The sequence below is a fragment of the Arthrobacter sp. 01T419 genome, assembly GCF_056398865.1.
Map to the genome: position 1 here is coordinate 113,864 of NZ_JBFTQF010000015.1, position 57,671 is coordinate 171,534.

The 57,671-nt window shown below is 63.6% G+C and carries 48 protein-coding genes and 1 riboswitch (2 of these 49 running past the window's edge); of the genes, 15 read left to right on the forward strand and 33 right to left on the reverse strand.

Annotated elements, in window-relative coordinates:
* The 9 genes from AC1DLO_RS18525 to AC1DLO_RS18565 form a co-directional block, all read right to left on the reverse strand.
* On the reverse strand, nt 1–745 hold the 5' portion of the coding sequence (locus tag AC1DLO_RS18525) for a 3-hydroxyacyl-CoA dehydrogenase family protein (protein ID WP_476891682.1). Its footprint begins 242 nt before the window's first position; 745 of the gene's 987 nt are visible here — the first part of the coding sequence; its start codon is at nt 743–745; the stop codon falls past the left edge of the window.
* Nucleotide 746: 1 nt separating this feature from the next.
* Nucleotides 747–1,229, reverse strand: a complete 483-nt coding sequence (locus tag AC1DLO_RS18530; RefSeq protein ID WP_476891681.1) for a ribose-5-phosphate isomerase — start codon at nt 1,227–1,229, stop codon at nt 747–749.
* Nucleotides 1,226–2,977 (reverse strand): dihydroxyacetone kinase subunit DhaL, encoded by a 1,752-nt coding sequence (gene dhaL, locus AC1DLO_RS18535; RefSeq protein ID WP_476891680.1) that lies wholly within the window; start codon nt 2,975–2,977, stop codon nt 1,226–1,228. Before dhaL ends, AC1DLO_RS18530 begins: the two co-directional genes overlap by 4 nt.
* Nucleotides 2,978–2,980: 3 nt before the next feature.
* Nucleotides 2,981–4,054 carry a sugar phosphate isomerase/epimerase family protein gene (locus tag AC1DLO_RS18540; protein ID WP_476891679.1) on the reverse strand — a complete coding sequence of 358 codons (1,074 nt, stop codon included), beginning with the start codon at nt 4,052–4,054 and terminating at the stop codon, nt 2,981–2,983.
* A gap of 271 nt (nt 4,055–4,325) precedes the next feature.
* On the reverse strand, nt 4,326–5,024 hold the full coding sequence (locus tag AC1DLO_RS18545) for a GntR family transcriptional regulator (RefSeq protein ID WP_476891678.1): 699 nt from the start codon (nt 5,022–5,024) through the stop codon (nt 4,326–4,328).
* A 266-nt stretch (nt 5,025–5,290) separates the two neighbouring features.
* A complete protein-coding gene (locus AC1DLO_RS18550) occupies nt 5,291–6,361 on the reverse strand; it encodes an alkene reductase (protein ID WP_476891677.1) in 1,071 nt (356 codons plus the stop codon).
* A gap of 195 nt (nt 6,362–6,556) precedes the next feature.
* Nucleotides 6,557–7,069 carry a hypothetical protein gene (locus AC1DLO_RS18555; RefSeq protein WP_476891676.1) on the reverse strand — a complete coding sequence of 171 codons (513 nt, stop codon included), beginning with the start codon at nt 7,067–7,069 and terminating at the stop codon, nt 6,557–6,559.
* A 428-nt stretch (nt 7,070–7,497) separates the two neighbouring features.
* Complete coding sequence (locus AC1DLO_RS18560; RefSeq protein ID WP_476891675.1) at nt 7,498–8,070, reverse strand: DUF6318 family protein; 573 nt, start codon at nt 8,068–8,070, stop codon at nt 7,498–7,500.
* A 295-nt stretch (nt 8,071–8,365) separates the two neighbouring features.
* The gene (locus AC1DLO_RS18565) at nt 8,366–10,147 is read right to left on the reverse strand and encodes a purine-cytosine permease family protein (protein ID WP_476891674.1); all 1,782 of its coding nucleotides are present in this window, start codon (nt 10,145–10,147) and stop codon (nt 8,366–8,368) included.
* A 217-nt stretch (nt 10,148–10,364) separates the two neighbouring features.
* Between AC1DLO_RS18565 and bioB the strand changes: the two genes are divergently transcribed.
* The 6 genes from bioB (at nt 10,365) to AC1DLO_RS18595 (ending at nt 15,954) form a co-directional block, all read left to right on the forward strand.
* Nucleotides 10,365–11,393: a biotin synthase BioB gene (gene bioB / locus AC1DLO_RS18570; protein ID WP_476891673.1), complete on the forward strand. Its 1,029-nt coding sequence runs from the start codon at nt 10,365–10,367 to the stop codon at nt 11,391–11,393.
* A 140-nt stretch (nt 11,394–11,533) separates the two neighbouring features.
* Nucleotides 11,534–11,641 (forward strand): biotin synthase auxiliary protein BsaP, encoded by a 108-nt coding sequence (gene bsaP, locus AC1DLO_RS18575; protein WP_476914566.1) that lies wholly within the window; start codon nt 11,534–11,536, stop codon nt 11,639–11,641.
* Nucleotides 11,638–12,948 carry an adenosylmethionine--8-amino-7-oxononanoate transaminase gene (locus AC1DLO_RS18580; protein ID WP_476891671.1) on the forward strand — a complete coding sequence of 437 codons (1,311 nt, stop codon included), beginning with the start codon at nt 11,638–11,640 and terminating at the stop codon, nt 12,946–12,948. Before bsaP ends, AC1DLO_RS18580 begins: the two co-directional genes overlap by 4 nt.
* Before the next feature lie 8 nt (nt 12,949–12,956).
* Entirely contained in the window at nt 12,957–14,135 is a 1,179-nt protein-coding gene (locus AC1DLO_RS18585; protein WP_476891699.1) for an 8-amino-7-oxononanoate synthase, read from the forward strand.
* Nucleotides 14,132–14,812 carry a dethiobiotin synthase gene (bioD, locus tag AC1DLO_RS18590; protein ID WP_476891670.1) on the forward strand — a complete coding sequence of 227 codons (681 nt, stop codon included), beginning with the start codon at nt 14,132–14,134 and terminating at the stop codon, nt 14,810–14,812. Before AC1DLO_RS18585 ends, bioD begins: the two co-directional genes overlap by 4 nt.
* Complete coding sequence (locus AC1DLO_RS18595; RefSeq protein ID WP_476891669.1) at nt 14,809–15,954, forward strand: cytochrome P450; 1,146 nt, start codon at nt 14,809–14,811, stop codon at nt 15,952–15,954. Before bioD ends, AC1DLO_RS18595 begins: the two co-directional genes overlap by 4 nt.
* Here AC1DLO_RS18595 and AC1DLO_RS18600 read toward each other — a convergent pair.
* From AC1DLO_RS18600 to AC1DLO_RS18610, 3 genes are all read right to left on the reverse strand, one after another.
* Nucleotides 15,938–16,195 (reverse strand): hypothetical protein, encoded by a 258-nt coding sequence (locus AC1DLO_RS18600; protein ID WP_221451319.1) that lies wholly within the window; start codon nt 16,193–16,195, stop codon nt 15,938–15,940. The genes AC1DLO_RS18595 and AC1DLO_RS18600 overlap by 17 nt on opposite strands.
* Before the next feature lie 2 nt (nt 16,196–16,197).
* Complete coding sequence (locus AC1DLO_RS18605) at nt 16,198–17,322, reverse strand: glycosyltransferase family 2 protein (protein ID WP_476891668.1); 1,125 nt, start codon at nt 17,320–17,322, stop codon at nt 16,198–16,200.
* A gap of 347 nt (nt 17,323–17,669) precedes the next feature.
* Nucleotides 17,670–18,416: a response regulator transcription factor gene (locus AC1DLO_RS18610; protein ID WP_476891667.1), complete on the reverse strand. Its 747-nt coding sequence runs from the start codon at nt 18,414–18,416 to the stop codon at nt 17,670–17,672.
* 98 nt (nt 18,417–18,514) lie between these two features.
* Here AC1DLO_RS18610 and AC1DLO_RS18615 point away from each other — a divergent pair, with 98 nt between their 5' ends.
* Both AC1DLO_RS18615 and AC1DLO_RS18620 read left to right on the forward strand, forming a co-directional pair.
* Nucleotides 18,515–20,182 carry a sensor histidine kinase gene (locus tag AC1DLO_RS18615; RefSeq protein WP_476891666.1) on the forward strand — a complete coding sequence of 556 codons (1,668 nt, stop codon included), beginning with the start codon at nt 18,515–18,517 and terminating at the stop codon, nt 20,180–20,182.
* 262 nt (nt 20,183–20,444) lie between these two features.
* Nucleotides 20,445–20,912 (forward strand): very short patch repair endonuclease, encoded by a 468-nt coding sequence (locus AC1DLO_RS18620; protein ID WP_476891665.1) that lies wholly within the window; start codon nt 20,445–20,447, stop codon nt 20,910–20,912.
* Here the strand turns inward: AC1DLO_RS18620 and AC1DLO_RS18625 are convergent.
* The 13 genes from AC1DLO_RS18625 to speB form a co-directional block, all read right to left on the reverse strand.
* The gene (locus tag AC1DLO_RS18625) at nt 20,854–21,102 is read right to left on the reverse strand and encodes a PLDc N-terminal domain-containing protein (RefSeq protein ID WP_476914560.1); all 249 of its coding nucleotides are present in this window, start codon (nt 21,100–21,102) and stop codon (nt 20,854–20,856) included. The two genes, AC1DLO_RS18620 and AC1DLO_RS18625, sit on opposite strands and share 59 nt — an antisense overlap.
* A 124-nt stretch (nt 21,103–21,226) precedes the next feature.
* Nucleotides 21,227–22,417, reverse strand: coding sequence for a 5-methylcytosine restriction system specificity protein McrC (locus AC1DLO_RS18630; protein WP_476891664.1), 1,191 nt, complete (start codon nt 22,415–22,417; stop codon nt 21,227–21,229).
* 91 nt (nt 22,418–22,508) lie between these two features.
* A complete protein-coding gene (locus tag AC1DLO_RS18635; RefSeq protein WP_476891663.1) occupies nt 22,509–24,740 on the reverse strand; it encodes an McrB family protein in 2,232 nt (743 codons plus the stop codon).
* A gap of 145 nt (nt 24,741–24,885) precedes the next feature.
* Nucleotides 24,886–26,847, reverse strand: a complete 1,962-nt coding sequence (locus AC1DLO_RS18640) for a DUF5107 domain-containing protein (RefSeq protein ID WP_476891662.1) — start codon at nt 26,845–26,847, stop codon at nt 24,886–24,888.
* Entirely contained in the window at nt 26,847–29,969 is a 3,123-nt protein-coding gene (locus tag AC1DLO_RS18645; RefSeq protein WP_476891661.1) for a glycoside hydrolase domain-containing protein, read from the reverse strand. Before AC1DLO_RS18645 ends, AC1DLO_RS18640 begins: the two co-directional genes overlap by 1 nt.
* A 184-nt stretch (nt 29,970–30,153) precedes the next feature.
* Nucleotides 30,154–30,894: a copper homeostasis protein CutC gene (locus tag AC1DLO_RS18650; RefSeq protein WP_476891660.1), complete on the reverse strand. Its 741-nt coding sequence runs from the start codon at nt 30,892–30,894 to the stop codon at nt 30,154–30,156.
* Nucleotides 30,895–30,998: 104 nt separating this feature from the next.
* Nucleotides 30,999–31,415: an acyl-CoA thioesterase gene (locus tag AC1DLO_RS18655; RefSeq protein WP_476891659.1), complete on the reverse strand. Its 417-nt coding sequence runs from the start codon at nt 31,413–31,415 to the stop codon at nt 30,999–31,001.
* Between the two features lie 38 nt (nt 31,416–31,453).
* Nucleotides 31,454–33,547 carry an ABC transporter ATP-binding protein gene (locus AC1DLO_RS18660; protein ID WP_476891658.1) on the reverse strand — a complete coding sequence of 698 codons (2,094 nt, stop codon included), beginning with the start codon at nt 33,545–33,547 and terminating at the stop codon, nt 31,454–31,456.
* A complete protein-coding gene (locus tag AC1DLO_RS18665) occupies nt 33,544–35,277 on the reverse strand; it encodes an ABC transporter ATP-binding protein (protein ID WP_476891657.1) in 1,734 nt (577 codons plus the stop codon). The genes AC1DLO_RS18660 and AC1DLO_RS18665 overlap by 4 nt, the downstream gene beginning before the upstream one ends.
* Nucleotides 35,278–35,460: 183 nt before the next feature.
* Complete coding sequence (locus AC1DLO_RS18670) at nt 35,461–37,503, reverse strand: MFS transporter (protein ID WP_476891656.1); 2,043 nt, start codon at nt 37,501–37,503, stop codon at nt 35,461–35,463.
* 11 nt (nt 37,504–37,514) lie between these two features.
* Entirely contained in the window at nt 37,515–37,997 is a 483-nt protein-coding gene (locus tag AC1DLO_RS18675) for a MarR family winged helix-turn-helix transcriptional regulator (protein ID WP_476891655.1), read from the reverse strand.
* A 195-nt stretch (nt 37,998–38,192) separates the two neighbouring features.
* Nucleotides 38,193–39,845, reverse strand: coding sequence for a thiamine pyrophosphate-binding protein (locus AC1DLO_RS18680; RefSeq protein ID WP_476891654.1), 1,653 nt, complete (start codon nt 39,843–39,845; stop codon nt 38,193–38,195).
* Complete coding sequence (gene speB / locus AC1DLO_RS18685; RefSeq protein ID WP_476891653.1) at nt 39,842–40,906, reverse strand: agmatinase; 1,065 nt, start codon at nt 40,904–40,906, stop codon at nt 39,842–39,844. The genes AC1DLO_RS18680 and speB overlap by 4 nt, the downstream gene beginning before the upstream one ends.
* 310 nt (nt 40,907–41,216) lie before the next feature.
* Between speB and AC1DLO_RS18690 the strand changes: the two genes are divergently transcribed.
* Nucleotides 41,217–43,190 carry an APC family permease gene (locus tag AC1DLO_RS18690; RefSeq protein WP_476914561.1) on the forward strand — a complete coding sequence of 658 codons (1,974 nt, stop codon included), beginning with the start codon at nt 41,217–41,219 and terminating at the stop codon, nt 43,188–43,190.
* On the opposite strand, the gene AC1DLO_RS18695 is transcribed toward AC1DLO_RS18690, so the two are convergent.
* The 3 genes from AC1DLO_RS18695 to AC1DLO_RS18705 form a co-directional block, all read right to left on the reverse strand.
* Complete coding sequence (locus AC1DLO_RS18695; RefSeq protein WP_476914562.1) at nt 43,159–43,443, reverse strand: P-II family nitrogen regulator; 285 nt, start codon at nt 43,441–43,443, stop codon at nt 43,159–43,161. The two genes, AC1DLO_RS18690 and AC1DLO_RS18695, sit on opposite strands and share 32 nt — an antisense overlap.
* The gene (locus AC1DLO_RS18700; RefSeq protein ID WP_476891650.1) at nt 43,440–44,846 is read right to left on the reverse strand and encodes an ammonium transporter; all 1,407 of its coding nucleotides are present in this window, start codon (nt 44,844–44,846) and stop codon (nt 43,440–43,442) included. The genes AC1DLO_RS18695 and AC1DLO_RS18700 overlap by 4 nt, the downstream gene beginning before the upstream one ends.
* A gap of 302 nt (nt 44,847–45,148) precedes the next feature.
* Nucleotides 45,149–45,724 carry a helix-turn-helix domain-containing protein gene (locus AC1DLO_RS18705; RefSeq protein WP_184737674.1) on the reverse strand — a complete coding sequence of 192 codons (576 nt, stop codon included), beginning with the start codon at nt 45,722–45,724 and terminating at the stop codon, nt 45,149–45,151.
* Between the two features lie 309 nt (nt 45,725–46,033).
* Between AC1DLO_RS18705 and AC1DLO_RS18710 the strand changes: the two genes are divergently transcribed.
* Nucleotides 46,034–47,560, forward strand: a complete 1,527-nt coding sequence (locus AC1DLO_RS18710) for a sodium:solute symporter family protein (RefSeq protein ID WP_184737676.1) — start codon at nt 46,034–46,036, stop codon at nt 47,558–47,560.
* Between the two features lie 148 nt (nt 47,561–47,708).
* Nucleotides 47,709–47,828, forward strand: a riboswitch (SAM riboswitch).
* 15 nt (nt 47,829–47,843) lie between these two features.
* Nucleotides 47,844–48,164 (forward strand): hypothetical protein, encoded by a 321-nt coding sequence (locus AC1DLO_RS18715; RefSeq protein ID WP_476891649.1) that lies wholly within the window; start codon nt 47,844–47,846, stop codon nt 48,162–48,164.
* A gap of 28 nt (nt 48,165–48,192) precedes the next feature.
* On the opposite strand, the gene AC1DLO_RS18720 is transcribed toward AC1DLO_RS18715, so the two are convergent.
* Nucleotides 48,193–48,381 (reverse strand): hypothetical protein, encoded by a 189-nt coding sequence (locus AC1DLO_RS18720; protein WP_184737681.1) that lies wholly within the window; start codon nt 48,379–48,381, stop codon nt 48,193–48,195.
* 306 nt (nt 48,382–48,687) lie between these two features.
* On the opposite strand from AC1DLO_RS18720, the gene AC1DLO_RS18725 reads away from it, so the two are divergent.
* Together AC1DLO_RS18725 and AC1DLO_RS18730 are read left to right on the forward strand one after the other, a co-directional pair.
* Entirely contained in the window at nt 48,688–49,812 is a 1,125-nt protein-coding gene (locus AC1DLO_RS18725) for a VIT1/CCC1 transporter family protein (RefSeq protein WP_476891697.1), read from the forward strand.
* A gap of 48 nt (nt 49,813–49,860) precedes the next feature.
* Entirely contained in the window at nt 49,861–50,805 is a 945-nt protein-coding gene (locus AC1DLO_RS18730) for a matrixin family metalloprotease (protein ID WP_476891648.1), read from the forward strand.
* Nucleotides 50,806–51,084: 279 nt separating this feature from the next.
* Here the strand turns inward: AC1DLO_RS18730 and AC1DLO_RS18735 are convergent, their stop codons facing one another.
* Nucleotides 51,085–52,011, reverse strand: coding sequence for a polysaccharide deacetylase family protein (locus AC1DLO_RS18735; RefSeq protein WP_476891696.1), 927 nt, complete (start codon nt 52,009–52,011; stop codon nt 51,085–51,087).
* Between the two features lie 47 nt (nt 52,012–52,058).
* Nucleotides 52,059–53,591: a purine-cytosine permease family protein gene (locus AC1DLO_RS18740; RefSeq protein ID WP_476891647.1), complete on the reverse strand. Its 1,533-nt coding sequence runs from the start codon at nt 53,589–53,591 to the stop codon at nt 52,059–52,061.
* A 109-nt stretch (nt 53,592–53,700) separates the two neighbouring features.
* Between AC1DLO_RS18740 and AC1DLO_RS18745 the strand changes: the two genes are divergently transcribed.
* A complete protein-coding gene (locus AC1DLO_RS18745) occupies nt 53,701–55,206 on the forward strand; it encodes a PucR family transcriptional regulator (RefSeq protein ID WP_476891646.1) in 1,506 nt (501 codons plus the stop codon).
* A gap of 102 nt (nt 55,207–55,308) precedes the next feature.
* Nucleotides 55,309–55,875, forward strand: coding sequence for a dihydrofolate reductase family protein (locus tag AC1DLO_RS18750; protein ID WP_476891645.1), 567 nt, complete (start codon nt 55,309–55,311; stop codon nt 55,873–55,875).
* A gap of 31 nt (nt 55,876–55,906) precedes the next feature.
* Here the strand turns inward: AC1DLO_RS18750 and purU are convergent, their stop codons facing one another.
* On the reverse strand, nt 55,907–56,815 hold the full coding sequence (purU, locus tag AC1DLO_RS18755; protein ID WP_184737686.1) for a formyltetrahydrofolate deformylase: 909 nt from the start codon (nt 56,813–56,815) through the stop codon (nt 55,907–55,909).
* A gap of 2 nt (nt 56,816–56,817) precedes the next feature.
* Nucleotides 56,818–57,671, reverse strand: the 3' portion of a protein-coding gene (locus tag AC1DLO_RS18760; RefSeq protein WP_476891644.1) for an L-serine ammonia-lyase. It continues 538 nt past the right edge of the window; the window shows 854 of its 1,392 coding nt (coding positions 539–1,392); the start codon falls outside the window, past its right edge — the gene reads right to left on this strand; the stop codon is at nt 56,818–56,820.

Genomic DNA, 57,671 nt, shown 5'->3' on the forward strand with positions numbered 1-57,671 from the left:
TGTCGGCGATCGCGAATGGACCAAAGAACGGCAATCGGAAGCCGAACGTCGTACGGACCAGGGTGTCGACGTCGTCGGCTGTTGCGATCCCCTGCTCCACCAGCTGCGCAGCCTCGTGGAAAAGCGCGTATTGCAGCCGGTTGAGCACGAAACCGGTGACGTCCTTGACGACGGCGGTTTGCTTGCCTGCCGCGTGGACAAGTTCGCGGGACGCAGCCACGGTCTCGGCAGTGGTGCCGGCGTGGGGAATGATCTCGACGCCCGGGATGAACGGGGACGGGTTGGAGAAGTGCACGCCGAGGAACCGCTCAGGACGTGCCACGGCCTCGGCCAGATCGGCGATGGAAATGGTGGAGGTGTTGGAGCCGATCAGCGCGTCCGGGCGGGCGGCCGCGCTGATGCGGGCCAGGGTCTGGTGCTTGATGTCGAGGACCTCGGGGACGGCTTCTTCGATGAAGTCGGCGTCCGCCACGGCCTCTTCGATGTCCTTGGCCGCCCACAGATTGGCCTTCAGGATTGCCGTGGAACCTTCAGGAAAGAGGCCCGCGGCCACGAATTCGTCCGACTCCACCAGCAGGCGGTCGTAGTTCTTCTGTGCGATCTCCGCGGACACGTCCGCCAACGCCACGCGTGCTCCGCCGAGGGCGAGGACCTGCGCGATCCCGCCGCCCATGTAACCGGAGCCGACGACGGCGATCTTCCGGGCCGCCGTCGTACCGACGGGGCTCTTCTGTGATTCAGTCATGTCACACTGCCTTTGTGTAATCGGGCTCGTAGGAGCAGATGGCGTCCACCTTGGCGGCGGAGGATGATGTTTCGTCGAAGTGGTGGCCCAGCCATTCGCCCACCAGTTTCTTGGCCAGTTCCAAGCCAATCACCCGCTGTCCCATGGTCAGGACCTGTGCGTTGTTGCTCAGGACCGAGCGCTCAACGGAGTAGCTGTCGTGCGCGGTGACGGCACGGATTCCGGGGACTTTGTTGGCGGCGATGGCCACGCCAAGGCCCGTTCCGCAGATCAACAAGGCGCGGTCTGCATCGCCCTCGGCGACCTTGCGCGCCGCGTCCACGGCAACGTGCGGGTACGCCGTGGAGTCGTTGGCGCCGACGCCGACATCCTGAACGGACGCCACCCGGGGATCGGCCTCAAGCAGCGCCATCAGTGCCTGCTTGTATTCCACGCCGGCTTCGTCATTGCCGACGACGATCCGCCAGCCCGCTGAACTGCTCATGCCTGTGCTCCGTTTCCTGCCGGTACGGCTTGTGAACCGCCCAGTTGTGAATCGATATGTTGTGAGATCCTCGCCGTGATCAGCCCGAAGGAGACCGCACCGGGATCGGGGTGGCCCAGGCTCTTCTCCGCAAGGGGGCGGGCCCGGCCCTTGAGCGGACGCAAACGCGCCGTCTCAGCCGCCGCGGACTCCGCCGCCGCAGCAGCTGCCGCAAGGGCCCGGTCAACCGGCGCTCCGGCGTCGAACTCTGTCAGGAAGGCATCCCGGAACGGAAGCAGCGCGTCCACCATGGTCTTGTCGCCAGGATCGGCTTTGCCGAGTTCCGTGATCGCGTCCACAAACGCAGTGACGGCGGCCGCCGCGTCCTCGCCCGAGTAGCCCGCCTTGTTGCCGAGCGCCTGCCCGGCCGCGATGATCGCCGAGCCCCACAGCGCTCCGGAAGTGCCGCCGGCGCGTTCACTCCAGGCCTCCCCCGCCGCCGTCAGGATCCGCCCCACTGACGCTCCGCTTGCCGTCCCGGCGGCGGCGAAAGCTGCGTCAACGCCGCGGCGCATGCCGATGCCGTGGTCGCCGTCGCCGGCAATCGCGTCCAGTTTGCCGAGTTCCTCTTCATACTCGACGACAACGTCCCGCACCTGCGCTAGCACGGCCACGGCCAGCCGCCCAAGCTCGGCAGCAGCTTCCTTGGGCTGCTCGACGTCGGACTCGTCCGCCGCGATGACGCTCGCTTGGTTGCGGGGCGGGCGGGGCGCGAGGTTGCCCTTGCGGAAGGCGGGGGTGTCCGCGGGCGCCGCCCAATACTGTTCGAGTTCCTCGTCCAGCCACAGCAGCGTCAGCGAAAGACCGGACATGTCCAGGCTTGTCACGAGCTCACCGCACTCGGGTTCCACCACCGTGAGTCCTGCTTTGCCGAGGAGCTTCTCGATCTTGCCGAAGAGCAGGAAGAGCTCGTCGTACTTGACAGTGCCGAGGCCGTTGACGATGGCCACCACGCGGTTACCGGCGTCGTCGGGCTTGTCATTGAGGAGCTTCGAAACGAGCAGTTCGGCGAGTTCGGAAGCGGTGGGCATTTTGTGCTCGGAAATGCCCGGCTCGCCGTGGATGCCCAGGCCGAGGGACATTTGGCCCGCCGGAACGTGGAACAGCGGGTCCTTGGCGCCCGGAAGAGTGCAGCCGTCGAAGGCCACTCCCAGCGAGCGTGTGCGGTGGTTCGTCTTGATCGCCAAGCGCTCGACGGCGTCGAGGTCCAGTCCCGCTTCGGCCGCGGCGCCGGCGATCTTGAAGACCGTCAGGTCTCCCGCGATTCCCCGCCGCTTTTCGATCTGGTCCAACGGAGCGCTGGCGATGTCGTCGGTCACGGTCACTGTGCGCGTTTCGATGCCTTCGGCGTTGAGGCGCAACTGGGCCTGGCCGAAGTGCAGCACGTCGCCGGCGTAGTTGCCGTAGCTGAGCAGGACGCCGCCGCCGGCGTTGGCTGCTTTGGCCACGCGATAAACCTGGCCGGCAGCTGGGGACGCGAACATGTTGCCGCACGCCGAGGCTGTTGCCAGTCCGGGTCCGACCAGTCCAGCGAACGCGGGATAGTGTCCCGAGCCGCCGCCCACGACCAAGGCAACCTGCCCGGCGGGGACTTCGGTGGAGCGGACCACTCCGCCATCCACCCGGGCAACATACCCGCGGTTCGCGGCGACGAATCCGTCCAGCGCATCGTCAGCAAAGTCTGCGGGGTTATCGAAAATCCTTGTCATGGTCTACACGCCAGCCAGTTGGGATGCTTCGGCCTGGGCGTGGCCGGGCTGGGTGCGGCCGGAAGGCTGCGTGTGGCCGGAGGGCTGCGTGCGGCCGGAGGGCTGCTGGCGCCCCTGGGCGACCTGGCTCTGGCCCAAGGCGTAGTTCTCCGTCTTCGGGAGGACCTGGCGACGCAGGTATTTCTGGTTGCTTGCCGTAACGCTGAGCCCGTCGCCTCCGTAGTGCTCGGTGCACAGGATGCCCTGGAAGCCCACAGACAATGCGACCTTGAAGGCTTCGCGGTAGTTGATGAGGCCGCTCTCCATCGGAGCCGGCATGGTGATGTAGCTGTCGCGGGCCACGTCTTCGTCGCGGATGTAGTTCTTCATGTGCCAGTAGTTGGAGTACGGCAGGGTCTTGGCCACCATCTCGCGCCAGTCCTCGATGGGCCGGTGGAGACGGATCAGGTTTCCGAGGTCCGGATTGAGGCCCACGTTGTCGAGCCCGATGTCCTGGACCAACTGCACCGAGGAGTCGGCGGTGCCCAGGAACGTGTCTTCATACATTTCAAGGGACAGGAGAATCCCGACTTCCGCGGCGTGCTCACCGAGTTCCCGCAAACGTGCGACCGCGTTGCTCCAGGCTTCCTTGTCCCCCGCCGGGTCCTTGTAGCCCTCCACGGTCCAGAACCACAACTGCTTTTGCTGTTCGGCGGTGATCGCCTGGTGGAGTCCGAAGGAGACAACCTCGCAGCCCAGCTCGGCTGCGGCGTCAATGGTGCGGTGGCTGTACGCCATATTGTCGGCCCAGTCCCGGGAGTGAATGACGCTGCGGCGGATGGCCGAGATCACCGGGATGCCAATGCCAACGTGGTCTGCGGTCTGTTTGAACTCGGCGAGGCGGGCCTTGCTCAAGTCTCCCGGGCGGACCCAGCTGTCCGTGAGATCGGCGTTAGCAAATCCTGCGTCCTTGACTTCCTGTAGGACATCGGCCCAAGCGGAGGCATCGGCGTCGTTGATGTGCCGTCCCGTGGCGTCGGTACCGGGGAACTGCAGCAGGGCCGCGGTGATCGGCCAGTTTTCGGCGGTGTACGCCATAATCGTCACTCCTTCGTGGAATCCTGTTTCCTATAGGATTTACTATCTGCGCGAGGCTGTCAACATATTTGTGTGGAGTTTCTGTTGACCGGCCCCGATTCCCCGCGTCATCGAAGATCCTATATGTCTTACATATGTTTGTGAAGTGGGTCACCGGGCACGGGCGGCAAGAGGCACGCAAAAGGCCCGCCTATCGACGGGCCTTGCGGTTCTGGTGGCTTCGAGGCGCTGTCTTGGATCGACGTCGGGCGCGTGGCCTGACGTCGACGGCTCAGTCGGCAGGCGCGTCGGCGATGGCCCGGGCGCGGACCTTCTGCACGTGATCCTCCATGGCAGCTGCGGCTTGCTCCGGGTCCCCGCTCGCCAGTGCTTCGAACACGGCTTGGTGTTCGGCGATGGCCTGCTCTGCGTCTGTGATGCCCACTCCCCCGAAAAGCCGGAACCGCTGGACCTGTCCCCCGAGGGCGTTGTAGGCGGAAAGCATAAATTGGTTGCCAGACTGCTCGGCGATCAGCTTGTGGAAGCGCTCATCGGCCTCGAGATAGTCCCGGAATTCCACGAAGGACGGGCCTCGAGGAGCCGTCTCCAGATCTTTTACGGCCCCGCGAAGGTCTGCCAATCCCTCGGGCGTCATCCGACTGCACGCCAACCGTGCATTGACCGGCTCAATCGCCAGCCGGGCCTCCATGAGTTCGGCGAAGTCTTCACGCGTAAAAACCGGCGCCACGCGGTAGCCCTTCAAGGCCACCCGACGGACCATGCCAGTGTGTTCAAGCCGCGCCAACGCTTCGCGCACGGGAGTAGGCGAAACGTCCAGTTCCCGCGCCGTCCCGTCGATACTGACCGCGGCCCCGGGTTCCAATCGGCCGTCCATCAGCCAGGCAAGCAGTTCCTCGTAGACGTGGTCGGCGAGAACCTGGCGGCTGACGGGTCGGCCGGGGGCGCGGTCCCGTGAGGAAGCGAGTTTCATAGACAAATCCTATAGGAATGGGCCCTCCGCGGCGGCTTTTGGGGTCTTGGACCGATTCGGAGGCCTCATACGCAAGGGAGAGCGATACATTCTGCTGGATCATTCCACTCGCTCGAGGTGAATTCCCCGGGATTCCGGGAGCTCCGGGGCGTCCCAGACCGAATGATCCAGCAGAATCCGTCGCCATGGCAGAGGGAACCCGTCCCCAAGGCATTAAACGGCGACGGCGGCACCCTGGCAGGTGCCGCCGTCGCCGTTTCGGGGTTCTAGTTGGCGTAGAACGGGTAGTCGGTGTATCCCTTGGCGCCTTCACCGTAGAACGTGGAGGGATCCGGCTCGTTGAGCGGGAGGCTCTCACGCCACCGGCGCGCCAGGTCCGGGTTGGCGATGGCCGGACGACCAACCACCACGGCGTCGGCGTGTCCATCAGCCACGAGTGCCAGGGCTTCGTCCCGCGTGGTTACTTCGCCGAACCCGGTGTTCACCAGGAAAGTGCCTTTGAAGCGCTCGCGCAGGTCTTGGACAAGCGTGCCCTTGGGATCGTGGTGGAGGATGCTCAGGTAGGCCAAGTTGAGCGAGGCGATGGTGTCCACCAAGACCTCGTACGTTGCCCGAACATCGGCGGGATCGGTTTCGGCGATTCCCTGGACCGAGTGCTCCGGGGAAATCCGGATGCCCACCCGGTTGGCGCCCAACGCTTCAACCACCGCGTTGACGGTCTCGATCACGAAGCGGGCGCGGTTTTCCGGAGAGCCACCGTAGCTGTCGGTGCGGACATTGGTGTTAGGGGCAAGGAACTCGTGCAGCAGGTAGCCGTTGGCCGAGTGCAGTTCAACGCCATCGAATCCTGCCTCGATGGCGTTCCGGGATGCCGTGACGATTTCCTGGATCACTGCAGGAAGTTCATCGGTACTCAGTTCGCGCGGCACGGGGTAGGGCTTCTTGCCGTTCGGTGTGCGGACTTCACCGTCGATGGCCACGGCGCTTGGTGCCACGATCTCGCGACCTCCGGTGATGTCCGAGTGAGAAACGCGCCCGCCGTGCATGATCTGGGCAAACATCCGGCCGCCTTCAGCATGGACGGCGTCGGTCACCTTCTTCCAGCCCGCGATCTGTTCATCCGTGACAAGGCCGGGCTGGCCCGGATAGGACTGGCCCGCCGGCGTCGGGTAGGTGCCCTCGCTGACAATAAGCCCGAGCGAGGCACGCTGACGGTAGTGTTCCACAACCAGGGGGCCGGGAATGCCTTCGGCGCCCGACCGGACACGGGTCAGGGGCGCCATGACCAAGCGGTTAGGAAGTTCAAGTTCGCCGAGCGTCAATGGGGAAAACAACATGAGCAGTGCCTTTCAAACGGGAACGGATCCACTGGCGGCAACTGCCCCGCGCCTGCAACTATTCCTGTTGAGACGGGGATCACACGATAATGGTCGTTCCCCGCCTTCGCATTCGCCCCAGCAACGCACGGTTCGAACTTGTACGGACTCGAAATGGACCGGATCGGCGGGGAAATTCGGCGTATTCACTCCTGGCTATTTCTCGGGGACGCCCGGGCAGCCCTCGCCTTGTGGATTCACGATGCAGTTGTCTGCGTAATTACGCGTGATGGACCGCCAGACGCTCACGTTCTGTGGCGGCGAGCCAAACTGACCCGTGCCCGGAATCGGCAGGCTCGGACCGCCGTTCACGGAGTAGGTACCTCGGAAGGTGGTGGTCACGGAGATTTGAAAATCACCGGTCTGTTGATAGACATGGCTTGTTCTGGTCTTCTGGCCCCATTCCTCTTCCCTAAGCGGACCACCGGCGAAGGACGTCGGCCCAAGACTGTTGCCGTCCCCGTAGGTGTAGGTGTATTCCACGGGAGTTGCCACAACGTGGACCTTTTGGCCAAGGAGCGTCACATCGAATTGCTGCTCAAGCGCTTCCGCGAAAATGTTGGTTTCGGCGCCTTTGAGCGTGTGAGGGCTTGGTTGGGCGGTTAGTACCGCGGGCTTGATCGGAAGGTTACGGAAGTCGTTCTCGATTCTTGCCGCAATCCGGGGCAAGACATCCTCCGGTTTTTGGTCGTACAGGCAGGACGGACCATTTCCGTTGGAGACCCAGTCGGTCCACACGGGATTCGAGACCGACCTCGGCGCCACCTTCCAAATGACCGGAGTGCCCGCCTTCCCACCGGCCTCACGGGGCGGGCATTGCACCTGCCCCGGCAGGCACTTTTTGGCCAAGGAATTGTCGTCAACCTGGCACTGGAGATCTGCTTTGTACTGGTTCGGGTCCTCACTGACGTGGCCAGGAGGGGCAGGGACCAGCTCACCGGATTGTGGGTCACGGACATAAGCAATAGGTTTTACGCCTGTATCGGTCCATCCAACCTCACCACTTTCAGTGGCAGCGATCGCCGGCTGCGCGCCGACGCTGACCAAGAGGAGGAGTGGTACAGATCCTAAAACGCCTCGGAGCCAGCTTCTCGGGTTCATTGCAGGGGGTTCACCCCGTCAAGCCTCCAGGCACCTTCGACGAATCGAACGAAGGCGACATTGCCAGTATTCGTCGCCTCGGTGGGTTGCCGATACTCAGTCCCATCCAGGCTCCAGTAGTGGATCTTGCTCTGGATTACTTGAACAACCACGGGAATGCTCTGATCTGGTTGCGGCTTGAAGGTGGACGACACAGACGGCGTCGAAAATAGCCCACCGCTGATCCAACGGTCGCTTGCGTATGCCTTCGGAACAACCCTCTTGACGCCCTCGCACATCTCACAGTTGGCTCCTGTGATCTGACTGAGCGGCCTAACATCGCCGGTTTCATAGGCATAACTCATCATGCGAAACCAATGGGCCGTGAACGCCTCCACCCCCTCCTTGCTATTCGCCTTCGCGGCCTCCGGCAGCACCGGGACAGGCACATTCTGCGCTTTTCCCTTGGCGTCGGCCGGTTTGTAGGCAGCAGTCGGAGTGGGTGTAGCTGTGGCACTGGCAGAAGCAGTTGGCGACGCCGATTGTTCGGCCTGCGACTGGCCACTGTTCCCGCAGGCAGTCAGCGTCAACCCTGCCGCAAGGGTGGCAATGAGGATGAGTCGGGCGCGGGCGAAAATGGAAGTGCGTGGAGTCATGGTTTGCTATCCCCCAGATAGTTTCAAGACTGAGCATTTCCCAAAAGGGTAACCCAATTGCCAACTTTGCCTTAAAAGTTATCCACAGCCCGGACTCGCTCCCCCACCGGAGCGCAGCAGCACAGCCGAAGCGCAGCAGCAGAAACGACAAACCAAAGGCCTCGACGACGGGACCGCGGCCAGGCCGCCCATCCGTCGTCGAGGCCCATGGGGCCTTTTACCTTGCGCCTTACCTCTGCGCCGGCAGCACCAACTCCCCCGACTTATCCGTCGACAAGGCGAGCGAAGAGATGAACTGCGGCTCGCCGTCGGGCCCGTCCTGAGCTGAACGGACCATGTCCGGTCGTTCGAACTCCAGTCCTGTCACGTGGCACGGAAGCTTGGCGTCGCTGGGGTTGCCGTCGGCGTCGAACATCGGCAGATCGATGCCGTCGTCGGAACGGCGCAAGTAGTACTTCCCCCGGGTCAACACAGCCAGCGCGGGCGGCAGGACAAGGGCCAGCCCGACGGCGAAGATCGGCGAGTACGGCTGAACAGCAGCACCGAAAGCACCGAAGAACACGGCAATCGAGACAACAGCTGATACCAGCATCGAGATAAAGCCGACCGGGTTGACCGCGTAAAGCATGCCGCGGCGGAACTCGGGAACCTTGGGCGAAATCTTGAGCAGGTATTTGTTGATGGCGATATCGGACGCAACGGTGACAACCCAAGCCATGGCACAGTTCGCGTAGAAACCAAGAATGGTGTTGAGGAACTCGAACATATTCGCTTCCATCAGCACGAGCGCAATCACCAGGTTGACCACCACAAACACCATCCGGCCCGGGTAGCTCTTGGTAATGCGGGTGAAGCTGTTGGTCCATGCGAGCGAGCCGGAGTAGGCGTTGGTCACGTTGATCTTGATCTGCGAAATAACAACCAGCACCACGGCCAAGGTCATCGCCAGCCAGGCCGGCATCATTTCCTGGTATACGCCAAGGAACTGGTGCACGGGCTCGTTCGCGTGAACGGAGGCGGCAGGATCCAGCGTGGCGATCAGGTAGATGGCGATGAACATGCCGACGATCTGCTTTATCGCGCCGAAGATCACCCAACCCGGACCGGCCAGGATCACGGCACGCCACCACGCGGCCCGATTCTCCGCGGTCTTTGGCGGCATGAAGCGCAAGTAGTCAATCTGTTCCGCGATCTGTGCCATGAGTGACAGGCAGACACCTGCGGCCAGCATCACGGAGGCCAAGTTGGTCCCTTCAGCCCCCGATTTGCCCGTGAACGCGAAGAAATCCCCGATGCTGTCAGGGTGCGAAATCACCAAATACCCCACCGGCACCACCATGAGCAGGAGCCACAAAGGCGTGGTCCACACCTGCAACTTGGACAGGGCTTTCATCCCGTAAATCACCAGCGGAATGACAATAAGCGTAGACGCCGCATAGCCAAGCCACTGCGGAATACCCAGGCCAAGTTCCAGGCCTTGCGCCATGATGGAACCCTCGAGTGCGAAGAAAATGAACGTGAATGTCGCAAAAATAACGTTGGTGACCACCGAACCGTAGTAGCCGAAACCGGAGCCCCGGGTTATGAGGTCAAGGTCGATGTTGTACCGGGCGGCGTAATAAGCCAAAGGAAATCCCGTGGCAAAAATGACCACGGCCGCCACCACAATTCCCAGAATCGCATTCACGGTGCCATAGGAAATACCGATATTCGCGCCGATGGAGAAATCCGCCAAATAGGCGATGCCACCAAGGGCACTCGTCGCCACCACGCCCGCGCCCCATTTGCGGTAGGACCGCGGCGCGAACCTGAGGGTGTAATCCTCCAGGCTCTCCTTCGCCGCGCTCATCGCATCGGCGTTGCCCGCCGTGCGGCTCCCGGCCGTCCGGTTGCCCGCCGTGCGGCTCCCCGCGCCTAGCGCCTCGGAAGGTTCGACGACGGCGACCCCCTCCGGGGAGCGGCCCGCCGTCGGGAGTTCAAGCACTTGTGTTGTCTTCGAATCGTCAGTCATCCCCGCAACTTTCCTCGTCTGGACATGCGCTCGACGCTATCGACCGGAAGGAACCACGGAGTCACCACGATGTTTCCACGCTGTAACTTATCCAGCGAGTCGGCCGCCAAGATTGCGGCTCCGGGTTTGTGGACGTCCAACAAAATCAGGATCCCACAGGCCCATTACCGTCTTGAAGGAACGCACCATCCCCTGCAAGTAGCGGCCGAGGAGCACCATGACCACCCAGCCAAACCCAAGGCGTACGTCCACCTATCCGATTCTGGAAACAGCCCGCGAGCAAGTCCTCGCGAACGGCGAAGGCCTCACAGAATCCCAGTTGCTCGAGATCCTGGAGCTCCCTGACGAGGCCATTCCCGAAGCCCTGCAGCTTGCCCACGAAGTCCGCCTGGAGCACTGCGGCGAAGACGTCGAGGTGGAAGGCATCATCTCCATCAAGACCGGAGGATGCCCGGAAGACTGCCACTTCTGCAGCCAATCGGGCCTGTTTGATAGCCCGGTCCGCGGCGTCTGGCTCGACATCCCCGAGCTCGTGAAGGCCGCCAAGGAAACCGCGGCAACCGGGGCGACGGAGTTCTGCATCGTCGCGGCTGTCCGTGGCCCGGACATCAAGCTGATGAACCAGATCAAGTTCGCGATCGACCGCATCAACGCGGAAGTGGACATCAACATCGCCTGTTCCTTGGGCATGCTCACCCAGCGCCAGGTGGACCAGCTCGCCGAATGGGGCGTCCACCGCTACAACCACAACCTCGAAACAGCGCGCAGCTACTTCCCCGAGGTCGTCACCACCCACAGCTACGAGGAACGCCTCGAAACCTGCAACATGGTCAAGGCCGCCGGTATGGAACTTTGCTGCGGCGCCTTGATCGGCATGGGCGAAACCACCGCCCAACGGGCCGAGCTCGCCAGCCAGCTCGCGGCCCTCGAACCCCATGAAGTTCCGCTGAATTTCCTCAATCCGCGCCCGGGAACACCTCTCGAAAACCAGGGAATCATGGACGGCAAGGACGCCCTCCGTGCGATCGCGGCGTTCCGCCTCGCCATGCCACGGACCGTCCTGCGCTACGCCGGCGGGCGGGAATTGACCCTGGGCGATCTCGGCACCCGCGAAGGCCTCATGGGCGGCATCAACGCCGTGATCGTCGGCAACTACCTCACCACTCTCGGTCGTCCGGCCGACGCGGACCTCAACCTCCTCGTGGAGCTGAACATGCCCATCAAGGAACTCCAGAAGTCGCTGTGAGCATGACTGAGACGGCAAGCTTCTGCGGGCACTGCGGCGAGCCCGCCGCGGAACGCGAGCCCGCCGCACAAGGCGACCCGGTAACGGTAGGTGAGCGCCCGACGTCAGACGCTCACCAGAGCTGTCGGCAGCGCCTCGCGATGGAGCCTCCCCGCTATTGCGCCGCGTGCCGGCGGCGCATGAAAGTCCAGGTCACGCCGCTCGGCTGGACCGCCGAGTGCTCGCGTCACGGACGGCTCACGCCATGAGCGTCATCCAGCGAGACCGCGCAAGCCTTTGGCATCCGTACGCTCCGGCGTCGGGGACGCTGCCGTTGTGGGAAGTCGAAGACGCCGACGGCGTGATGCTGCGGCTACGTGACGAAGCCGGCGGCGGGCATGAGGTGCTCGATGCCATGTCTTCGTGGTGGTCCGTCATCCACGGTTACCGGAACCCCGTCCTCGACGCCGCGGCGAAGCGCCAACTAGACACATTCAGCCATGTGATGTTCGGCGGCCTCACGCACGAACCAGCTGTGCAATTGGCTGAACGGCTCGTGGCCATGGCTCCTTTCGCCGCAGATCGTCCACGGTTGGAGCGGGTTTTCCTTGCGGATTCGGGGTCGGTGTCCGTGGAGGTGGCGCTCAAGCTGGCGGTCCAGTTCCAGACCGCATCGGGGTTCCCCAAGCGGCAACGTTTCCTCAGCATCCGCGGCGGTTACCACGGCGACACCTTCGCGGCGATGGGGGTCTGCGACCCCGTGGAGGGCATGCATTCGGCGTTCCCCGGCCTGCTCGCTGCCAATGTGTTCGCCGCGAGGCCACCCGCAGTGGGCTCACCGCCGGAGGAGATCGCGGAGTGGCAGGCCCAGGTTGAAGGCCTCGCAGCGGAACACGCCGATGAACTGGCGGCGATCATCGTAGAGCCCGTGCTTCAGGGCGCCGGCGGCATGTTCATCTACGCCGCCGAATGCCTGCGCATCCTCCGCGACATCGCCGATCGGCACGGGATCCTCCTGATCCTCGACGAGATCGCCACGGGTTTCGGCCGCACGGGAGAGCTGTTCGCCGCGGAACATGTGGGCGTGGTTCCGGACATCATGTGCGTCGGCAAGGCGCTCACCGGCGGCTACCTTACGCTGGCGGCAACGCTGTGCACGGGCGACGTGGCGGCCCGGGTTTCGGGCGGCAGCGCGGGCGCCTTGCTGCACGGCCCCACGTTCATGGGCAATCCGCTCGCGTGTGCCGTGGCCAATGCGAGCCTGGGAATTCTCGACGGCGGCGCGTGGCGCACCGATGTGGCCCGGATCGGCACGGGCCTGGCCGCTGGTCTCGAAGCCGCTCATGCGCTCGACGCCGTCAAAGAGGTCCGCACGATCGGCGCCGTGGGCGTCATCGAGCTGAACACGGAAGTGGACGTCGCCGACGTGACGAGTGCCGCCGTCGGGCACGGGGTCTGGGTGCGGCCATTCCGGAACCTTGTCTACGCGATGCCGCCATATGTCAGCACCGCGGAAGAGGTCCGGCGGATGGCCGACGGCATGGTTGCGGCTGTCGCCGAGGTGTACGGCCCATGAGCACGTCCATGACCGCATGGTTGGAACAACAGGCTGCGGTCCGCGAGCGCCGGGGCTTGGTCCGGACTCCTGTGACGCGAGGTGCGGCAGACACCTCCGTAGATCTGGCGAGCAACGACTATCTTGGCCTCGCGACGGACCCGAGGCTGGCAGAGGCTGCCCGGGAAGCGATCGGTCGTTGGGGAACCGGTGCCACCTCCTCGCGACTGGTTGCCGGAACCACGGCGTTGCACCTGGAACTCGAAAACGAGCTTGCGAAGCTGACAGCCATGGAATCCGCGTTAGTCTTCTCGTCCGGGTACTTGGCCAATCTGGGGGTTACTACGGCCCTCGGCGGCCCTGGAACACTCATCGTGGCCGACGAACATTGCCATGCTTCGCTGATTGACGGTTTTCGCCTGAGCCGTTCGAGGGTGGAAACGGTCCCCCACCACGATCTAGCCGCCACCGAGCACCACCTGCGCAAGCGCACGGAACCTCGAGCCCTGATCGCCGTCGAATCCATCTATAGCGTCTTCGGCGATGCCGCGCCACTCCCCCAGTTGCTGGCCCTCGCCGAAGAACACGACGCCACGCTCCTCGTGGACGAGGCTCACAGCCTCGGCGTCGCGGGACAGGGCGCGTTTCAAGGGTTCGGCGCGGTAGCGGGAACGGATCTCTCAGGCCACCCCAACGTGGTGCTCACGGCAACCCTTTCCAAAGCGCTCGGCAGCCAGGGTGGTGCGGTCCTTGGCAGCGCATTGCTCCGCGAACACCTCGTCAACAGGGCACGCAGCTTCATCTTCGACACCGGGCTCGCACCGTCGTCGGCCGCGGCTGCGCTGGCCGCCGTCGGGATCATCCGCACGGAACCCTGGCGGGCTGCCGCAGTGCACCGGAACGCCGCCTTCCTCACGGCCGGACTGGCGCCCGCGGTCGAGGCGCCAGCGCTACAAAGGCGGGGCACCGCCGTTGAGCACGTTCAGCCAGCCGGCGCCGTGCAATCGATACCCATGCCGTCGGCCGCTGCCGCACTTGCGGCAAGCCAGGCCGCGCACCGGGCGGGTGTCTGGGTCGGCTGCTTCCGGCCGCCGTCAGTCCCCGACGGCGTCTCGCGCCTCCGGCTGACGGCCCGCGCCACCCTGACACCTCACGACATTGACTACGCGTGCGCAACGTTGCGCAGCATCCTGGAGGAAACTCAGTGAAACTACCCAAAATTGTGCTGGTCACCGGAACGGACACCGGCGTCGGCAAGACGGTCACGACGGCGGCATTTGCCTCTGCGCTGCAAGCTGAGGGCTGCTCGGTGGCCGTGTACAAGCCGTGCCAGAGCGGCGCTGCATCAGGTGACTCCGACTGCGCGGAAATCATTCGGCTGGCCGGGCACCTGACTGTTGAGGCCGGCGTCGTGCTTCAAGAGCCCCTCGCGCCGGTGCCCGCAGCCGCGTTGGACGGAGTCAAGCTGCCGCCGCTGGCGGCACATGCCAGACTCGTCCGCGAACTCGCCAGCACCCATGACCATGTCCTCGTGGAGGGCTCCGGCGGTCTCCTCGTGGAGCTAGATCACGACGGCGGCACGCTGGCAGATCTGGGCAGGCACCTTGGTCGGGACGCGACTTTTGTGGTGGTTGCGCGTCCCGCATTGGGAACCTTGAACCACACAGCACTGACGCTCGAGGCCTTGGATCGCAGGGAACTGGCCGTCCTGGGTGTGGTCCTGGGAACGTGGCCGGATGAACCGGGCGTCCTGGAACACGGCAACCGGGCAACCCTGGGCTCGCTGCAGCCGCTTCTCGGGGTGTTGCCCGAGCGTGCCGCCGACCTTCCATCAGTGACGTTCAGGGCGGCGAGCACACACTGGTTGAGCGGAGTCTGGTCATGAACGCCACTTCTGCCAGCGCCCGGACATGTCCCTATCTGGTGCTGCGCGAGCCGGCGGCGGTGCGGGAGGTCCTGCATCGGCCGGAGGACTTCAGCCCGGCGAATGCCCTGATCGCCGTGACGCCGCTGTCCGGACCTTCGTTGCGCGTGCTGCAGCGTGCCCGCTTCGCCTTGCCGCCGGTGCTGGCCAGCAACGATACCTCTTCCCATGCGGGCATCCGCAAGGTGGTGGCGGGGTTCTTCACCCCGGCAACAGTGGGGGCTTTCGAGCCGCGGATTCGCGAGATCGCGCAGGATGCTGGTGCCTCGGCGGTCGGGCTGCTGGAGACGACTGGGCGGGTGGATCTGGTGCAAGTCGTGGCCGCCTACCCGCCGGCAATCGTGATGTTGGAGCTTTTAGGTCTTCCGGTGCGCGATCTTCCTGAGTTGAAAGCCTGGAGCCTGGACTCCTTGGAGCTTTTCTGGGGTTGGCCGGATCCCGAGCGTCAACTGGAACTGGCCCACAGCGCCGCCGAGTTCTATGGCTGGCTGCGCGAGCTTGTCTTTGAGGCCGTGGCATCTTCCGGACGGAACCTCTTCAAGTCGTTGGCGGAGCACGGTCTCAGCACTCCCGAGATCTGTTCCTTGGGCTACTTCCTGCTCATCGCGGGGCAGGAAACCACCACCCAACTCATCAGCACGGCGTTGTTCCGGCTCGCCGAGGGATCAGCGGGCATTTCTTGGGATGACGCCGCGTCCGGCTCCACGGCCCGGGACCTCATCCGCCACGTCCTCGCCACCGAGTCTTCAGTCCCCACCTGGCGCCGGATTGCCACCCAGGACACCATGCTCGACGGCGAGCGCATCCCCGCAGGCGCCGAAATCCTGCTGGAGCTCACGGGGAACCACGCGCTGTCGGAGCAGGGTTCGACAGCCCGCGGGCTCGGCCCAACGGCCTCCGGGCTCGGTCCAACGGCCTACGGTCTGGCCTTCGGCTCAGGGATTCACCGCTGCCTCGGTGCGAAACTCGCGGAACTGGAGGCCGCCGTCGTCGTGCAGGAAACCGCGGCAGCGCTACAAGGCGTTCGCTTGGCGGACCCGGAACCCGAATGGATCCGCTTGTTGTCCTTCCAGGCGCCGCGGACGGTCAGCGTCGAGTTCTGACGAAATCCGTGGCTTCGTTCACAGCCGGAGCGTCCGGGTGGATGCTCCTAGTCTCCGATCGCTGGTTCCGGGTGCGGATCCAGTCGCCCGGGTGCACCTTCGGCAAGATTTTTGCGATGGCCAACGCGCCATACATCAAGGTATTGATCGCAACGAAAGTCGCCAAAATGGCGAACCACTCGGAATGGAGGATTTCCTCGGGAAAAAGGATTCCGGCGGGAAGGGAAGTGGAAATAGCCATGGTTACGCCGCCTTCGAAAATTCGCCCGCCGGCGAATGGTTGAGGTGTTTCCACTTGGCTTGCCGGCCTAGGGAGATGTCGATGATTCCCTTGACATAAACCACGTTGAGGAACATATCGAAGAACAACTCCGGAAATAAGGTGACGGCCAAAAGACGTGCCCGCCAACCACCCTTCCACACTGTGACAACCCGCTCGATCGAGAAGACGGTCCCGAGTCCCAGCCAGAACGGGAACCAAACCCAGCTATCCAGCGACAACACCATCAAGAGGATCAGAAGAAGGTAAGCGCTAAGGGCAATGACCCCATACCCGATGCCGAATTGCTGCGCCCAGTAGCGAAGTGTCTGCGGCGTGGCGCCATAAGCGCCGAGGTTTTCCAAGGCCCCCCGCTGCCAACGTAGTCGCTGTGCCCACAGCATACGGAAATTCGGCATCAATTCGGTGACCACCGTGCACTGCATGGGGGAAATCATGAGGCCGCCGAGGGACTTCAAGGAAATCGTCAGCTCATTGTCCTCGGTCAGCGACGCAGTGTCATAAACGTCGCCGTGAATTCCCGGGATCGACTCACCACGGCTTTGCGCAACAGTGCGCAATGCGCGGGGGCGGAAGATCGAAGCCGTGCCCGTCAATACAAAAACACGGCCGCGCCTGCGTCCGATTTCACGGGAGTACCGTATGTATTCGTTGCGTTGGAACTGGCCGACAATTCCATGTCCTTCTTCCCCATAGAAAAGACCTCCAACAGCCATCAATGCCCTGTCATTGCTCATGCGCGAAACCGCGGCCTCCAGGAATCCATCGTCGAGCCTGGTATCAGCATCCATCACCATGACGACGTCGTTGTCCCCCTGGTCCGGGAGCAGCCACTTCAGCGTTTGGTTAAGGGCGCCGGCCTTCTTCTTCGTGTTGTTCACGGATTCAAAGACCTCAACCCCGGCCTCACGGGCGAGGGCGACAGTTGCGTCCGTGCAGTTGTCGGCAACGACGATCACGCGTTCCGGACGATGCGATTGGGACAAAAGGGAAGCAATAGTGAGCGGCAGCGAAGCTTCTTCGTTGTGCGCCGGGATCAAGACCGTCACCGTTACCGGGCCGGCGTACACGCCGCGGGTTTCCGCCATGACAATCTTTGGAGCCAGCGGTGTCTGCGGATTCGCGGAGCGACGTGATCTGTTGGCGATGCGCCGCTCCAATAAAGCCACGCCAGCGGAAAGCAGAAGCGCAAAAGCGATAGCCACGAGAATCACTCGCGGTTCCGGCGCCACCGAATCGTAAAGAACCCTCCAAACCCCAATAACGATGCCCTCGGCCCGCGACCCCGCCGCTGAATTTCCCGTTGAGGCTACAGCCAACCACAAAAGGGCCGCCGCACCGCTAACGGCTACCGCGATAACAATGCCGACCAGACGCTGAAATATTCCTCGACCCACCGGCGAATGTTATCAGTCGCCCGCCATATGAAGAACTTTTACGGTTTTCCCGGAGCCAGACGATAGCCCACCCCGCGTACTGTTTGGAGCCAGCGCGGATTCTGTGGGTCGTCACCGAGTTTGCGGCGAAGATTTCCGATATGTACTTCCACGGACCGTTCGTCGGCATCGCTCGTGTAAATCCCGACGTCGTAGGGTTCATTCCGGAGGCGACGTACAAGGTCCGCTTTACTCAAAACAGTCCGGCCTGCTTCAAGGAATGAGTGCAAAAGGTCGAACTCCGTCGGGGTTAAGCTGACGTCTTCGCCGTCGATGGAAACGGTCCGGGTCGCGTAACTGAATTCGAGACCGTTGTGCCGAAAAGTTCGGGATGACAGCGCCTCATCCGGGTGGACTGCCGTTGCCAAAACTCCCGAGCGCGGGCGGCGCATCATGGCCGCCACCCGGGCACGAAGCTCCCGGGGGCGGAAAGGCTTGGTCAAGTAGTCATCAGCACCGGATTCCAAGCCCAGAAGGGTGTCCAACTCTTCGGCCTTGGCCGTCAGCATGACGATATATGCGTCGGAAAATTCCCGGACCTGGCGTGCCACTTCGAAGCCGTCGATATCCGGCAGGCCCAAGTCCAGGGTGATGACATGGGGCTGTAACTCACGCGCCGCCTGGATACCGGCCGTCCCGTTCGTAGCCACATGAACCTCGAAGCCGGCTTGGCCCAAGACAACGCGGACCAGTTCTCGGATGTCGTGGTCGTCTTCTACGACAAGTCCAACCCGCAGTTCAGTCATCCCAGCCCTCTCAGCCCTGCTACGGATGGAAGTATATCGGGCGACCGGTATCCTTCAGGCATGCGACGTGACCTCGAGCAGATGCGAATTTCAGCGCCATGAAACGTCCATTTGAATGGGACGCCAAGAGCGGCCGGGTGATGTTCTTTCAGCACGCCTTCCATGAGTATTCGCTCACGGACCGTGTTGCCCTCAGTCAGTTGCCCCTCACTGTGACGGTGTGCCTCACGGCGGCCCTTGTTGCCCTGCATTTCCCAGCAACCCTGGGCAATCCATTCTTCGTCGTCTTCCTGGCGACCCAAGCTGCTGCCTGGGTCCTCTGCCACGCGGTTCCGTGGGACAAACTCCCTTTTCCCACCTTCCTCGCGATCCCGCTCCTGGATATGGTGTCCATCAGTTTGGGGCGTGAAGGCGGCCAGGACAGCCCCATCGGAATCAGCCTGCTGACCGTGTTTCCCGTTATCTGGCTCTGCGCCTCGGGGTTGTTCCGGCGCTCTGCCATGGTTATTTCATTCCTAGGGCCGCTCGCCATGATCTGGGTACCGCAATTCCTGCATGGAACGTACACGCCGCAAGATCTGATGCGCGGTTTGCTGCTGCCCATCATGATGCTCGGCATCGGGGTGTCCATTAGCGTCATGACCCAGAGCATGGTCCTGCAGCAAAAGAACCTCGAGGAAAGAGACGCCGCGCTGCACCGGGCCCTGGCGGATAGCCAACAGAAGGAGCGTTTGCTCAACACAGTTCTAGAAACTGTTCATCTTGGGGTCGTTGCCATCGACGCTGACGGCCGCGAAATGATGATGAACCGCAAACAGCGGAAAAACCACGTGCTTGGAACGCCTGGAGGCACAGGCGGCCACGGTGAATCGCAGCTTTTGGTTTTCGACGCGGACCGCACCACCCCCACGGCGACGGATCGCAGGCCGATACGCCGTGCTGCCCTGGGACAGGAGTTCACCGATTACCTCATCTGGGTCGGGACGGGCAGTGAACAGCGCGCTTTCACCACCAGTGCACGCTCCATGAAGGACGACGACGGCAACTACTCGGGTTCAGTGATCGTTTTCAGCGATGTCACGGTCCTGATGCACGCTTTAGCCGCGAAGGACGATTTCGTGTCGAACGTGTCGCATGAGTTCCGTACCCCGCTGACGTCCATCACCGGGTACGTGGAGCTTGTCCTGGAGGATGCCGAGGACTTGCCGCTGTGGGTAGTACAGCAACTCGAGATTGTCCAGCGAAACGCCGAGCGGCTCCTCTCCCTGGTCTCGGACCTGTTGGCTGTCCGCTCGGGACACATGATCGTTCTGCCCCACGCGGTGGACCTGTCCGAACTGGTTAAGACGAGTGTTGCCTCCGCCGAGCCAAAAGCCAACGACGGCGGCGTGCGGCTTCATGTCGACGCCCCCGAACGCTTGGAGGCACATGTCGACGCTAACCGTATTTCCCAAGTCCTGGACAACCTCATTTCCAATGCCATCAAATACTCCCCAGACGGCGGCGACGTACACGTCACGTTGTTGCAGGAGGAAAACGCAGTAGTGTGCCACGTCAAAGACACCGGTATGGGCATGGACAAGCAGGACCAGGCGGATGCCTTCACCCGGTACTTCAGGGCCGAAAACGTTCGCAATACGGCCATTCACGGCGTCGGTTTGGGACTTTCCATCTGCAAGTCAATCGTCGACGCCCACGGCGGGACCATCGGGCTGCAGAGTGTGCCCGGCGAAGGAACAACGTTCACGTTCCGCGTTCCGACCTGACCCCAGCCGCCCCCGCTCACGTATGAGGCACGTCCGGCAAACGCTCGCTCACGCTTGGCGGGTTTCGGGCCGACCCGCGCTCACGTATGAGGCACTTCCGGCACACGCTCCTGCAGACGAATAAGTGCCCGAGCGTCCGTCAAAAACCCAACATAAGTGCCCGAGCATCCGTCAAAAACCCAACATAAGTGCCCGAGCGTCCGTCAAAAACCCAATATAAGTGAGCGAGCATCGCTGGGGAGGGCCTGCGTAGACTGAGCGTATGGGCGAGAGCCGTGATCTGCTGACGCCTGAGCAACGCAGCCTGAACATGTCCAAGATCCGAGGCAAGAACACCAAGCCCGAGCTCTTGGTCCGTCGGCTCCTGCATGCCAAGGGGTACCGCTACCGGCTCCACGGGCGAACCGCGGGCGGGAAGTTGCCCGGCAGTCCGGATCTCGTATTTGCAGGCCGGCACAAGGTGATTTTCGTCAACGGATGCTTCTGGCACTTCCACGATTGCAGGGCTGGCCAGCACGCGCCAACGGCCAACGCGGACTTCTGGGAAGCAAAGCGGAACCGCACCCGGGAGCGCGACGGCGCGCAACGGGAACTGCTGAGAGCCTCAGGTTGGGAGGTTCTCACCGTGTGGGAATGCGAACTGCGGGACCGTTCGGCTTTGGAGAATCAGCTCATGCAGTTCCTCGACGGCGGCCGAACAGGAAATAGCTCAGCGGCCCAAAGAAGTTGATGAAACACGCTGCCCGCCACAGGGCTTTATTCCCCCGGATTCGAGCCGCGGGGGTCTTGGAGATGCTGCGTTGTGCCGCAACCAGTAGCGCCAATTGCCCTGCGCCCACCACGACCACGCCGGCTCGTTGCCCGGGGGTCATGTCTTTCCAGGATTTCTTCTTCCTGCCGTGCATATTCTTGCCGCGCATGATGCCTCCATCTGCAAATGACTGCCCTCTCAGGCTAGACCGACAGGCGCCTTGACGGAACAGGTCCCCACCACCTCCCTCACCTCGCTGCGCTCGGCCAGGGAACCGGGGCGGCGGAGGCCGGTCAGAGACGCGCCTGCCGGACCACTTCTCCCCAAGACTGCTGGGCCAGGTCCGTGACAGAGGCAAGGATCTCCGCCGGTGGCCGCGACAAGTCAAGCGGATACTCCACAATGTCGATGTCCGTGTTGAGGATCCTCCGCAGCTTCATCTCGCCCTTGCCCGCGTAGACCAGCCATGCAGTGGGCACCTGCAGGGCAGTGCAGTAAGCCAGCATTTGGTAGTGGTCCGCGTTGAGCGAAGCCCCGGAATCCGTGGCGGCCTTGTATTTGGAGCCGTACGCCACCACGGGCCTGCCACCCAGGAAATGCACGGCGTCCGGGCGCACCGTGAGCCGGTCCGAATCGCGCACGGCCTCGTTGAGGGTGGCACCATATTGAAGCCGCATTTCGCCTGGATGTGCGCGCATGGCCTGGCGCAGTGCCACGCCCACGAATTCCTCAAACACAGTGGACATGTCCACGACGAACGAGGCTGTCTGCTGCTTCCCCTCACCCGCTTCTGCCGAGGCATTCCGCAGGATCAACTCGGCCAAACGGAGCACAGGATGGTAGCGGAGATTCATCCGGTTGGCCTGCCACTTCGGGAGCGGCGCCCCGGACTGCAGCCGCGTGACGGCGTCGAGCTTTCCCTTAAGCTGCCTCAAGCGGCTGAGGACGTTCTGCCGTACGCCGGGCACCTTGCCCATCCGCTCAAGCGCGGCACGCAGAATACGGTTTTCGGCAATGTCCTCGGTGAATTCATCGTAGGAAACTTCCAGCGGAACCAGCATCCCGGGGCGGCGTGAGATCTGGTCCGAGATCCGGATTCGGCCTTTGACCGTCCGGAGGGACTCGTCCACGGTCAGGTATCCCTGCAACGGCCCACGGCTGAGGGCCCGCTCCGCCAGTTGGGCGAGGGATTCGGCGAGCGCGCTCCACAAGTCCTGATGTTCGACGGCGGCCACCGCGTCATCGCGGAAGCCTTGGTCCCCGGCGTAGCTGAGCAGGAACAGGAGCCGGCTCAAGCCGAGGCGGTCCTTGGGCCGGACCTCGAACTGGACGGTCGGCGTCCGCACGGAACCGACCTTGCCCACGGGCTCGATCCGGTAGAGGCCCATCCCCATGGGTGAGGCCTTCGCGAGCCCGCTGGAGTTGAGCAGCGCGGCGGTGTCCGGATCAAGCTTGTCCACGATGCCGCCGGAGAGCTCGTCCATGACGATGTGCCGAACAGCCGGGACCTTTGTGGAACCGCGGGCGGCGGGCCGTCCGATACCCGGTGCGCGGGCGGGCCTCGGTGGAGCTGCCTTAGCGGGCCGCAAGTCGACCCAACAACTGGTCCAGGCCGAAGCGCTCCTCCAGCTGTGCCCGGTTCAACTGACCGTGGTAGTGCTCCTCCAAGAGCGGCATGAGCTCGTACTTCCAGATCCGGCGCAGCCCGGCGGGGTTCTGGGCCGCGTTCTTCATGAAATAGGAGGGTCCGATCATCAGGTCCCGGTCCCAGTCGTCAATGGAGTCGTTCAAGGCATCAAGCAGGTCCGCGTTGAGGGTATCCAGGCCGCGGGCAGCGAGGAAGCGACGAAGCGAGCCGCGGATCGGTTCCACCTTCGGGTGCAATTCGACGAAAGCGAAACGGCGGCGGATGGCCGCATCCATCATGGCGATGGAGCGGTCTGCCGTGTTCATGGTGCCGATGATGTAAAGGTTGTCCGGCAGGCTGAACGGCTCGTTGGGGCTGTACTGGAGATAGATGCGGTCGTCGCGGTATTCCAGGAGGAAGTAAAGCTCACCGAACACCTTGGCCAGGTTCGCCCGGTTCATTTCGTCGATGATGAGGAAGTACGGCTTGTTGGAATTCCCGGGCTTCGCAGCCTCTTCCGCCAGGCGCCGCAGCGGTCCGGCCACGAGCTTGAACGAAACCTGGCCGTCGTCCGTCTTGTCCGGCCGGTAGCCCTCGAAGAAGTCCTCGTACGCGTATGACGGGTGGAACTGCACCAGCTTCACGCGTTCGTCGGTGCTATCCCCCGCGAGCTCGGCAGCCAAGTGCTTGGCGAGGTAGGTCTTGCCTGTCCCCGGCGGCCCATAGAGCACCAGTTGGCGGTTCTCCTCCAGTAGCTCGGCGATCTCCTTGAGCGGCTCGAGTTCCATGTGCAAGGAGGCTGCGAATTCGTCCGTGAGGGGGCGGAACCCTTCCAAGACGGGCTCGACGACGGTGTCCGGGGCGGCGGTGTCCTCGCCGTCGGATTCGGCTTCGGCGGGCAGGAGCGACTGCAGCGACTGGATGACCTTGGTGACGTCCACGACAATCCCCGGCGTGGAGAGCTGGCGTTGGACGTGCCGTGGGGCCTCGGCGATGGGGTGGGTCTCGTCGAACCAGCGCACTTTGCGGCGCAGCCGGCGGTTGTCTCCGTTGTGTTCAGGTTCTCCCAGGACCACGCCGATCCTGACGGCTCCGGAGCTCTGGAACAGGGCGAGATCGCCCGGCTTCATCACGGTCAGGAACGCGAAGACCGCGGTCTTGGTATCTTCACGCTCCACATAGCCGAGGTGTTTGTAATCTTCGTCCACGGCATGCTGGACCACACCGGCTGTGACGCCGGGGTTGAGTTCGCGGAGGTGTTCGACGTCGAGGGTTGACTTTTCTTCGTCCTGCCACGCGGCGAGGAGCTCGGCGGAGTCTTGGTGCGTGCGCAGCAGCCATGCACGGCGGCCGGGATCTCCCACTTTGCGCCATTGGCTGACGAGCTGCCGATCGTACCAATCGATGCGCTGGCCGGCCTGTTCGTCCAGGTGCAGCCGGATCCGGTGGACGTCCGCGGTGATGTCGTTTTCGGTTTCGCCGTGGGCGCCGCCTACGAGAGAAGCGAATGCGTCCCGGATTTCGCGCCGCTCCACATCAGCCACCACGGGCTCGAAGTAGCTGGGCCATGCCAGGTATTCGATGCTTCGCCGGATGGCTGGCTGGTCCTCGGGTGTTGCCGCGGCGAGTTCGTGGAATTTCAATGGGTCTTTGAGGGCTTTGGTGATGCTCGCGTTGGACTGGCCGTCCACGTGGGCCACGAAACGGCATAGCCAGGTGAGGTGGTCCCAGATGGTCCAGTTGAACTCTGCGGTCCGGTCACGGATGACGCCGTGATCCGTCATGCCTTGGTACAGCTCCTTGGGCAGCTCGAGTTCGGGATCGAGCCAAGACGCAGCCTCGGCAACGCGGGCACGCTTCACCTTGAGCGACTTGACCTCATGGGCCAGTGGCAGGGATTGGAGGAAGAGGAGCTCCACGGCGAGCAACTTGGCTTCCCGCGATGCCCCCTCCAGGTTTTGGCGCAGGTTGGTCATCATGGGCGCTTTGGAGTCCGCGACGCCACGCTCCAAGCGCTCCAGGAGCTCGGCGGCGGCGTCCACGGTCCAGGTGCGGGTACCGGAGTCGAGCGCAGAAGCCTTGCCTTGCAGCCCCGGCCCCAGCACGAACCACGCCGCATCTTCGATCTCCTTGGAGATACCGGGGGCACGGGTCAGCGGGGTTTTGGTGGAGGGAGTCACCCTGCCAACTTACATGGTTTGGCAGGGTGACGGCATCAGGAAAGCTGGCGTCCCCGCCTCATGCGCCCCACCTCATGTCTTCTGCCACATGTGTCTCGTCTCTTGCCTTCTGCCGCACGCGTGCCGCGCCGGTGCACTCAGCAAATCAGTGCATTCCGAACCGATAGCTGGCAGGCACGGGCTCGCCTGGGCACACTTCCTGCCAGAGGTCCGCGATCCCGTCCTCTCCTTCGCGGATGTCCGGTATCTCGACGCCGTCCCGCAACATCCCCGCTGCTTCCTGGCCCCTGCCGACGCCCGCAAGGGCGAGTGCCGTCAAGAAACGAACGCGTCCGACGTCGGACATTCCGGCAGGTGCCTCGCTCGCCAACGCGAGTGCTTGGGCGGGGTTTCCGTGCCGGATGTTGAGGGTCATGGCTTCGCTGAGCAGGGGGATGCTGCTCAGCTCCAGCCGGCTTGCGGCGGCCAGTTCAGCCAAGCCTTCGTCAATATTGTTGGTGGCGAGCAGCGCAATGGCCCGGCCCCGGTGGGCGAGGACTGTGGAACGAGGCGAAAGCGAGGCGGTTCCGAGGGCGTCACCATACCCGGTGATCGCGCCGGCTAGGTCTTGGCGGGCGTGCTTCATGGTGGCCAGGTGGAACTGGGCTTCTGCTCCCCCATCCTTCGCGAGGAGTTCTTCCCAATCGGTTCCAGCCACGAAACTCTTGGCGCCAAGGAATCTCGCTCCATCCAACAGGCTGTGCCAAGGACCTGTTTCCTCGATGGCCTCCGGGGTTGCATCATCGGCGAAGGGTGTACCGATTTCGTCCAGCCACCCGCGGCCTGAGCGTCGCCGTCGGGCACTTTCCAAAGCACCCCAGGCGCTGCCGCGCACCAGCATCTCGTCCGGAGGCAGCCCGTAGTTCCGCGTGGTTTCGGCGAGCGCGTCTTCAAGCTCAGCGTCCGGGACAAGGTCTTCAAGCCGGGCGCTGGCGTGGGCCACAGCCCCATCCCAATCCTGTCCATGGGAGGTTCCGGGATCCAGTTTGGCGTTGCCGTAGGCCTCTACCCAGCTCCACTCGGCGCCGGCAGGCATAACGAGGTGCTCGAACTGGGTTTGCGCCAGCCCTGCCTGGATCTCCGCGTACGGGCCGGCTCCGGGGCTGAGCCATTCCTGCCAGCGCTTCCCGCCGTCGCCCTGGCCCCAGACGAACAGCTTCTTCCCCCGCAGGAGGCTTGTGGACAGCATGGCCAGGCCGTCGCCGTCGCGGTCCACCGCGGCTATCCAATGCCGGTGTCCCGGCTGGATGTCGAAGAAGAAGTCCGCCGCGTGCGGGCTGTTGACGAGCCACGTGGCATCCGTTCCTTGGTGCTCCGTGGGCCGGACGCGGGCGATGTCCGTGGTGTAGTCACTGCCGAAGGCCTCGGAGGCGGGCGCAATCACCCGTGTTTCCGGGGTCTCCGGAACGGCGGCGTTGCTCCACCAGTACATGGGGACGTCGTGGTCATGGGGGTTGCGGATCCGGACCGCGGTGAGGAGAACATCCGAGTCCTCCGGAAGCCACATGTCCACCTGGAAAACCACTTCCCGGAGGCGTTCGAACTCCCACATCCGCAGCACGTCGTGCCCCTCGGGCGTTTTGACGATGGCGGTGTGCAAAGGGTCGCACGTGGTGGGCGAGTGCCCGCGGGTGCCAATGTTCCATTCGAGGCCGCCGGCGAACCAGGCTTTGCGGAGCGCGATGTTGGCGAACTGCAGGGTTCCGTGGGTGTGAAGAAGCTGTTTACCCGAGGCTTTGTCGAAGAGCTCCCAGAGCCTGCCGCCCAAGGTCGGGAGGACAACTGCCCGCAGCTTGCTGTTTTCGAGCACGACGGCGGGCACCTCGTGGGCGGTCCGCTCACGCGAGTAGCCGTCCTGCATCAGGTACGGGAACATGTTCGGCACTTGCCCATAGCGGGCCGCGGCCTGCAGGTCCTCCGGGACGCCGTCGCCGATCCTGTAGGGCTGGTCCAGTTCTGCCATGACCACCGGCAGCGGGCTGTTGGGACCCAACTCCGCCATGTTCAGCGTGACGGTGGAGAAGCCCAGGGTGCTTGCCTTGTCCGTCTTCTCGGTATTTTCGAACATCAGTGTTTTCCAATCGTCAACAGAAGCCCGCGCTTCGGCTCAAGGGTGATGGGCTGGCCGGACCCGTAGCTCGCAGCCGTTTGAAATCCTTCGATGGGCTGCACCGTCACCGGGCTCGCGGCGAGGCCCGCAGCCCCATCAGCCGACAGCGCTGAGGCCGCTCCGCCGTCGAACACCAATGACACGTCCACCGGTTCAGCCGCCCACGACGCGAGGGCCACTACCGCTGAGCCATCCGACGTCAGCCAGGTGGTCGTCAAAACCTCCGGGTTGCTGCTCCGGATCGGGGCGTCGCTGGCCCAATGGCCGATCATGGTGGCTTCTTCCAGGCCGTTGTCCGCCCAGAATCGCCACAACGGCCGGTTGTCGACGGCGGGTGCCCGGCCTGTCATGGCGAACACCATGCCGCGCCAGGGATTGCCGCCACCTTCCAACATCTCCCCCATCAGGCCAAAGGGAATCCCGGAAAGCTCCACGAGCCAGTATTCGGGAGAGGTATTTTCGTAGTCGAAGTACTCCCCGAACCACAGCCTGTCCACATAGGGCATGTGCTCCATGTACAGGTTCGCCGAAGAAACGAACCCGTCCCGAGCGGTGAACTGATTGGCCGAATGCAGGTCGATGTCCGGTCCCGATGTTTCCCCGCAATTGCGCTCCAAGACTTTGCGGACGCGGAGCATGGTGTGGCGGTCGTAGGCGATGTCATCGAGGTAGATGCCGTCTATGCCGGTGCGACGGACCAGCTCGGCCAGGCTTTTCACGTAGAAGTTCTCCCAACGCGATTCCCCGCTGGTGACCACCGCGATGTCATCCACGTCGGGGGCGAACCACGCGGACACGTAGCCGCTGCCAACGTGTTCCTGCAACCAGATGTGGCCGAGGCCCGGTCCGTCGCTGAACACTTCGTGTCCCAGGGAGAGCAACGGCAGCAGCTCGGGGCTATGGAAGGTCAGTTCCCGGACGGTGTTGTAGACCTTGGCCTTGAGGCCGCTCCGGTGAGCTTCCTCGACGTAGTTGGCCAATCTTCCGGCCGTAAGAAGGGGATCGTTGATGTACGGGGCCGGTGCCGTGGCGTGATGGACATTGACCATGGTGGCGCCAGACGCAGCGATGGCCTCCGGCTCGGCAGGTGCGTGGAAGAAGCGATTGGCCAAATGCTTGGCAGGGGTAATGGGCTTGAAAGGAGTGAGCAAGAGCCGGAAGTCGAAGTCCAGCATCTGCCCCGCGGCCAAGCTGCGGCTGCCGCTGAAGGCAGAGAGGGTGACTGTTTCGCCCGCAGTCCGCAGCGCCACACCACCCTGCACCGAGGCGCCTTGCCGGTTGGCCCACGACGCCGGTTCCACCAGCGGCTTCTCTCGGTAAAAGTTGGTGTTGAGTGGCCGTTCATAATTGCCGTCGCGCAGGGCAAGTTGCAGGCCTGCGTTTACGCTGCCCAGCCAGAGGGAGTCCTGGTTGTGATCTGCCACGTCCCAGGTCCAATCAAGGATTTCGGGTCGGCGGCCGCCGGGAACGCCGAGCCCCATGGCGAGCGGAACAATGGCCTCGTGGAAGTCGAGCCGCAAGCCGGCGTCGTCCACCTCTAGCGGTTGCCCGGCGGTGAGGCGCAGCGAAAAGGTACACGCGCCGTCGGCCTCCAAGGTGCCGCGCAGCTCTGCTGAGAGCCCGACGTCGGCCGGTTCGCCGGCCGTCCATCGGGAGCGCCACGACACTTGGGCGGGGCCGTCGACCGTGAATTCCAGGGGCGAGTAGCTCCATCGCAACGGCCCTTTCCCGCCAGCGGGGTCGGCAAGGGTGATGTCGAAATGGAAAGGCGCGGCGAGCAGTTCGACGGCGGGGCCATCACACGCGGTGACCGCAGGAGTGAAGGTCGAGGTCAGCTGGGCCGGGAGGCCGGACTCCGCAAGCTGCACCTGGCGGCCGAGGATGCTGAGCGTGCGGCCCGGTTCGTCAAGAAGCACAGACGTGAACGGGGCGACGAGTTCGCGATCCTGGGCTGCCGCCGAATCCAGCCAAGCAAGGCGGCGAAGGTACTCAGGCCTTCCAAAGCCGCCTTCGAGAATGTCCGGATCGGCGTCGTCGAGCGTCAGGACGTCCAAAGAGATAACCACGGTATTGGCCGCGCCGCCATCCGCCGTCACGGTGATGCTTGCCGTGAAAGTGGTGCCGGCGGCGTCGAACGGGATGGGCAGGACGGTGTACAGGGCCTGCACGCTGCCGCGCGGAACGGTCAACGTGCGGGACATGGGCTTCCCCAAACGGTCCGTGCCACCGGTGTTGAGGCAATGTCCAGCCGTGGGCGGATGCACTTCCACCGTGACACCCGCGAGGTCCCGAAAGGCGTAGAGACCCAGCTGAACAATGTAGTCCTCGCCGGGCTGCGCAGTGTCGTTGAATTCCGTGCATGGACCATCGATGGCCCAGTGCGCCGGGAGGGCGTCCCGCATGGAGATAGGGGTGAGCCGGTTTTCCGGGAAGAGCAGGAAGGGATCCGCAGGGTGCCGTTCGTGCAACGTGGCCACTTCGTCCGCGGTGGCGGTGAAATTCATGGGAACGAAGGAATCCCGGGCACTTGCGGCCTCATAGCGGATCACCCGCGCGTTCCGGATCTGTTGTGATGGCTCGCCATCTAGCGCTTTCAGACGCCAGGCGGACTGCTCGACGGCGGCGGCCCACTGCGGTTCCGCGGACGGCCTTCGAGGCAGGTACTGAGCCTGGGGGTAGTGGGGCTTTCCAAGCATCGCGTACGGAAGGTAGTAGAAGTAGTAGTCGCCGGGTCCATCCACTGGTTCGAAGACGATCTGGCCGGACTCCCGCTCAGCGCGCTCCACCACCACATTGCGGACCCGGCGACTGCTCTCCGCAGAGACCACCACGATGTCCACGCCCGCTGGTTCAGCGTCCTGGCGCCGCCAAGGCAGGATCACCCGGCTCGCGGCAACTCCCGCGGTAGGGGGTGCCCCATGCGCGCGCTCGCTTCCCCCGTCGACGAGCTCGGCCTCCCCGTCCACCCGCACGACGAAGCGGTGGTTGCCATAGAGCAGCTTGTCCCACGCTCCTGTGCCACACTCCACCTCCGGATGGCCCGAACGTTCCGAGCGGACAGCAGTATGGCCGGATTGCATCTTTATGACTCCTGAGTGGCATTTTCAATCGGAATATTGCAACTATCCTTGACCCCACAGGGCGTCATGTAAAGGGTCATTGCGAAGCGCAATCGGAGTCATAGCGGCCAGAGCGTTCAGAATTGCCCAGGGGCATGCTGGTGCGGTTCCTCCCGCACCTATTCAGCGGTGTGTTCAGCGGATCTCATCCGACAGCTGCGCGGGCCGCCTTCACCACATCGCGGGCGGTGACCATGTATGCGGTCGGGTCTAACGGATCCGGCGTCTCGACGGAATTGTCCCGACTCTTACGGGTGGAAACCGTGGACTTGGCTGACAAGTGGACCGCGCTCAGTCCTGCGGCGTGCAGAGCCGGAATATCGTCTAGGGCGAGTCCACCGCCTGCCATGACCTCAAGCCGCCCGGCTGCCCGCTGGGCCATGCGTCCAAGAGTGGCAAGTCCCGCTCCCACGGTAGGGGCGCCCCCGGAAGTGAGCACTCGGGTGAATCCTAGTTCCACGAGCTGCTCGACGGCGGCCGCAGGGTCCGGTGTCTGATCGATGGCCCGGTGGAATGTCAGCTGGGCTTTGGGGTTGGTCACCCGGGCCGCGTCCGCGAGCCTCCGCGTGGCTTGGACGTCGATGTCGCCGATGGCGGTCAGAACCCCGACCACTACCCCGTCCGCTCCTTGCGTGAGCAGGAATCGGATCTCGCGGGCCATTGTGTCCAGTTCGGCAGCCGAGTACAGGAAATCGCCTGGACGGCTGCGGACGAGCGGGTGTATCTCCAGCCTTCCCGCTACAGCTTCCTGCGCCGCATCCATGAGGCCTTGGCTTGGGGTCAGTCCGCCAAGTTCCAAGGCGCTGCAGAGTTCAATCCGGTCCGCGCCTTCTTCAGCCGCAACGGTGGCACCTTGGACACCGACGGCGACGATCTCGAGTTTCATGGGGAAACTCTACGTCTACCCCGGCGCCGAGACCGCGGGTGTGGACCGTGGGCTGCGTTCCGGAACGCAGCCCACGGTCCATACCCACGCATTCGAGAACGCAGCTAGGCCCGGTAGGGTTCCAACTGCCGCTTTTGCTCCGGCGTGAGCCTGCGGACCCGGCCGGTGGACTCATCCACAAAGGCAAGGTGCGTGCTGGCTTTGACGCAGTCCTCGCCGGTCACGGGATCCTTGATGACGTAGTGGAGGTCAAAGCTGGCGCCCTTCACGGCACCCACCCAGATCTCAACAACTGCTGGTATGTTCCGGTACTCCAAGGTGCGGACGTACCGGACCTTGTGCTCCACCACAAGGGTCATGACCCCATCCTCAACATTGTTGAAAACGGAGACCGGCGGTTCAACGCCAGGCAAACCGGCACCGCGGGGCGGACCGAAGGCCGCGATACGGGCTTCCTCCAACATCCGGACAATCTGGACGTTGTTGATATGCCCGTAGGCGTCCATATCGCCCCAACGCATTGGGACCTGGACGGTGATTGGCTGGGCGTGATGCGGGCTCAGCTGTGCACCGCCGTCGAATCATCCACGGCGACTTCCTCGGCATCCTCACCGGCAAACTGCGACATGTACAGGCGGTAGTACGCTCCCTGCAATGCGAGCAGTTCGTTGTGGTTGCCCTGCTCCACGATGCTCCCGTTTTCCATCACCAGGATGGTGTCGGCATCGCGGATGGTGGATAGCCGGTGGGCGATGACGAAGCTGGTGCGATCCGTGCGGAGGGCAGCCATGGCCTTCTGCAGCAAAAGCTCGGTACGGGTGTCAACAGAGCTGGTGGCCTCGTCCAGGATCAGCAACGAGGGATCGGAAACGAAGGCCCGGGCGATGGTGATGAGCTGTTTCTCGCCGGCACTGACGTTGTTGCCTTCCTCGTCGATGATGGTCTGGTAGCCGTCCGGCAGGGCACGCACGAAACGGTCCACGTAGGTAGCCTTGGCCGCCTCCATGATCTGTTCCTCGGTGGCGTCGAGGTTGCCGTACTTGATGTTGTCGTAGATGGTCCCGCCGAACAGCCAAGCGTCCTGGAGAACCATTCCCACCTTGGAGCGAAGCTCGGAACGGCTCAGCTCCTTGATGTCCACCCCGTCCAGGGTGATACGGCCTGAGTTGAGCTCGTAGAACCGCATGACAAGGTTGACGAGGGTGGTCTTGCCGGCACCCGTGGGCCCGACAATCGCCACAGTGTGTCCGGGCTCCGCGCTGAGCGAAAGGTTCTCGATCAGCGGTTTGTCGGCAACGTAGCTGAAGGACACGTTCTCGAATTCAACGTGGCCGTCCGTGCGCGGGGGCAGGTGACGGGCCGCGTTTTCCGGCATTTCCTCATCGGCATCCAAGAACTCGAAAACACGTTCAGCCGAGGCGACACCGGACTGCAGCATGTTCGCCATGCCTGCTATCTGGCCGAGGGGCTGGGTGAATTCACGCGAGTACTGGATGAATGCCGTGGCGTCCCCAAGGCTCATGGAACCGGAGGCCACACGCAAACCGCCGACGACGGCGATGCCCACGTAGCTGAGGTAGGAAACGAAGTTCATGGCCGGGAAGATGATTCCGGAAACAAACTGCGCCCCGAACGAGGCCTTGTAGAGGGCTTCGTTGCGCTCGTCGAAGCGTTCCAGCATGTCCGCGTCACGCCCGAAGACCTTGACGAGCTCGTGGCCGGAGAACGATTCCTCGATCTGGCCGTTGAGTGAGCCTGTGTTCTTCCACTGGGCTGCGAAGAGCTTCTGGCTGCGCGCGCCGATCACGCCGGCAAGCACACCGGAGAGCGGCAAGGCAACCAGGGCGATCAGGGCCAACTGCCAGGACACGATGAACATCATCACGGTGATGCCCAAGACCGTCAGCACCGAGCTGACAAGCTGGGCGAACGCCTGCTGGAGCCCTTGCTGGACGTTGTCGACGTCGTTGGTCACGCGGGAGAGGATGTCGCCGCGCTGACGGGTGTCGAAGTAGTTCAGGGGCAAGCGGTTGAGCTTGGCCTGGACGTCATTGCGGAGACGGTTGATGACCTTCATGACGATCTTGTTCAGGATGTAGCCCTGTGCCCACAAGAAGATGTTGGCCACGAAGTACATCAAGAGCACGATCGAGATTAGGAACGTGAGCTTGGAGAAGTTGATCCCGTTGGTGAGCTCCATCTTGGAGACCATGTCAGCGAAATTGTTCTGGCCCGCTTGGCGCAGTCCTTCAGCGAAAGCCGCTTGGCTCACTCCGGGAGGCAACTGCTTGCCCATGACGCCGCCGAAGATGACGTCCATGGCGCTGCCGAGGATCTTCGGGGCAATGACGTTCAGGACAACGGAGACCACCACCAGGCCGATCACGAAGACTACTCCGGCGGCCTCGGGCTTGAGCAGCCCCAGGAGTCGCTTCGCCGACGGTCCGAAGGCCTTGGCCTTCTTCGCCGGAAGGTTGCCGAACATGCCGCCGTCGGCTTCGCCTGGCGTGTATTCGGTTTCTTCGAGGTCGTCATCGTCCACCGCGACGGCGCCGACTGCGACTGCATCCTTCTCTTCTGCAGCTTCGCGCGCTGTTTTCGCGGCTTCGGCTTTCGCGGCCCAGCCGCGCTTTTGCTGATTCTGTTCGCTCATGCCACTTCCTCCGCGCTCAGCTGGGATTCGACGATTTCCTGGTACGTGGGTGACGTTTCCAGTAGTTCGTCGTGGGTGCCCCGGTCAACGATTCTGCCGTTGTCCAGGACGAGGATCTGGTCCGCGTCCGCGATGGTTGAGACGCGCTGGGCCACGATGATGACCGTGGCATCCTGCGTCTTTTCCTTGAGCGCCCTGCGAAGCCGGGCGTCCGTGGCCACATCCAAGGCGGAGAAGGAGTCGTCAAAGAGGTAGACCTTGGGTTGTGTCACCAGGGCCCGGGCGATGCAGAGGCGCTGCCTCTGGCCGCCGGACACGTTGGTGCCGCCCTGTGCCACCCGCCTGTTAAGGCCGGAAGACTTTTCCATCACGAAGTCCTTGGCCTGTGCAGTTTCCAGGGCATCCCAGAGTTCCTGGTCCGTGGCATCTGTCTTCCCGAAACGCAGATTGTGCTCGATAGTTCCGGAGAATAGGTAGGGCTTCTGCGGCACGGTGGCCACCCGGCTGGTGATTTCGTCGCGGTCCAGGCTGGTGACTGGAACGCCGTCGAGCAATACATCGCCGGACGCGACATCGTACAGCCGCGGCAGAAGGGACACCAAGGTGGTCTTGCCTGCGCCCGTGGAACCGATGATGGCGAGGGTCTGCCCCGGCTCCGCGGTGAAGGAAATGTTGCTCAGCACGGGAGCTTCAGCACCCGGGTATTTGAACGTGACATCGCGGAATTCGACGCGGCCCTTCTTTTCCGCGGGCGATACGGGCGCCTCCGGATCGTGGATGGAGGGTTCGACGTCGAGGACCTCGCCGATGCGGTCCGCGCACACGGAGGCACGCGGGATCATCATGGCCATGAAGGTTCCCATCATGACGGCCATCAGGATCTGCAGGAGGTACTGCAGGAAGGCGGTCAAGGAGCCCACCTGCATGTTGCCCGCGTCCACTCTTTGGCCGCCGAACCACAGCACTGCCGCGGTGGAAAGGTGCAGGATCATTCCGATAGCCGGGAACATCAAGACAAACAGATTGCCGATCTTGACCGACACCAAGGTGAGATCCTTGTTGGCGTCGCCGAAGCGCTTGGCCTCGTAAGGTTCACGAACGAAGGCCCGCACCACGCGGATACCGATGATCTGTTCTCGAAGGACACCATTGATGGCGTCGATCTTCTTCTGCATGGAGCGGAAGAGCGGCATGAGCCTGACCACGAGGTAACCAACAACGGCCACGAGGACCGGCACCGAAACCCAGACCAGCCAAGAGAGGCTGAGGTCCTCGCGCAAGGCCATGATGATGCCGCCAACACACATGATGGGCGTGGACACCATGAAGTTGAGGCCCATCAGCATGAGCATCTGGACTTGCTGGACATCGTTGGTGCCGCGGGTGATCAATGTGGGTGCGCCGAAGCTGTTGACGTCCTTGGCCGAGAAGCTGCTGACCTTGCGGAAGACATCCCTGCGCAAGTCGCGGCCCATGGCCATGGCCACACGGGAACCGAAATAGACGCCTGCGATGGCCGCAACAACCTGGCCAAGCGCGACAGCGAGCATCAGGGCACCGGTCTGCCAAATGTAATTGGTATCTCCCCGGGATACCCCTTCATCGATGATCTTGGCGTTGAGGCTTGGAAGGTAGAGGGTTGCAATGGTGGATGCCAACTGGAAGATGATGACGGCCAGTATCTGCGGCAAATACGGCTTGGAGTAGCGCCGTATCAGGGTGACAAGCATGCCCACGGATCCTTAATGAGAGAGTGCGCGAATGAGTTAATACATTGATAGCGGCAGGCGCTGACAGTATTAGTCCCTCAACTCTACGAAATCCGTTGCCTCAGCGAAATATCGATAGCTCAATATCATCCTTGCGGCGTATCTTGGCCGTCGCAGCACTTCCAAGGCCGCTGCGACGCGTTCCTAGCCCGCGTGGCGCCCGGTTTCCCCTGCCCTCGAAGTTTCGCCCGTAAGGAGCAGGAGGGCTGCCCTTTCTTGGCGGCGACGCTCGCGCTTGAGTTCCTTGCGCAACGCGGCCAACTCCTGAGCGGTCCGCGACTGCTCGACGGCGGTGGCCTGCTGTTCGTGCACGCGCGCCTGGAGCTCGCGCTGTGCTTGGCTCAGCTGAAGCTGTTGCTCAGCCAGCAGCCTCTGGGTCCGGGCAAGCTGGTCCTGGACCTCGCGCAGGCCAGCGGCCGGGTCTGGCCTTTCCTGCGTCAGGATCCGCGCGAACTCGAGGTCCAGGTCATCGTGCTCTTTCTCGGCCGCCGCACGGGCTCGGCTGGCACCCAAGGGGGTGCCGCCGTCGTCGGCTGGCTGGGGAAGCTCATCGTCTACCCCGATAACGGGCAGCGCGGAGGTGTCCAGTGTCATGGCGGCCTCGCCGGAAGCGTTTGCCAGTAGCTCCTTATCCGGCGAAGCGTCCACGGTCTTCCGCAGCGGAACTTCCTTGATGAAGAGGACCGCGAGGAAAGCGACCACGGCAATGGCCGCGGAAATCAGGAAGATCTGGGCGGTTGCATCGCCATACGCGGCGCGCATGATGTCCCGGATCGGGGCAGGCATGTCGGCAAGATCCATGCTTCCACCGCTGGATCCGCCGCGCACCGGAATGTGGGCTGCAGCGAGGCCTTGGGTGGCAAGGTCCTTGACGTGGGTTGCCATGATGGCGCCAAGCACCGAGACGCCGATCGCGCCACCCACCGAGCGGAAGAATGCGACGGACGCGCTGGCCGTACCGATGTCCTGCGCGCGGACGGTGTTCTGGACTGCGAGGACGAGGTTCTGCATCAGCAAGCCGAGGCCCAGGCCAAAGATGGCGGTGTAGCTGCAGGTTATCCACAGCTCGGTGGTGTGATCGATGGTGCCCGTGAACGCAAGTCCGCCAGCGAGCAGTACGGTGCCTGCCAAGAGGAACCGCTTCCATTTGCCGTAGCGGCTGATGAGCTGGCCAGAGGCGACTGAGCCCAAGAGGTTGCCGGCGATCATGGGGAGTGTCAGCAGGCCTGCCTCGGTGGGCGTCGCGCCGCGGGCCACTTGGAAGTACTGGCCCAGGAACGTCGACGAGCTGAACATCGCGATACCGACAGCAACGGAAGCCAGGATCGCCAAGGCCGTGGTGCGCTCGGAGATGATCTTCAAGGGGATGATGGGCTGGGCCACCTTGGATTCGACCAGCACTAGCAAGGCCAGCAGGAGTACCCCGCCGCCGACCATGAGGGCGGACTGCCAGGAGATCCAGTCGTAGTAGTCCGGGTTGCCGGCGAAGGAAACCCAGATGAGGAGCAGGCTCACGCCAGACGTCAGCAGGATGGAGCCGAGCCAGTCGATCTTGGCCGGGCGCTTGATGTGCTGGATCTTGAGCGTCACCTGGAGCAGGATGAGCGCGACGACGGCGAGCGGCACGCAGACGAAGAACGTCCAGCGCCAGCCGAGCGGGCTGTCAACGATGAATCCGCCCAGGAGCGGCCCGCCGGCTGTACCAACGGCCATGACGGCGCCCATGTAGCCGGAGTACTTGCCGCGGTCCCGCGGCGGAATCATGGTGCCGATGATGGCCTGGGCCAAGGCGGTAAGGCCGCCCAAGGCGATGCCCTGGATGACGCGCGCGGTCAGCAGGAAGGGAATGCTCTGGGAGAAGCCGGCCATGACCGAGCCTGCTACGAAGATCACGATGCTCAGCTGGACCAACAGCTTCTTGTCGAAGAGGTCAGCGAGCTTGCCCCAAATGGGCGTGGTAGCGGCGTTGGCCAGCAGTGCGGCCGTGATGACCCATGCGAAGTCCGTCTGCGTGCCATGGAGATCGGACATGATGGTGGGCAGGGCGTTGGCCACGATGGTGCTGCTCAGGATAGCGGTGAAGAATGCCGCCAGCAGGCCGGTCAGGGCTTCCATGATCTGGCGGTGCGTCATGGGCGCGGATGACGCCGGCACCGCCGTCGAACGTTCTTGTATTCGGGTTGCCATTGCTGCTGCTCCTAAGCTGTGTGGTTCGAGTGGTGGGAGCCGGCCGCCGTTGCCCGGACTGAGTGGTTGAGTGATGCGGTCAATTTCTCCAGGACGTGACCGGCTTCAAGGGCGTCTTCCTCGCTCCACTCTTCGAGGTAGGCCCGCAAATTGAGGCTGCGCTGTTCTTCGAAGTCCCGGACCTTTTCGATGCCGGTCTCGGACAAGGCCACCAACTGGGCGCGTCCGTCCGCGGGATCGGGACGTCGGACCACTAGGCCGAGCTCTTCCAATTCGGCGATGTGCCGGCTGAGGACAGGCGGGCTGACGCCGAGGCGCGAAGCGAGCTTCGTGGCCCGGGACTCCCCCTCGCCGATGAAGCGCATGACGCCCTGCAGGGCGAACCCGACGTCGGCATCCTTCGCGATGTTCGCGGTCACGATGCAACGCAGGACCCGCTGCAGATCGAAAATCTGATGGACGAGTTCGGTTGCTGTGCTGGATGCGACAGCCATGGAAGACACCTCACTTTTGTTTGCCTAAAGCAACTATACGCCGATTTGATTGCTTTGGGAAACTAATGAAGTGTGAGCTGCGTTAAACACCGAGCGCGAGCTGGCAGCTAATGCCCTTATTTTTCGAAAAAAGGGTCATTAGCTGCCAGCTCGCGCTGGGGTGTGGGGTGCCTGGGGTGTGGGGTGTTTGAAAGGTCAGTCGCCGAGGTGCGTGGGACCGAACATCTTGAGGAGGGTTTCAACCACGACGACGTTGGGGCCGTCCGCGGCGAAGCCTTCCCTGAGCGCGTCCCCGACGTTCTCAGGGGCAACGCGGCGGGCCGGGACGCCAAACGCCTCGGCGAGCTTGACGAAGTCCGGGCGCGACAACTCGGTGGCAGTGGCCTTGCCGAAGGCGCCCACCATGTATTCGCGCAGGATGCCGTAGCCGCCGTCGTCCACGATCAGCCAGGTGACCGGGATGTTGTGCTGCTTCGCCGTGGCCAGTTCCGAGATCGAGTACATGGAGGAACCGTCGCCGGAGACTGCCAGCACGCGGCCGGGTTTGCCCACGGTTTCCAGTCCCACGGCACCGCCGATGGCTGCCGGGAAGCCGTAGCCGAGCCCGCCGGCGCCTTGGGCCGAGTGGAACTGGCCCTCGCGGGAATCCCAGCAACTCCATCCCCAGTAAGCGGAGATGGTCATGTCCCAGAAGGTCTGCATGTCCGCCGGAACGGCCTCGCGAATATCGGCCATGAACTTCAGTTCCTTGCCGAGGTCCTGCGCTTCAAGGCGCGCCGTGACCTTGGCCAGGGACTCCTTGACGAGGTCCTCGGGCGTGGTGCCGTGCCAGTCCGGTGCCGCCGCGGTCGGAGCCAGTGCCTCATCGAGGGCTGCAAGGGCTTGGCCGGCGTCGGCGCGGATACCCAGGCCGGGCCGGTTGGACTCGAGGACCCGGGGTTCGGCGTCGATCTGGATGATGCGGCCGCGCGGCTCGAAGGTGAAGTAGTTGGAGGTCACCTCGCCGAGGGATGAGCCGATGACGATCAGCACGTCGGCGTCCTCGAGGACGTCGGTCATGTGGCGGTCTTCAATCCAGGACTGCAAGGACAGCTCGTGAGTCCATGGAAAAGCGCCATTGCCGCCGGGGGTACAGATGACCGGGGCGCGGAGTTTCTCGGCGATCGATAGGAGCGACTTTTCCGCCCGGCCACGGCGCGTGCCGCCGCCGGCGATGATCGCGGGGCGTTCCGCCGTCGAGAGCCATTTGACGGCTTCGCGGATCAGTTCCACGCGCGGCGGGTTGTCGGCCGCTTCGGCGAGGGCATCTTCCACGGGCGGGACCATGATGGGGTCCAGGAGCACATTCTGCGGAATCTCGATCCACACTGGCCCTTGCGGGGAGGAAATGGCCTCGGTCCAGGCATCCTGGATGGCCGAGGGGATCCCGGACGCATGCTGGATGAGACGCTGGCTTTTGGTGACATTCGCGGCAGAGGCCTTCTGGTCATCGAGCTGGTGCAGCATGCCCTTGCGGCGGGCACCCAAGCCCTCCAAGGGAATCTGGCTTGCCACCACAACCATCGGCACACCGGTGGCATAAGCCTCCTGGAGCCCAGCCAGGGACGTCAACGCGCCCGGACCGGTGGACAGGAACAGTACCCCCACCTCGCCTGTGGCGCGGGAGTAACCATCCGCAGCGAAGGCGGAGTTGTTCTCCACCCGAGAGGACACGAAGTGCAGATTGCCGCGGCCCATCGCGTCGAACAGGCCGAGGGCGTGCTGGCCGGGGATCCCGAAGACCGTCTTCGCGCCGAGCGCTTCAAGGGTCTCGACGACGAGGTCCCCGCCGTTGCGCTGGTCCGTCACTTCGTGACCGCCGGGGCGAAACCGGCCGGGCGCCGGGATTCCTGGCCAAGGGCCTGGGCAGCGTAGCCGTTCGCGGCGCCGTGGCGGTTGCCCTCGACAGCATTGTCGGCCATGAGGGTGACGAGCTCGTAGGCAACGTGGCTGCCTGCGACGCCGGTTATTTCGGCGTGGTCGTAGGCCGGGGCGACCTCGACGATGTCTGCGCCCACCAGGTTCATGCCTCGGAAACCGCGGATGATTTCAAGGAGTTCGCGGCTCGTGATGCCGCCGGCTTCCGGCGTGCCAGTGCCCGGCGCGTGGGCCGGATCCAGGACGTCGATGTCCACGGAAATGTACAGCGGGCGGTTTCCGATGCGGTCGCGGATCTTGGCCACGGTCTCCAGGACGCCCTGGTAGTAGACGTCGGCCGAGGTGACGATGCCGAAGCCGAAGCGGTGATCGTCGTCGAGGTCTTTCTTGCCGTAAAGCGGTCCGCGGGTACCGACGTGGCTGATGGCCTCGGTATCCAGGATGCCTTCTTCGACGGCGCGGCGGAACGGAGTGCCGTGCGTGTACTCGGCGCCGAAGTAGGTGTCCCACGTGTCCAGGTGGGCATCGAAATGCAGCATGGCGACGGGCTCGCCGGCGCGTTCGGCGGCGGCGCGTAGCAGCGGGAGGGCGATGGTGTGGTCGCCACCGAGCGTCACGAGCTTGCTTCCGTTGGCGGTGAGGTCCAGCGCGTTCTGCTGGATGGTCTCGATGGCCTCGTTGATGTTGAAGGGGTTCACAGCCATGTCGCCGGCGTCGGCAACCTGGATATTCTCAAAGGGGCTGACGTCCCACGCGGGGTTGTACGGGCGGAGCAAACGGCTGGCTTCACGCACGTGGTTTGCGCCAAAACGGGCGCCGGGGCGGTACGAAACACCGGAGTCGAAAGGGACGCCAACGACGGTGACGTCGGCCTTGGACACCTGGTCCAGCCGGGGCAGGCGGGCATAGGTGGCAGCACCGGCGTAGCGCGGGATTCGGGCCGAATCAATGGGACCAAGGTTGCCATTGGCCTCAATACGAAGCTCTTCCAAAATGCGCCACTCCTTTAGTGAATAGGTGAGATCGGGGTGATGACTGTGACACCAATCATACACTCAAAGTTGCCCTATATGCATCGCCTGTTTACAAACAAGTTCCGCGGATCCTTCCGACGAAGACCGGAACATGGGACGTTCTATATGCTACGTGACGCTCATCACACCACAAGTGCTTGAATGTGTCGCGCCTAAAGGTGACCACCATCACAGGAGGCGTAAAGATTCCATAAAGACCGGCGCCCTCGCCTCCAGCGCGCCCGTACGCTCCATCTGGAGCAGCTTCCAGGCTGCGCGAAAGGACCATGTGACAACGCTGACCAGGCCGCCCGCCGACCCCACTGACAGGCGCAAACCCACAGGGCAATTCAAGCGATGGTTGCTCGACGGAATGCCCGAGACGTCGGGAAAGCGGCAAGGTCCGCACGGAAAACCGGATGAGGACCACACGCCCCAGTCTTGGTGGAAGGTCATGTGCCTCACCGGCGTCGACTACTTCTCCACGCTCGGCTACCAGCCCGCCATTGCGGCACTTGCCGCCGGCATCGTCTCACCGCTGGCCACGATCGTCTTGGTTGCCGTCACCCTGCTCGGCGCCTTGCCGGTCTACCGTCGGGTTGCTTCCGAGAGCCCCCGCGGCGAAGGCTCCATCGCGATGCTCGAACGCCTCCTCCCCCGCTGGGGCGGCAAACTCTTCGTCCTGGCGCTGCTGGGCTTCGCCGCCACGGACTTCATGATCACCATGACCCTCTCCGCCGCGGACGCGAGCGCCCACGCGATCGAAAACCCGTTCGCGCCGGAATGGCTCCACGGACAGGAAATCGCCATCACCTTGGCGCTCATCGCGGGTCTCGGCGTCGTGTTCCTGCGTGGCTTCAAGGAGGCCATCAACGTCGCCGTCGTACTGGTAGGCATCTATCTGGTGCTGAACGCCGTCGTCGTCGTTGTCGGCCTGACGCACGTGGTGACCGAGGCGCATGTGGTGACCGACTGGTGGGCCGCCCTGAACCAGCAACACGGCAACCCGCTGATCATGGTGGGAATCGCCCTCCTGGTCTTCCCGAAACTTGCCCTGGGCCTCTCAGGCTTCGAGACCGGCGTCGCGGTGATGCCGCAGATCAAGGGCAGCCCGAGCGACACGGAAGAGAATCCCGCGGGCCGCATCCGCGGCACCCACAAACTGCTCACGACGGCGGCGCTCATCATGAGTGCCTTCCTGGTGGCCTCGAGCTTCATCACGACGTTCTTGATCCCGGCCGCCGAATTCCAGCCGGACGGGAAGGCCAACGGGCGCGCCCTCGCGTTCCTCGCCCACGAATACCTCGGCGACGGGTTCGGCACCGTCTATGACATCAGCACCATCGCCATCCTGTGGTTTGCCGGCGCCTCCGCCATGGCCGGCCTGCTGAACCTGGTTCCCCGCTACCTGCCGCGCTTCGGCATGGCCCCGGCCTGGACCAAGGCCGTCCGGCCACTGGTCCTGGTCTTCACTGCTGTTGCCTTCATCATCACGCTGGTCTTCGAAGCCAATGTGGAAGCCCAAGGCGGCGCCTATGCCACTGGCGTGCTGGTCCTCATGACCTCGGCTTCGATCGCCGTCACTCTGTCGGCCCGCAGGAAGATGCAGAAGGGCAAGACCATCGCTTTCGGCGCGGTGGCCGTCGTCTTCGCCTACACCACGGTGGCCAATGTGGTGGAGCGCCCGGATGGCATCAGGATCGCGGCGCTGTTCATCCTTGGCATTGTCCTGGTGAGCTTCGCGTCGCGGGTACGCCGTTCCTTCGAACTGCGCGCCACGCACATCAAGATGGACCAGACGGCGCTCGAATTCACTGCCGCGAATGAGGAAGGTCCCATCCGGATCATCGCGCACGAGCCCAAGCGGCTGAGCGCCGACCGGTACCAGCTGAAGCTGCAGCACGCCCAGAAGGCCAACCACCTGCCGGAAGACAGCGACGCGATCTTCATCGAAATCATCGTGGATGACAGTTCCGACTTTGAGCAGGAACTCCTGGTGGAAGGCAAGCGCCGGCACGGCTTCAAGATCCTCGAGATCCACAGCAACAACGTGCCCAATACGTTGGCCGCGGTGCTGCTCCACATCCGCGACGTCACGGGTCTCATGCCGCACATCTATTTCCGCTGGACCGAAGGCAATCCGATTGCCAACCTGAGCAAATTCCTGTTCTTCGGCGAGGGCGAGATTGCCCCGGTGACGCGCGAAGTGCTGCGTGAGGCCGAACCGGACATCACGCGCAGGCCATGGGTGCACGTGGGCTAAACATGGCAGTGTTGGGGGGGATGATGGCGTCCACGATTCCGTCCACCAGATCGTCGGTGGCCAGGACCTCCACCCGGATTTTCGGGAGGAGATCGGAGTTGTACTCCGCGCCGCGGTAGACCTCGATGTGTCCGCGCTGTTGGCCGTAGCCGTTCGCTTGGCTCACCGTCATCCCGTTGACCCCAAAACGTTCCAAGGCGTCACGGACCTCGTCGATCCTCTCCGGCCGCACTATGGCGGTAACGAGCTTCACGTGGAGGCCCTGCTGCGGGTCCGCTCCGTTTCCTCGACTCTTTCCTCGGCGGTGCCCGCCGTCACGGGCGTTTTGCCATTCGATTCACCCGGGTGGAATGTTCCGCCGACCATGGCCAGCTCGTAGGCGGTTTCCGCGTGCTCAGTGATATCGATGCCCGCCAGTTCTTCGTGCTCCTTGACGCGCATGCCCACTGTCTTGTGGATGGCCAGCCCAATGAGCGTGGTCATGATCGCCGTCCACGCGGTGACCACCAGAGCCGTCAATATCTGGGGCCAGAACTGGGTCAAGCCGCCACCGTAGAAAAGGCCACCTTCAGTCTTGGCCGAGGGTACGGCGAAGAATCCGAGGGACAGGGTCCCCCACAGGCCTCCGACGAAGTGAACGGCAACGACGTCCAGGGAATCGTCCAGGCCGATCTTGAACTTCAGGCCGATGGCCAGCGCGCAGACGGCGCCGGCGATCACGCCGATGACGATTGCGCCCACGGGGTCCACGAATCCGCACGCCGGGGTGACTGCTACCAAGCCCGCGACGGCGCCGGATGCGGCACCGAGTGATGTCGCGTGGCCATCGCGGAGCCTCTCGACAAGGAGCCAGCCGAGGAGCGCAGCACTGGTGGCCAGGAGGGTGTTTGTCCAGGCCAGCGCGGCAATTCCATCAGCAGCCAGTTCCGAACCAGCGTTGAAGCCGAACCAACCGAACCACAACAGTCCTGCCCCGAGCATCACGAAGGGGAGGTTGTGCGGCCTGATGTTGGGATCCTTCATGAATCCGAGCCGTTTGCCGAGCACTACTGCAAGCATCAGCCCGGCCATGCCTGCGTTCATGTGCACCACGGTGCCACCGGCAAAGTCGAGGGCCGAGATCTTGCTGCCGATGATCCCGGTGGATCCGAAGAGGCCACCACCCCAGACCCAGTGGGCAATGGGCGCGTAGACGAGAGTGACCCAGAGGCCGGCAAACAACAGCCACGGACCAAACCTCACGCGTTCAGCCACCGCGCCGCTGATGAGGGCGACCGTGATGATGGCGAAAGTGGCCTGGAATCCGATGAAGACCATGTCCGGCAGCCCGGGGGCTTTCCCGCCGATGACACTGGCCAAACCGCTGAGTCCGAAGTTTGCGAACGGGTCCCCAATGAAGCCGCCCAAGGTATCCGGGCCGAACGCGAGTCCGTAGCCCCACAGGGCCCATACCACCGCGACCACGCCAATGGCGCCAAAGCTCATCATCATGATGTTGAGGACGGATTTCATCCTGACCAGGCCGCCGTAGAAGAACGCCAAACCTGGCGTCATGAGAAGTACGAGGGCGGAAGCTGCAAGCATCCAGGCTGTGGCGCCGGGATCCAGGGTCTGGGGATTCACATCCAGCCCTACGCTAAGAAATGCTGAGTCCATTTTGGGAGCCTTCCTGCATATACGGCGCTCCATGGCGCCTGCACGGCGAGACCATTTTTTAAAACGAACAGGTCCTGATACCTAACGAGGTACCGACCTTGACGAGTTGCGTTGACTCGAAGGTACAGCCGCCCTGTTTCGGCATCCGGCACGAATCATTTCAAGCACGTAACACAGAACGTCCGTGGGTTAACTTCTGAAGTCAGCCAGGTTTCCGGCTTGTTACGCGCCGGGCGCCGCAAGGAGCCAGCATCAATGGCCGCAGCCAGCGTCAGACGGCTGCGGCGTCAGCGGCTACGGCGTCAGCGGCTCGCTGCCGGCACCAGGATCCAGAGCACCTCGACAGGCTCGTCCGTGGGGTTGACCCAGGTGTGGGGTTCGCGCCCCGGGAAGGATAGGGTGTCTCCCTCTTCGAGGTCATACTCCTCGTTGGTGAGGATCAGCTTGATGCGTCCCTTGACCACATGCAGGACATCGACATCGCAATCAACGGCGTAAAGCTCGGCTTCTCCCCGGCCGCGGGGCTCGATGGAGGCCTGCAGAATCTGCAAGCGCCGCTCCGAGCGGGCCGTCAAGAGCCGTTCCACGATCCCTTGCCCGCCAAGCGAAATCCGCGGACCGTCGTCGCGCCTGGTCAAATGTGTTTCCGGCGCGGCAAAAAGCTCGCCGATGGATACCGAAAGGACTTGGCAAAGCGTCACAAGCGAAGCAACCGACGGCGATGTCAGGTCCCGCTCGACGCGGCTCAGGAAACCCTTGGTCAAGCCGGTGGCATCCGCAACCTGTTCGATGGTGAGCCGCTGCGATTGGCGGGCGGCACGAATTCTGGAACCGATGGCAACGGGTACGTTGCTCGGTTCAACGGGGAGAGCCTTCATTCACGAACCTTTCAGGCCGTTGCTGCGGCCCTGTCATTGCAGCAATAGTAGCCGGATCGCTGGCGGGGCGGGTCTTTTTTGGAGAGAGTCGGCAACGCTGGAGCACCTCGCGGGGACGCCGGCGTCTTGACTGTTACTCGCATCACTACGTATTCTCATAGGCAACAAGTGTTGTTTGTGAGGCACACTTCACAGACTACTCTCCCCAATCACCAGCGCAGAGGCCTTCCGCAAACCCGCAACAATACCCAGCGGGACCGGCGTCGGAATCCCCAAGAACTCTCTGTGCATCACTTTCAGGAGCCAACCATGGACTTCATCAATATTGCGATCGTGGTGGTGTATTTGCTTGCCATGCTGGCCTTCGGCTGGTGGGGCAAGTCGCGCACCAAGAACAACAGCGACTTCCTGGTGGCAGGACGCCGCCTCGGTCCGATGCTCTACACCGGCACCATGGCCGCCGTCGTCCTCGGCGGTGCATCGACGGTTGGCGGCGTCGGCCTCGGCTACAAGTTCGGCATCTCGGGCATGTGGCTCGTAGTGGCCATCGGCTCGGGCGTGCTCCTCCTGAGCCTGCTTTTCGCCGGCACGATCCAACGGCTGAAGATCTACACGGTCTCCCAGATGCTGAGCCTGCGCTACGGCCAGCGTGCCACGCAGACCTCGGGCATCGTCATGCTCGCCTACACCCTCATGCTGTGTGCCACGTCGACGGGTGCCTACGCCACCATCTTCGTTGTCCTCTTCGGCTGGGAGCGCTGGCTGGCCATCGCCGTCGGCGGCGCGATCGTCCTGGTCTACTCCACCATCGGCGGCATGTGGTCCATCACCCTCGCCGACCAGGTGCAGTTCATCATCAAGACGGTGGGCATCTTCTTCCTCATGCTCCCGTTCGTCCTCAACGCCGCAGGCGGCCTCGACGGGATCCGTGCCCGTGTTGACGCCAGCTTCTTCCAGCTGGACGGCATCGGAGCGCAGACCATCATCACGTACTTCGTGGTCTACACCCTTGGCCTGCTGATCGGCCAGGACATCTGGCAGCGCGTCTTCACCGCCAAGACCCCGAAGGTGGCCCGTTGGGGCGGCGCCACTGCCGGCATCTACTGCGTCCTCTACGGCGTCGCCGGCGCCCTGATCGGCCTGGCCGCCCGCGTGGCCTTGCCCAACATCGACGTCAAGGCACTCGGCAAGGACGTCGTCTACGCCGAGGTGGCAACGCACATCCTGCCCATCGGTATCGGCGGCCTCGTCATGGCCGCAGCAGTCGCCGCCATGATGTCCACCGCCTCCGGCGCCCTCATCGCAGCAGCCACCGTGGCCCGCGCCGACGTGGTCCCGTTCGTGGCCAGCTGGTTTGGCAAGACGATCAACACCGATGACACCGAAAACCCCGAGCACGACGTCAAGGCCAACCGCTACTGGGTACTCGGCCTGGGCATCGTGGCCGTGTTGATCTCCATGGCGGCGCAAGACGTCGTGGTCGCCCTGACCATCGCCTACGACATCCTGGTGGGTGGCCTCCTGATCGCCATCCTGGGTGGCCTGGTCTGGAAGCGCGGCACGGGCATCGCCGCTGCGTGGTCCATGGCCGTCGGCTCTGTCCTGACTTTGGGCTTGCTCATCGGCTACGCCACGGGAATCATCCCCAGCGAAGACGGCGTCTACGCCAACGATCCCATCTACTGGGGCCTCGGCGCCTCGTTTGTCATCTACGTGGTCGTCTCCCTCCTGACGCCCCCCACCGAGCCCGAGGTCCGCGAAGCCTGGGACCGCCGCGTTGCCGGAGCGGTTACCGAGGAACTCCCCCTGGAGGCCCACCCGGTGGCCACGCACTAGCTTCAAAGAGTTAATCACGACGGCGGCGCCGCACCTTCTTTCGGGAGGGCTGCGGCGCCGCTGCTGTGTTTGGAGTCCTTAATAGAGAGGCGCAGGGGGCTTTAATACAGAGGCGCCGAGGGCTGGCCTGCCTGTACAGTAGGAACAGCTTCAAGAGATGTGGCGCCAAGCTCCGACTTGCCATACGCCAACCCCATGTTCACGGGTGGTTCGGATGAAGAAGCGGCCCGACCCGGACCAGAGACAACCGAGCGGGCAAGAGCAACTCCACCAGGAGAAGGCAATGCCTTTGGAAACCGGCGCTAGAGCCACAGCCAGCCACACCGCACAGCCAGGCACCTTGGCCGCGCCCCGCGCCAGGCGGGTTGACGAATTCGTCCGGGTGATTCCCGGCGTCGACCTCTCCCAAGGTTCCATCACGTTCGTGGTGGATGGCCGGCTGGAACGCCACTGGCATCACGAGCCGCGACTCATCACCCAAGCCCTCTCACAAGCAGTCCAGCCTGCCCGCTGGTTCCCGGCCACGCGGAAGCTCACGCTCACAGTGGCCGCCACCGGGCACCGGGCGGGCGTAGAGCGTCACTTCATCCTGAGCGCGTTTTAGAAAGCCCAAGGCTCCGGGCTAACCGGTACTATTCGAGTTCTTCGTCCTCACGGTGTTCGTCGACGTCGAGCGGAACGGGCCGTTCGTCGTCGTCGAGGACCTCGGATTGTTCTTCCCAGTCCTCGTCCACCTCCAGGTCCTCGCTGTAGTCGTAGGCGGGATCGGCCTCGACCGTGGGACGGTCGGGGTGGCGGGCGTGGGTCTCGGTGCTGTCCATGGTGCAACCTCCGTTTGACGTGCCGCTGAGCCCATCGCCAGGCAGATCAGGCAGCCGGTCACCACGCCACCCCGCCAATTCGTGGACCCTGTCCATCCATCCCAGCACTGCCCCATCCGGTGGTCAAGGCCTCGCGGGGGCCCCTCCGTTTTTGAGGCGTACCTAAAACGTCGAGTAAGGATTACCGGCCGAAAAACCGCGAAAATTGGCGATAAAGTGGACGTGCAATGAGGCGATGAAGCCCGCCCCAGCAACCCAGGAGTCCCGGTGCACCCGCACGCAAAAACCCCGCATTCAGACAGTCCGTTGGACTCAAGCAGTCCATCGCAAGACGCAGCAGCCACCAAGTCTCCCCCGCCGTCGTCGGACATCAAGCGCTGGCGGCAGTACTTGGCCGACGAACGCGCCGAGGCCGCCGTATACCGCGAACTGGCTCAGCGCCGCGAGGGTGAGGAACGCGAGATCCTTCTGGCCCTCGCAGAGGCCGAAGGCCGCCACGAGGCACACTGGCTCAAGCTCCTTGGCGAACACGCAGGCATGCCGAAAGCTGCCTCCACCCGTAGCCAGATGCTTGGCTTCCTGGCACGGAATTTCGGTTCTGTGTTCGTCTTGGCCCTCGCGCAAAGGGCGGAAGGCCGCTCCCCTTACGCGAAGGATCCCGCGGCAACCCGCGCCATGGCGGCCGACGAACAGATCCATGAAGAGGTAGTCCGCGGCTTGGCGACACGCGGCCGCAACAGGTTGTCCGGCACCTTCCGGGCCGCGGTATTCGGTGCCAACGATGGCCTGGTCAGCAACCTTTCCCTCGTCATGGGCATGGCCGCCACCGGTGTGCCCGCCACGGTGGTCCTCTTCAGCGGCATTGCGGGCCTCTTGGCAGGCGCCCTCTCCATGGGCGCCGGCGAATATGTCTCGGTCCGCTCGCAACTGGAGCTCCTCAAGGCCACCCGTCCCACCCAGGCCACGTTGACTGCAGCCCCGTCCCTGGACATCGAACACAATGAGCTGGTCCTGGTGTATCTGGCACGGGGCATGTCGCACGAAGCCGCCGAACACCGGGCTGCCGAACGCATGGGACTCTACAGCTGCGATTGCGATCCCAGCCTGTCGCTCCACCCAGAAGTGGAGGAAACGGTGAATGAGCACGAGGCCGTCGGCTCCGCCTGGGGTGCTGCCATCTCCAGCTTCTGCTTCTTCGCCTCGGGCGCCATTGTGCCGATCCTGCCGTTCCTCTTCGGCATGACGGGCTTCGCTGCGCTGGCTGTGGCCGGTACGCTGGTGGGCATCGCGCTTCTGTCGACTGGCGCCGTCGTCGGCCTGTTGTCCGGAACTTCACCGCTGACCCGCGGCCTCCGGCAGCTCGCCATCGGACTCGGTGCGGCCGCGGCCACATATGGGCTGGGCCTCGTCTTCGGCGCTGTCATCGGTTAGTAGCGCTTGCCCGCTTGGGACGCGGGGATCAGGGACTTGGGGGAAGGCTTGCATTCGAACTACGGGTACGACGGCGGTCCGACGCCTCCCGGGCGGCGGTCCAGTACCGCCGTCGCGCTCTTCCGAAACTTGATGGTGGTGGCGATCGTCGCGGCCGTGGCCGTGCTTGTGAGCGGTTTCCTCCGGGGCGATCCCCGCATCATGGGACTGCTTCCGAACCTGGGTTCCTCGGCACAGCCGCCAAGCACCAACTCCGCCCAGGGCGCCGATCCAGGGCAGAGCACAGCTCCCGGACAAGGGGCGCGAAAAGCCGCGCGTGCCCCGGATACCCCGCCACCAGGCTTGGAAGAAGCCGGCCACGCGCTCGGCTCCCCCAGCAAGCCAGCCGGGGCAAGCACCTCCTACAAATTCTTGGCCACCAACGCCGACGGCACACCAGTGGGCTACTCTCCATGCCGGCCACTGCACTACGTAGTCAACGCGGCCCTCGCCCCTGCCGGGTCCGAGGGGCTCATCGCCGACGCCATCGCCAAGATCGCGGCAGCCACCGGCCTCAAATTCGTCGACGACGGCGCCAGCACGGAAAACCCTTCCGAGAAGCGCAAGCCATACCAGCCAGCGCTCTACGGGGATCGATGGGCGCCCCTGCTGATTTCCTGGACCACTCCCGAAGCCGCCCCGGCATTGGCTGGATCCGTCATAGGCACCGGCGGCAGCACCATGTACAGCTTTGGCTCCGGCCCCAAGAGCTACGTGACGGGAAGCCTGGACCTGGACGCTCCGCAAATCACGGAACTCCTGGGCGTCCCCGGGGGCGCCCACTACGTCTCGGCGGTGGTTCAGCATGAACTGGGCCATGTGGTGGGCCTTGACCACGTAGAGGATCCAGTCCAGCTCATGTACCCGGAAATCGGGGCTCCTGACGGCTTAGCGGCCGGAGACCTGAACGGACTCTACAAGCTCGCATCCGCGCCATGCCGGAGCGACCTCTAGCCCAGGCCCACTCCCGCCCCGCCCACTAGCCCTCCAGCCCAAATCTGCCGCGCCCACCACTGGACATGCCCAGCCTTAGGTTCGAGCAGTGGACATATGAGTACTATGTCCACTGCTTGAGACCAAGGCTGGGCATGTCCAACGGACCCTAAGCACTATGTCCAGTGCTACTCGCCTACGCTGAACATGCTCAACGGACGTCTAGGCATTATGTCCACTGCTGTTGGTCAGGGCTGGGCATGCTCAAAGGGAGTGCGCGCGTGCACGCTGGACATATCCCTAGTTCAGGGCAGTTTCCCGCACCCGGGCAGGCTTGAAGTTGGCTCCGGCGCCTGGATAGGACGGGACCTCGATCCGGGCGTGGCTGTGGATCTCGCTCAGGCTGGCTTTGGTGTGTTCGGCAATCTGTTCCAAGGTAGTCACCCACATCCCGTCCATGGCTTTGACTCGTTCGATCAGTTGTTCCAACGCGACGGCCTTGGAGGGGCGGCCGGAGATGAATGGGTGGTTGGTCAAGACGAAGCAACTACCTTGGGCGTGGTGGGCCTCGGCTTCCAGGGTCCACATCTCCAGGACCTTGGCCGGGCTTTCGATGACGCCACTACCTGTCACTCCGGGGTAGAACGCGTATTGTTCCCAATCGTCCAAGGCCCAATCCACGGGGATCTCCACGATGTCCCGTGAATCACTGTCCTGTGAACCGCCCTGGGTAACCGCCATGCGGTAGGGGGCATCGCCGTCGAGCAGGCTTGAATCGTAGAGGAAACCACGGTCCGCGAGCAGGGCCGGTGAATGCCAGTTCAGCTCCCACCACGGTGCCCTGTAGCCCAACGGCCGGACCCCGGCCACCTTCGCGATGGCTTCGAGCCCGCGGTCCAGGTAGCTGGCCTCGGTGGCGGCGTCGATTCCTTGCATGGGCTCGTGCAGGTAGCCGTGGTGGGCGACTTCATGGCCGCCGTCGACGATCCGGCGGACCACGTCCGGGTAGCTTTCCGCCGTGAACCCCGGGATAAAGAAGGTTCCCTGGACCTCTTGGCGCTCGAGGATCTTCAGGAGCCGCGGGACGGCGATTCTGGGTCCGTAGGACTGGTGGCTCATGAGGGACATGCGCCGCGTGCTCGTCGGATCGTGGGCGATGGTGCAGGATTCGGCGTCGACGTCGAACGTGAACGACGCCGCAGCCTGGAAACCTTCCGGCCATGTCATCGGGTGCGCCTCGTCAGGAAAAGCGTTGGTGGTCACCGGGGGTCCTTTCAGTCGTTGACCAGATTGGCGACGGCGTCTTCCGCGAGAGGCTGCGACGTCGGAGCGGCTGCGGAAGTCGCTGCGGAAGAAGGCAACCGAAGGTATCGGGCATGCACCCGTGGGCCTAGAGCGCCGTAGACAGCCGCGGCGACAAGTCCGCCTGCCAGCCAGGACAGGTCAATGCCGCCCATGGCTGTGGCGATGGGACCCTGCATGATCGGCAGGACGCCGTACATGAACAGCCACGTGGCGAAGATGCCCACCAAGAGCGCGGTGATGCCTGCCCAGTTGAATGCCGGGAGCCGCCGGGTGCCCACGGGGTCGAAAAGGCGCTCGACACCCACGGGGTTGCGCTTGTCCACCCAGAGGTAGTGCACCAGCATGATGCCTCCCCACGCGGCCACCCAGGCCACGAGCCCGCCGAGCCAGGTGCTCAGCGTTGAGGCGAAGTCCTCCTGCAGGATGAAGAACACGACGCCGACCAAGGCGAGGAACCCGACGAAAATGTTTAAGGAACGGCGCTTGGCTTTGATGTCCAACGCCTGTGCAGCTACAGAAAACGTGTAGATGTTCAGGATGTTCGTTGCGATGGGACCATGCAGCACCAGGAAGAGCACCGGGATGGCCAGGACACCGAAATTGTCGACGATGAGGTGGCCGGGGTCGGCCGTGCCGCTCTTCGTGGCCAGGCTGGCTCCAAGGATGCCCAGCCATACGACCGGCAGGAATTGGCCGAATACCGAGGCGAGGTAGACCTTCCGCTTGGGGACGGACTTGCTGACGAATCGTGAATAGTCGGCCGCGTAGGTGAACCACGTGATGCCCCAGCCAATACCGATGACCGTCATGACGGTGGTCATGGCCGCGATCCTCGCCCCGCCTTCAAGGACAGCACCGGGAGGGCCCGCGTAGCCCCAATCGATGTTCATGCCGAACCAAGCAACGGCGGACATGGCGATCAGCACCACGATGGTGGGCGGCACGGTCCACTTTTCAAAAGCCGCGATCGCCTTGTAGCCGAACCAGGCGATGGTGACCTGGGCGGCCATGATCAGGAAGGCCACCAGGATCTTAGGTCCAACATTCGGCTGCTCCGGGTCGACCAGGCCGAGCTTGCCAAGCAGCGCCATCACCAGGTCCAGGATGATCCACGTATTGACGGCGCACCAACCGATTCCGAGGAGGGCCTGGATGGCGCTCGGGAGGTAGTTGCCGCGGCGGCCGAAGACGGCCCGGGCCAGGACCATGCCGGTGGCACCGGTCCGTTGCCCCAAGAGGACAAACAGGCCAAACAGTGCCATGCCGATCAGGTTTCCCACCACCAGGACGGTGACGGTATCGGCAAAGCCCAGTCCAAGCTGGACGCCGAGGGCCCCGAGGACCCAGTTGATGGGGGCAAGGTTTGCGCCTGCCCAGATCCAGAATTGGCCCGCTACGCTGCGGGTACGCGCTGATTCGGGAATGGACTGCAGGTTCTGTTCGACGTCGGTCTGCGCCGTTGCAGCCCCAGGCGTCGTCGCAGTGGATAAGTTCTCATGCATTGGGGGGAGCCTCCGTGTGTGAAAGGGACTCTTTCAATGTATGTGCCCCACATCACAGCAACAAGATACGATGTGTATGATAGTTCTCCACAATTAGTTACGGAGTGTCATGTCATTGTTGCTTGCCGATGCTTTCGAGCACGCCACCCTGAAAGCTGCGGAACCAGTCCTCCGGACCGATGTGCCCGATGCTCTGTCACGGCAACTCCGCTGGGTGCATTCGAGCGAAGTGCTGGACATCGCTCCCCTGCTGCGCGGTGGGGAGCTGCTCCTGAGCGGCGGACAGGCGCTCGCCACGGCTTCAGACGAGCGGCGCGTGGACTACGTCCGCCAGCTTGCGGCCCGCGGCATCACCGCACTGGCCATCGAAACGGGTCCGCTCCTGCCCGCGATACCGGACTCCATGCTCGAAGCCGGCCAGGACGCCGGACTGCCGATCATCGAATTGCGCAAAGTGGCCCCCTTCGTCGGCATCATGCAGGCCATCAACTCGCTGCTGGTCAGCGAATCGGTGGCCCAATTGCAGTTGGGAGACGAAACGAGCCATGCCATGGCGGCAGAACTTGCGCACGGCGGCGGACTGGACCAGCTCCTGGCCGTGCTGGCCAGCCGGACTGGTGCCAGCGCAAGGCTCGTCTCGCCGTCGGGCATCACCTTGGGAAGCGCAACGGCGGCCGGCCAGCCCGGTCCCAGCACCGTCACCACCGTCGATGTGCCCGTCCGCGGCGTGCTGGCCGCCCGCCTGGAGTTGGAAGTGCCCGACGACGGCGACGCCAACCTCGCCCGGGTGGCCGGCGAGCGGTGCGTCGATATCCTCGGCTTGGCACTGCTGCAGCGGATGCCACCCGGGCTCAAGGAGCTCGCCGGCATAGAACTCATGCGGGCCATCAGTTCGGGGACCCAATCATGGCGCCTCCAGCAATTGGGGCCGGCCTCGGGCTTTCCCGCCAGCAATCCGGTAGTCGCCGTCGTGGTGCGTTCCTCAGCGGCCGGACAGCTCCGGACACAGGTGGACGGAATTCTGCACGATGCGGTTTCGCAAAGTGCGAGCTATGCGGACAACGCCGAGTTGATCGCGCTTGCGGCACTCCCCCAGTCCGCGGCAGTAGCTTCGCGCATGACGCTCATGCAGGCGCTTCAGGCCCTGGATGTCCCGGACGGCTCAGCCATATCGGTGGGTCCTTTGGCGCAAGGAATCGGAGAGGCTTCATGGTCGCTTGCGGAGGCACGCCTGACGCTCGAACTCATCGCGAACGCTGGGACCGGGCCCGGATACGCGTCAGGAACCGGCTGGGGCGTGGTGGACGCCGAGGACTTCGCCGTGGAGCGCTTGGCAGAAGAAAGCCTCGACGCGGCCACCCGCGAGGGATTCGTGCGGCGGCAGCTTGGCGCCGTCGTCGAGCATGACGAGCAGCGGCGCTCGGAACTGATGCTGACGTTGGCGGTATGGCTCGATACCGGTTGCAATACCGCGCAAGCGGCACGGGAACTGCACTTGGAACGGCAGTCGATGCACCACCGGCTCCAACGGATTTTCGAGTTATGCGGCGGAGACCCGCGCGGAACGGGCCGGCTGGTAGCGTTTCACCTGGCAACCCGACTGGCGCGCCTCTAGGGTGGGGTCCCGATCACGGCCTGTTCCACCGGATCCCGGGGTGCTTCACTGGAAAGAACGACGGCGGCCACGTCGCCTTTCGGCGCCCCCGGAGGTACTCGAATGCGAAAGATCATCCTGATGATGTCGGTTTCTTTGGATGGATTCTTCGAGACGCTCGACCGGGACATCAGCTGGCACCTCGTCGATGACGAACTCCTCGGTTTTTTGAACGAGCAGTTCCGAGGGATGGGAGCCTTCATGTTCGGGCGCATCACTTACGGTGTGATGGCCGATTTCTGGAACACGGCCGATCAGAATGCCGACCTCTCGGCGCCCATGCTCGAGTTCGCCGGGATCTGGCGCGAGATGCCCAAGTTCGTGTTTTCGCGGACCCTGGCCCAGGCAGACTCCAACACCACGGTGATTCACGACGTCGTGCCTGAACAAATAGCGGAACTGAAGGCGCAGCCCGGCGGCGACATCGTCCTGAGCGGCGCCAAGGTGGCTTCCGCGCTAATGCGGCACGGCTTGATCGACGAATTCCGGATTCGCGTAAATCCCATTGTCCTCGGGCAGGGCCGGCCGCTGTTCGAGGATCCTGGAGTCCGGATGGACCTCAGGCTTGAGGGGACGCGCACCTTCCGCAACGGCGTGGTTTTGCTTCACTACTCGCGAAACGGCGCCTGAACGGCCCACCGTTTGGTGGGCCGTTCAAACCCTACTTCAGCACCACGGTCCTGCTCCCTTGCAGGATCACACGGCCTTCGCAGTGCCAGCGCACGGCGTTGCTGAGTGCTTTGCACTCGGTGTCGCGTCCGGCCGCGACCAGTTCGTCCGGCCCGAAGGTGTGGTCCACCTCCACCACTTGCTGGGCGATGATGGGTCCTTCGTCCAATTCCCCGTTGACGTAGTGGGCGGTGGCCCCTACCGTCTTGACGCCCCTGGCATGCGCTTGGTGGTATGGCTTGGCACCTTTGAAGCTGGGAAGGAACGAGTGATGGATGTTGATTGCCCGACCATCGAGCTTGCGGGCAAGATCGTCGCTGAGGACCTGCATGTAGCGGGCCAGGACCACCAGTTCGACGTCCAAGCGATCGATGAGATCCAGGAGTTGCCCCTCGGCCGCTGCCTTGGTGTCCGGGGTGACGGGCACATGGAAGAACGGAATGCCGTGCCATTCGACGGTCCGCCTGTGGTCCGGGTGGTTGGAGACTACCCCGACAATCTCGACGGGCAGTTCCCCGACGCGAGCCCGGAACAGGAGATCGTTGAGGCAATGCTCGAATTTGGAGACCATGATCAGCACCCGCCGTTTGGCCCCGTGGCGGTTCAGCTGCCAGCGCATCCCGAACTTCTCGGCAACAGGGGCGAAGGCTTCCCGGAGCGCGTCAATCGTCGATTCGTCCCCTTCCGAGGCGAAATGGACCCGCATGAAGAAGTGGCGGTCCAGCTGGGAGTCGAATTGCTTGCTGTCGATGATGTCGCAGCCGTGCTCCAGGAGGAAGCCGGAAACGGCGTGCACGATCCCCCGTGTCTCCGGGCAATCGAGCGTCAGGACATGCTCAACGGTGGTAGCCGGCAGCGCCGCTTCATGTCGCGGGGCGGTTTCATTTTGGGTCACAGTCATGGCTAGCACTCCACTACGTTGACGGCGAGGCCTCCGCGGGAGGTCTCCTTGTATTTGATTTTCATGTCCGCTCCTGTCTCTCGCATGGTTTTGATGGCTTTATCGAGGGATACTTTGTGGCTGCCGTCGCCGTGCAGGGCAAGGCGGGCGGCGTTGATGGCCTTCACGCTGGCGATCGCGTTGCGTTCGATGCACGGAATCTGCACCAGCCCGCCCACGGGATCGCAGGTGAGGCCGAGATTGTGTTCAATTCCTACTTCAGCGGCATTCTCGACTTGCTCGGGAGTGCCTCCGAGGACCTCGCAAAGGCCTGCCGCGGCCATCGAGCAGGCCGAGCCCACCTCACCTTGGCAACCGACTTCGGCGCCCGAAATGGAGGCGTTGATCTTGAACAGGATCCCGACGGCGGCCGCGGCGAGCAAGAAACGGACCACACCGTCGTCGTCGGCTCCTTGCACGAATTTCGTGTAGTAGTGCAGCACCGCCGGCACGATGCCGGCCGCACCGTTGGTCGGTGCCGTGACGATCCGGCCGCCCGCGGCGTTTTCCTCGTTCACGGCCAGCGCGAACAGGTTCACCCATTCCATGGCGAGCAGTGGGTCTGCCGAGCTTGAGCCCTGCAGTCCGGCGTCGGTGGCGGCGAGCGTCTTGAACAACGACGGCGCCCGTCGCCTCACGTTCAAGCCTCCCGGAAGGATGCCTTCCGCAGCGCAGCCGTTGTCCACGCATTCGCGCATGACGGCCCAGATGTGCAGCAATCGCTCGCGAAGTTCGGCCTCGCTGCGCCACACGAGTTCGTTGGCGAGCATGACATCGGAGATGGACATGTCCTCCCGTGCGCAGATCGCCAGGAGCT

What these genes read in the sequence shown, in the direction of transcription:
- AC1DLO_RS18710 (WP_184737676.1), top strand. Translation starts at nt 46,034, where the DNA reads ATGGACTTCATCAATATTGCGATCGTGGTGGTGTATTTGCTTGCCATG.
- AC1DLO_RS18745 (WP_476891646.1), top strand. Translation starts at nt 53,701, where the DNA reads ATGTCATTGTTGCTTGCCGATGCTTTCGAGCACGCCACCCTGAAAGCT.
- AC1DLO_RS18595 (WP_476891669.1), top strand. Translation starts at nt 14,809, where the DNA reads ATGAACGCCACTTCTGCCAGCGCCCGGACATGTCCCTATCTGGTGCTG.
- AC1DLO_RS18660 (WP_476891658.1), bottom strand. Translation starts at nt 33,547, where the DNA reads ATGAGCGAACAGAATCAGCAAAAGCGCGGCTGGGCCGCGAAAGCCGAA.
- AC1DLO_RS18740 (WP_476891647.1), bottom strand. Translation starts at nt 53,591, where the DNA reads ATGCATGAGAACTTATCCACTGCGACGACGCCTGGGGCTGCAACGGCG.
- AC1DLO_RS18610 (WP_476891667.1), bottom strand. Translation starts at nt 18,416, where the DNA reads ATGACTGAACTGCGGGTTGGACTTGTCGTAGAAGACGACCACGACATC.
- bioB (WP_476891673.1), top strand. Translation starts at nt 10,365, where the DNA reads ATGACCACCCAGCCAAACCCAAGGCGTACGTCCACCTATCCGATTCTG.
- purU (WP_184737686.1), bottom strand. Translation starts at nt 56,815, where the DNA reads ATGACTGTGACCCAAAATGAAACCGCCCCGCGACATGAAGCGGCGCTG.
- AC1DLO_RS18625 (WP_476914560.1), bottom strand. Translation starts at nt 21,102, where the DNA reads ATGCGCGGCAAGAATATGCACGGCAGGAAGAAGAAATCCTGGAAAGAC.
- AC1DLO_RS18715 (WP_476891649.1), top strand. Translation starts at nt 47,844, where the DNA reads ATGCCTTTGGAAACCGGCGCTAGAGCCACAGCCAGCCACACCGCACAG.
- AC1DLO_RS18540 (WP_476891679.1), bottom strand. Translation starts at nt 4,054, where the DNA reads ATGGCGTACACCGCCGAAAACTGGCCGATCACCGCGGCCCTGCTGCAG.
- AC1DLO_RS18550 (WP_476891677.1), bottom strand. Translation starts at nt 6,361, where the DNA reads ATGTTGTTTTCCCCATTGACGCTCGGCGAACTTGAACTTCCTAACCGC.
- AC1DLO_RS18655 (WP_476891659.1), bottom strand. Translation starts at nt 31,415, where the DNA reads ATGCGTTGGGGCGATATGGACGCCTACGGGCATATCAACAACGTCCAG.
- AC1DLO_RS18530 (WP_476891681.1), bottom strand. Translation starts at nt 1,229, where the DNA reads ATGAGCAGTTCAGCGGGCTGGCGGATCGTCGTCGGCAATGACGAAGCC.
- AC1DLO_RS18630 (WP_476891664.1), bottom strand. Translation starts at nt 22,417, where the DNA reads ATGGACGAGCTCTCCGGCGGCATCGTGGACAAGCTTGATCCGGACACC.
- AC1DLO_RS18720 (WP_184737681.1), bottom strand. Translation starts at nt 48,381, where the DNA reads ATGGACAGCACCGAGACCCACGCCCGCCACCCCGACCGTCCCACGGTC.
- AC1DLO_RS18620 (WP_476891665.1), top strand. Translation starts at nt 20,445, where the DNA reads ATGGGCGAGAGCCGTGATCTGCTGACGCCTGAGCAACGCAGCCTGAAC.
- dhaL (WP_476891680.1), bottom strand. Translation starts at nt 2,977, where the DNA reads ATGACAAGGATTTTCGATAACCCCGCAGACTTTGCTGACGATGCGCTG.
- AC1DLO_RS18565 (WP_476891674.1), bottom strand. Translation starts at nt 10,147, where the DNA reads ATGACTGACGATTCGAAGACAACACAAGTGCTTGAACTCCCGACGGCG.
- AC1DLO_RS18545 (WP_476891678.1), bottom strand. Translation starts at nt 5,024, where the DNA reads ATGAAACTCGCTTCCTCACGGGACCGCGCCCCCGGCCGACCCGTCAGC.
- AC1DLO_RS18605 (WP_476891668.1), bottom strand. Translation starts at nt 17,322, where the DNA reads ATGGCGGAAACCCGCGGCGTGTACGCCGGCCCGGTAACGGTGACGGTC.
- AC1DLO_RS18705 (WP_184737674.1), bottom strand. Translation starts at nt 45,724, where the DNA reads ATGAAGGCTCTCCCCGTTGAACCGAGCAACGTACCCGTTGCCATCGGT.
- AC1DLO_RS18675 (WP_476891655.1), bottom strand. Translation starts at nt 37,997, where the DNA reads ATGGCTGTCGCATCCAGCACAGCAACCGAACTCGTCCATCAGATTTTC.
- AC1DLO_RS18670 (WP_476891656.1), bottom strand. Translation starts at nt 37,503, where the DNA reads ATGGCAACCCGAATACAAGAACGTTCGACGGCGGTGCCGGCGTCATCC.
- AC1DLO_RS18665 (WP_476891657.1), bottom strand. Translation starts at nt 35,277, where the DNA reads ATGCTTGTCACCCTGATACGGCGCTACTCCAAGCCGTATTTGCCGCAG.
- AC1DLO_RS18750 (WP_476891645.1), top strand. Translation starts at nt 55,309, where the DNA reads ATGCGAAAGATCATCCTGATGATGTCGGTTTCTTTGGATGGATTCTTC.
- bsaP (WP_476914566.1), top strand. Translation starts at nt 11,534, where the DNA reads ATGGAGCCTCCCCGCTATTGCGCCGCGTGCCGGCGGCGCATGAAAGTC.
- AC1DLO_RS18600 (WP_221451319.1), bottom strand. Translation starts at nt 16,195, where the DNA reads ATGGCTATTTCCACTTCCCTTCCCGCCGGAATCCTTTTTCCCGAGGAA.
- AC1DLO_RS18735 (WP_476891696.1), bottom strand. Translation starts at nt 52,011, where the DNA reads ATGACATGGCCGGAAGGTTTCCAGGCTGCGGCGTCGTTCACGTTCGAC.
- AC1DLO_RS18640 (WP_476891662.1), bottom strand. Translation starts at nt 26,847, where the DNA reads ATGTTCGAAAATACCGAGAAGACGGACAAGGCAAGCACCCTGGGCTTC.
- AC1DLO_RS18580 (WP_476891671.1), top strand. Translation starts at nt 11,638, where the DNA reads ATGAGCGTCATCCAGCGAGACCGCGCAAGCCTTTGGCATCCGTACGCT.
- AC1DLO_RS18615 (WP_476891666.1), top strand. Translation starts at nt 18,515, where the DNA reads ATGAAACGTCCATTTGAATGGGACGCCAAGAGCGGCCGGGTGATGTTC.
- AC1DLO_RS18700 (WP_476891650.1), bottom strand. Translation starts at nt 44,846, where the DNA reads ATGGACTCAGCATTTCTTAGCGTAGGGCTGGATGTGAATCCCCAGACC.
- AC1DLO_RS18650 (WP_476891660.1), bottom strand. Translation starts at nt 30,894, where the DNA reads ATGAAACTCGAGATCGTCGCCGTCGGTGTCCAAGGTGCCACCGTTGCG.
- AC1DLO_RS18645 (WP_476891661.1), bottom strand. Translation starts at nt 29,969, where the DNA reads ATGCAATCCGGCCATACTGCTGTCCGCTCGGAACGTTCGGGCCATCCG.
- AC1DLO_RS18585 (WP_476891699.1), top strand. Translation starts at nt 12,957, where the DNA reads ATGACCGCATGGTTGGAACAACAGGCTGCGGTCCGCGAGCGCCGGGGC.